Source organism: Amycolatopsis sp. NPDC104863 (assembly GCF_055582965.1).
Map to the genome: position 1 here is coordinate 1123480 of NZ_JBVJOW010000002.1, position 55671 is coordinate 1179150.

Annotated in this window: 52 protein-coding genes and 1 tRNA gene (1 of these 53 only partly in view); 17 read left to right on the forward strand and 36 right to left on the reverse strand. The window is 71.1% G+C overall.

Translation table 11 applies throughout. The annotated features are described in order from the left end of the window. Positions 1–63: 63 nt before the first annotated feature. The 10 genes from ACZ63J_RS15110 to ACZ63J_RS15155 all read right to left on the reverse strand — a co-directional run bounded on the left by ACZ63J_RS15110 (position 64) and on the right by ACZ63J_RS15155 (position 11877). Positions 64–1692 (reverse strand): solute symporter family protein, encoded by a 1629-nt coding sequence (locus ACZ63J_RS15110; protein ID WP_465400963.1) that lies wholly within the window; start codon positions 1690–1692, stop codon positions 64–66. Next, positions 1689–2039: a DUF485 domain-containing protein gene (locus ACZ63J_RS15115; protein ID WP_465400964.1), complete on the reverse strand. Its 351-nt coding sequence runs from the start codon at positions 2037–2039 to the stop codon at positions 1689–1691. The genes ACZ63J_RS15110 and ACZ63J_RS15115 overlap by 4 nt, the downstream gene beginning before the upstream one ends. A 116-nt stretch (positions 2040–2155) precedes the next feature. After that, the gene (locus ACZ63J_RS15120) at positions 2156–3946 is read right to left on the reverse strand and encodes a sodium/solute symporter (protein WP_465400965.1); all 1791 of its coding nucleotides are present in this window, start codon (positions 3944–3946) and stop codon (positions 2156–2158) included. 30 nt (positions 3947–3976) lie between these two features. Beyond that, positions 3977–4501, reverse strand: coding sequence for a hypothetical protein (locus ACZ63J_RS15125; RefSeq protein WP_465400966.1), 525 nt, complete (start codon positions 4499–4501; stop codon positions 3977–3979). 13 nt (positions 4502–4514) lie between these two features. Further along, on the reverse strand, positions 4515–5351 hold the full coding sequence (locus tag ACZ63J_RS15130) for a LytR/AlgR family response regulator transcription factor (RefSeq protein ID WP_465306221.1): 837 nt from the start codon (positions 5349–5351) through the stop codon (positions 4515–4517). Positions 5352–5435: 84 nt separating this feature from the next. Beyond that, the gene (locus ACZ63J_RS15135; protein WP_465400967.1) at positions 5436–6830 is read right to left on the reverse strand and encodes a carbohydrate-binding protein; all 1395 of its coding nucleotides are present in this window, start codon (positions 6828–6830) and stop codon (positions 5436–5438) included. 116 nt (positions 6831–6946) lie between these two features. Continuing rightward, a complete protein-coding gene (locus tag ACZ63J_RS15140; RefSeq protein ID WP_465400968.1) occupies positions 6947–8059 on the reverse strand; it encodes a TetR/AcrR family transcriptional regulator in 1113 nt (370 codons plus the stop codon). 1 nt (position 8060) lies between these two features. After that, complete coding sequence (locus ACZ63J_RS15145) at positions 8061–9599, reverse strand: acyl-CoA synthetase (RefSeq protein WP_465400969.1); 1539 nt, start codon at positions 9597–9599, stop codon at positions 8061–8063. Positions 9600–9695: 96 nt separating this feature from the next. Next, the gene (locus ACZ63J_RS15150; protein WP_465400970.1) at positions 9696–10541 is read right to left on the reverse strand and encodes a S49 family peptidase; all 846 of its coding nucleotides are present in this window, start codon (positions 10539–10541) and stop codon (positions 9696–9698) included. A gap of 19 nt (positions 10542–10560) precedes the next feature. Then, complete coding sequence (locus ACZ63J_RS15155) at positions 10561–11877, reverse strand: sensor histidine kinase (RefSeq protein ID WP_465333095.1); 1317 nt, start codon at positions 11875–11877, stop codon at positions 10561–10563. A 173-nt stretch (positions 11878–12050) separates the two neighbouring features. Between ACZ63J_RS15155 and ACZ63J_RS15160 the strand changes: the two genes are divergently transcribed. After that, positions 12051–13097 carry a serine hydrolase domain-containing protein gene (locus tag ACZ63J_RS15160; RefSeq protein ID WP_465400971.1) on the forward strand — a complete coding sequence of 349 codons (1047 nt, stop codon included), beginning with the start codon at positions 12051–12053 and terminating at the stop codon, positions 13095–13097. Here the strand turns inward: ACZ63J_RS15160 and ACZ63J_RS15165 are convergent, their stop codons facing one another. From ACZ63J_RS15165 to ACZ63J_RS15175, 3 genes are all read right to left on the reverse strand, one after another. Beyond that, positions 13098–13958: an Fpg/Nei family DNA glycosylase gene (locus ACZ63J_RS15165; RefSeq protein ID WP_465306237.1), complete on the reverse strand. Its 861-nt coding sequence runs from the start codon at positions 13956–13958 to the stop codon at positions 13098–13100. A gap of 39 nt (positions 13959–13997) precedes the next feature. After that, positions 13998–14438 carry a DUF983 domain-containing protein gene (locus tag ACZ63J_RS15170; protein ID WP_465306239.1) on the reverse strand — a complete coding sequence of 147 codons (441 nt, stop codon included), beginning with the start codon at positions 14436–14438 and terminating at the stop codon, positions 13998–14000. Between the two features lie 113 nt (positions 14439–14551). Continuing rightward, positions 14552–16084: a sigma-70 family RNA polymerase sigma factor gene (locus ACZ63J_RS15175; RefSeq protein WP_465400972.1), complete on the reverse strand. Its 1533-nt coding sequence runs from the start codon at positions 16082–16084 to the stop codon at positions 14552–14554. Between the two features lie 187 nt (positions 16085–16271). Here ACZ63J_RS15175 and ACZ63J_RS15180 point away from each other — a divergent pair. Both ACZ63J_RS15180 and ACZ63J_RS15185 read left to right on the forward strand, forming a co-directional pair. Continuing rightward, positions 16272–16344 (forward strand) — tRNA-Gly (locus tag ACZ63J_RS15180). A 187-nt stretch (positions 16345–16531) separates the two neighbouring features. After that, positions 16532–18001, forward strand: a complete 1470-nt coding sequence (locus tag ACZ63J_RS15185; protein ID WP_465400973.1) for a phosphocholine-specific phospholipase C — start codon at positions 16532–16534, stop codon at positions 17999–18001. A gap of 42 nt (positions 18002–18043) precedes the next feature. Here the strand turns inward: ACZ63J_RS15185 and ACZ63J_RS15190 are convergent, their stop codons facing one another. The 3 genes from ACZ63J_RS15190 to ACZ63J_RS15200 form a co-directional block, all read right to left on the reverse strand. Continuing rightward, on the reverse strand, positions 18044–18337 hold the full coding sequence (locus ACZ63J_RS15190; RefSeq protein ID WP_465333100.1) for a YiaA/YiaB family inner membrane protein: 294 nt from the start codon (positions 18335–18337) through the stop codon (positions 18044–18046). 303 nt (positions 18338–18640) lie between these two features. Continuing rightward, positions 18641–19042 carry an immunity 7 family protein gene (locus tag ACZ63J_RS15195; protein WP_465306247.1) on the reverse strand — a complete coding sequence of 134 codons (402 nt, stop codon included), beginning with the start codon at positions 19040–19042 and terminating at the stop codon, positions 18641–18643. 33 nt (positions 19043–19075) lie between these two features. Further along, positions 19076–19615, reverse strand: coding sequence for a DUF2716 domain-containing protein (locus ACZ63J_RS15200; RefSeq protein ID WP_465306249.1), 540 nt, complete (start codon positions 19613–19615; stop codon positions 19076–19078). A 134-nt stretch (positions 19616–19749) separates the two neighbouring features. Between ACZ63J_RS15200 and ACZ63J_RS15205 the strand changes: the two genes are divergently transcribed. Continuing rightward, complete coding sequence (locus ACZ63J_RS15205) at positions 19750–20427, forward strand: alpha/beta fold hydrolase (protein WP_465400974.1); 678 nt, start codon at positions 19750–19752, stop codon at positions 20425–20427. Here ACZ63J_RS15205 and ACZ63J_RS15210 read toward each other — a convergent pair. The 3 genes from ACZ63J_RS15210 to ACZ63J_RS15220 form a co-directional block, all read right to left on the reverse strand. Beyond that, entirely contained in the window at positions 20412–21971 is a 1560-nt protein-coding gene (locus ACZ63J_RS15210; RefSeq protein ID WP_465400975.1) for a serine/threonine-protein kinase, read from the reverse strand. The two genes, ACZ63J_RS15205 and ACZ63J_RS15210, sit on opposite strands and share 16 nt — an antisense overlap. 68 nt (positions 21972–22039) lie before the next feature. Further along, positions 22040–22663, reverse strand: a complete 624-nt coding sequence (locus tag ACZ63J_RS15215) for a hypothetical protein (protein ID WP_465333103.1) — start codon at positions 22661–22663, stop codon at positions 22040–22042. 90 nt (positions 22664–22753) lie between these two features. Beyond that, entirely contained in the window at positions 22754–24526 is a 1773-nt protein-coding gene (locus ACZ63J_RS15220; protein ID WP_465400976.1) for a hypothetical protein, read from the reverse strand. 210 nt (positions 24527–24736) lie between these two features. Between ACZ63J_RS15220 and ACZ63J_RS15225 the strand changes: the two genes are divergently transcribed. From ACZ63J_RS15225 to ACZ63J_RS15250, 6 genes are all read left to right on the forward strand, one after another. Next, positions 24737–25891 carry a flagellar basal body-associated FliL family protein gene (locus tag ACZ63J_RS15225; protein ID WP_465400977.1) on the forward strand — a complete coding sequence of 385 codons (1155 nt, stop codon included), beginning with the start codon at positions 24737–24739 and terminating at the stop codon, positions 25889–25891. 109 nt (positions 25892–26000) lie between these two features. After that, complete coding sequence (locus tag ACZ63J_RS15230) at positions 26001–27209, forward strand: hypothetical protein (protein ID WP_465400978.1); 1209 nt, start codon at positions 26001–26003, stop codon at positions 27207–27209. A gap of 1 nt (position 27210) precedes the next feature. Beyond that, positions 27211–29580, forward strand: a complete 2370-nt coding sequence (locus ACZ63J_RS15235) for a glycosyltransferase (protein WP_465400979.1) — start codon at positions 27211–27213, stop codon at positions 29578–29580. Beyond that, entirely contained in the window at positions 29577–30854 is a 1278-nt protein-coding gene (locus tag ACZ63J_RS15240; protein WP_465400980.1) for an alginate O-acetyltransferase AlgX-related protein, read from the forward strand. The genes ACZ63J_RS15235 and ACZ63J_RS15240 overlap by 4 nt, the downstream gene beginning before the upstream one ends. A gap of 21 nt (positions 30855–30875) precedes the next feature. Then, on the forward strand, positions 30876–31958 hold the full coding sequence (locus ACZ63J_RS15245; protein ID WP_465400981.1) for a hypothetical protein: 1083 nt from the start codon (positions 30876–30878) through the stop codon (positions 31956–31958). Continuing rightward, complete coding sequence (locus ACZ63J_RS15250) at positions 31955–34294, forward strand: glycosyltransferase family 4 protein (RefSeq protein WP_465400982.1); 2340 nt, start codon at positions 31955–31957, stop codon at positions 34292–34294. The genes ACZ63J_RS15245 and ACZ63J_RS15250 overlap by 4 nt, the downstream gene beginning before the upstream one ends. Here ACZ63J_RS15250 and ACZ63J_RS15255 read toward each other — a convergent pair. From ACZ63J_RS15255 to ACZ63J_RS15275, 5 genes are all read right to left on the reverse strand, one after another. Further along, positions 34288–35211 (reverse strand): FkbM family methyltransferase, encoded by a 924-nt coding sequence (locus ACZ63J_RS15255; protein WP_465400983.1) that lies wholly within the window; start codon positions 35209–35211, stop codon positions 34288–34290. The two genes, ACZ63J_RS15250 and ACZ63J_RS15255, sit on opposite strands and share 7 nt — an antisense overlap. Beyond that, entirely contained in the window at positions 35208–36203 is a 996-nt protein-coding gene (gene gmd / locus ACZ63J_RS15260) for a GDP-mannose 4,6-dehydratase (protein WP_465306273.1), read from the reverse strand. Before gmd ends, ACZ63J_RS15255 begins: the two co-directional genes overlap by 4 nt. A gap of 197 nt (positions 36204–36400) precedes the next feature. Next, on the reverse strand, positions 36401–37069 hold the full coding sequence (locus tag ACZ63J_RS15265; RefSeq protein ID WP_465400984.1) for a response regulator: 669 nt from the start codon (positions 37067–37069) through the stop codon (positions 36401–36403). Beyond that, positions 37066–38184 (reverse strand): sensor histidine kinase, encoded by a 1119-nt coding sequence (locus ACZ63J_RS15270; RefSeq protein ID WP_465400985.1) that lies wholly within the window; start codon positions 38182–38184, stop codon positions 37066–37068. Before ACZ63J_RS15270 ends, ACZ63J_RS15265 begins: the two co-directional genes overlap by 4 nt. A gap of 66 nt (positions 38185–38250) precedes the next feature. Continuing rightward, positions 38251–39084, reverse strand: coding sequence for a helix-turn-helix transcriptional regulator (locus tag ACZ63J_RS15275; RefSeq protein ID WP_465400986.1), 834 nt, complete (start codon positions 39082–39084; stop codon positions 38251–38253). Positions 39085–39185: 101 nt separating this feature from the next. Between ACZ63J_RS15275 and ACZ63J_RS15280 the strand changes: the two genes are divergently transcribed. Further along, positions 39186–40610 (forward strand): MFS transporter, encoded by a 1425-nt coding sequence (locus ACZ63J_RS15280; protein WP_465400987.1) that lies wholly within the window; start codon positions 39186–39188, stop codon positions 40608–40610. Here the strand turns inward: ACZ63J_RS15280 and ACZ63J_RS15285 are convergent. Both ACZ63J_RS15285 and ACZ63J_RS15290 read right to left on the reverse strand, forming a co-directional pair. Further along, on the reverse strand, positions 40576–40782 hold the full coding sequence (locus tag ACZ63J_RS15285; protein WP_465400988.1) for a DUF397 domain-containing protein: 207 nt from the start codon (positions 40780–40782) through the stop codon (positions 40576–40578). The genes ACZ63J_RS15280 and ACZ63J_RS15285 overlap by 35 nt on opposite strands. 19 nt (positions 40783–40801) lie before the next feature. After that, entirely contained in the window at positions 40802–41617 is an 816-nt protein-coding gene (locus ACZ63J_RS15290; protein WP_465400989.1) for a helix-turn-helix domain-containing protein, read from the reverse strand. Between the two features lie 111 nt (positions 41618–41728). On the opposite strand from ACZ63J_RS15290, the gene ACZ63J_RS15295 reads away from it, so the two are divergent. The 3 genes from ACZ63J_RS15295 to ACZ63J_RS15305 are packed head-to-tail and all read left to right on the forward strand — an operon-like array spanning position 41729 to position 43455. Further along, the gene (locus tag ACZ63J_RS15295) at positions 41729–42055 is read left to right on the forward strand and encodes a hypothetical protein (protein ID WP_465306285.1); all 327 of its coding nucleotides are present in this window, start codon (positions 41729–41731) and stop codon (positions 42053–42055) included. A gap of 4 nt (positions 42056–42059) precedes the next feature. Then, positions 42060–42584, forward strand: a complete 525-nt coding sequence (locus ACZ63J_RS15300; RefSeq protein ID WP_465400990.1) for an RNA polymerase sigma factor — start codon at positions 42060–42062, stop codon at positions 42582–42584. Continuing rightward, entirely contained in the window at positions 42577–43455 is an 879-nt protein-coding gene (locus tag ACZ63J_RS15305; protein ID WP_465400991.1) for a VOC family protein, read from the forward strand. Before ACZ63J_RS15300 ends, ACZ63J_RS15305 begins: the two co-directional genes overlap by 8 nt. Here the strand turns inward: ACZ63J_RS15305 and ACZ63J_RS15310 are convergent. The 3 genes from ACZ63J_RS15310 to ACZ63J_RS15320 all read right to left on the reverse strand — a co-directional run bounded on the left by ACZ63J_RS15310 (position 43452) and on the right by ACZ63J_RS15320 (position 47071). Further along, positions 43452–45218, reverse strand: a complete 1767-nt coding sequence (locus tag ACZ63J_RS15310) for a gamma-glutamyltransferase family protein (protein WP_465400992.1) — start codon at positions 45216–45218, stop codon at positions 43452–43454. The two genes, ACZ63J_RS15305 and ACZ63J_RS15310, sit on opposite strands and share 4 nt — an antisense overlap. A gap of 30 nt (positions 45219–45248) precedes the next feature. Next, positions 45249–45665 carry a VOC family protein gene (locus ACZ63J_RS15315; protein WP_465400993.1) on the reverse strand — a complete coding sequence of 139 codons (417 nt, stop codon included), beginning with the start codon at positions 45663–45665 and terminating at the stop codon, positions 45249–45251. Positions 45666–45766: 101 nt separating this feature from the next. Further along, on the reverse strand, positions 45767–47071 hold the full coding sequence (locus tag ACZ63J_RS15320) for a UDP-glucose dehydrogenase family protein (RefSeq protein WP_465400994.1): 1305 nt from the start codon (positions 47069–47071) through the stop codon (positions 45767–45769). Between the two features lie 183 nt (positions 47072–47254). Here ACZ63J_RS15320 and ACZ63J_RS15325 point away from each other — a divergent pair, with 183 nt between their 5' ends. Then, complete coding sequence (locus tag ACZ63J_RS15325) at positions 47255–48013, forward strand: SDR family NAD(P)-dependent oxidoreductase (RefSeq protein ID WP_465400995.1); 759 nt, start codon at positions 47255–47257, stop codon at positions 48011–48013. A gap of 9 nt (positions 48014–48022) precedes the next feature. Here the strand turns inward: ACZ63J_RS15325 and ACZ63J_RS15330 are convergent, their stop codons facing one another. The 3 genes from ACZ63J_RS15330 to ACZ63J_RS15340 all read right to left on the reverse strand — a co-directional run bounded on the left by ACZ63J_RS15330 (position 48023) and on the right by ACZ63J_RS15340 (position 50941). Continuing rightward, complete coding sequence (locus ACZ63J_RS15330; protein WP_465400996.1) at positions 48023–48682, reverse strand: class I SAM-dependent methyltransferase; 660 nt, start codon at positions 48680–48682, stop codon at positions 48023–48025. A 6-nt stretch (positions 48683–48688) separates the two neighbouring features. Next, complete coding sequence (locus tag ACZ63J_RS15335) at positions 48689–48985, reverse strand: hypothetical protein (protein WP_465400997.1); 297 nt, start codon at positions 48983–48985, stop codon at positions 48689–48691. Positions 48986–49300: 315 nt separating this feature from the next. Further along, complete coding sequence (locus tag ACZ63J_RS15340; protein ID WP_465400998.1) at positions 49301–50941, reverse strand: TM0106 family RecB-like putative nuclease; 1641 nt, start codon at positions 50939–50941, stop codon at positions 49301–49303. Between the two features lie 91 nt (positions 50942–51032). On the opposite strand from ACZ63J_RS15340, the gene ACZ63J_RS15345 reads away from it, so the two are divergent. Further along, on the forward strand, positions 51033–51494 hold the full coding sequence (locus ACZ63J_RS15345) for a DUF6474 family protein (RefSeq protein ID WP_465334319.1): 462 nt from the start codon (positions 51033–51035) through the stop codon (positions 51492–51494). A gap of 54 nt (positions 51495–51548) precedes the next feature. Here the strand turns inward: ACZ63J_RS15345 and ACZ63J_RS15350 are convergent, their stop codons facing one another. Genes ACZ63J_RS15350 through ACZ63J_RS15365 form a run of 4 tightly spaced genes read right to left on the reverse strand, consistent with a single transcriptional unit; the run spans position 51549 to position 55096 of the window. After that, positions 51549–52517 carry a glycine betaine ABC transporter substrate-binding protein gene (locus ACZ63J_RS15350; protein ID WP_465400999.1) on the reverse strand — a complete coding sequence of 323 codons (969 nt, stop codon included), beginning with the start codon at positions 52515–52517 and terminating at the stop codon, positions 51549–51551. Beyond that, the gene (locus ACZ63J_RS15355; RefSeq protein WP_465401000.1) at positions 52514–53293 is read right to left on the reverse strand and encodes an ABC transporter permease; all 780 of its coding nucleotides are present in this window, start codon (positions 53291–53293) and stop codon (positions 52514–52516) included. The genes ACZ63J_RS15350 and ACZ63J_RS15355 overlap by 4 nt, the downstream gene beginning before the upstream one ends. Beyond that, entirely contained in the window at positions 53290–54456 is a 1167-nt protein-coding gene (locus tag ACZ63J_RS15360) for an ABC transporter ATP-binding protein (protein WP_465333139.1), read from the reverse strand. The genes ACZ63J_RS15355 and ACZ63J_RS15360 overlap by 4 nt, the downstream gene beginning before the upstream one ends. Then, positions 54449–55096: an ABC transporter permease gene (locus tag ACZ63J_RS15365; protein WP_465401001.1), complete on the reverse strand. Its 648-nt coding sequence runs from the start codon at positions 55094–55096 to the stop codon at positions 54449–54451. The genes ACZ63J_RS15360 and ACZ63J_RS15365 overlap by 8 nt, the downstream gene beginning before the upstream one ends. A 306-nt stretch (positions 55097–55402) precedes the next feature. Between ACZ63J_RS15365 and ACZ63J_RS15370 the strand changes: the two genes are divergently transcribed. Continuing rightward, on the forward strand, positions 55403–55671 hold the 5' portion of the coding sequence (locus ACZ63J_RS15370) for a hypothetical protein (RefSeq protein ID WP_465401012.1). It continues 226 nt past the right edge of the window; only the first 269 of its 495 coding nucleotides appear in the window; it begins with the start codon at positions 55403–55405; the stop codon falls past the right edge of the window.

Sequence of the window (55671 nt, forward strand, 5' to 3'; positions counted from 1 at the left end):
GGGGGGGGGAGGGGGCAAGGTGGGGCGGTGCTTGCGGGGAAGCGGGCAACCCCCCCGGCCGGGTCAGTGCGTGACGGCCTTCTCGGCGCCCGCGCCGGTCAGGGCGCGGACCTCCATCTCCGCGTACTTCTTCGGGTTCCGCTCCTTCGACAGGACCGTGCCGAGCCAGCCGAGCAGGAACGCCGCCGGGATCGAGACCAGGCCCGGGTTGTCCAGCGGGAACCAGTGGAAGTCGACACCTTGGATCATCGACGCGCTCTTGCCCGTCTTCGCGTCGACCGGCTTGCCCGAGACCGCCGGCGAGAAGACGATCAGCACGATCGTGACGACCAGGCCGCCGTAGATCGACCAGAGCGCGCCCTGGGTGTTGAACCGCTTCCAGAACAGCGAATACAGGATCGTCGGCAGGTTCGCCGACGCCGCGACCGCGAACGCCAGCGCGACCAGGAACGCCACGTTCTGGCTCTTCGCCAGGATGCCGCCCGCGATGGCCACCGCGCCGATCACCAGCGCCGTGACGCGGGCGACGCGGACTTCGCCGCCGGTGGAGACCTTGCCCTTCTTGATCACGTTGGCGTAGACGTCGTGCGCGAACGACGCCGACGCCGTGATCGTCAGGCCGGCCACCACCGCGAGGATCGTCGCGAACGCGACCGCCGAGATGAACCCGAGCAGCACCGGGCCGCCGAGCTCGAGCGCCAGCAGCGGGGCCGCCGAGTTCGTCGTGCCCGGCGCCTTCGCGATCTTGTCCGGCCCGACGATCGCGCCCGCGCCGTAGCCGAGCACCAGCGTGAACAGGTAGAACACGCCGATCAGGACGATGGCCCAGACCACCGAGCGGCGCGCGTCCTTCGCCGTCGGGACCGTGTAGAAGCGCATCAGGACGTGCGGCAGGCCGGCCGTGCCGAGGACCAGCGCGACGCCCAGCGACAGGAAGTCGAGCTTCGTCGTGCCGGTCTTGCCGTACTGCTTGCCCGGGTCGAGCAGCGCCGCGCCGCCCTTGCCGCCCTTGTCGACGGCGGCCTGGAACAGGTCGGACAGGTTGAAGCCGTACTTCCCCAGCACCCACAGCGTCATCGCGAACGCGCCGACGATCAGCAGCGCCGCCTTGATGATCTGCACCCAGGTGGTGCCCTTCATGCCGCCGATCAGCACGTACAGGATCATGATCACGCCGACCACGGCGATCACGACGTCCTGCCCCACCTCGCCTTCGATGCCCAGCAGCAGGTTGACCAGACCACCGGCGCCTGCCATCTGCGCCAGCAGGTAGAAGAACGAAACGGCCAGCGTCGAAACGGCGGCGGCCGCGCGCACCGGGCGCTGTTTCATGCGGAACGCCAGCACGTCGCCCATCGTGAACTTGCCGGTGTTGCGCAGCAGTTCCGCGACCAGCAGCAGCGCGACGAGCCACGCGACCAGGAACCCGATCGAATAGAGGAACCCGTCGTAACCGTTGACCGCGATGGCGCCGGCGATACCGAGGAACGACGCCGCCGAGAGGTAGTCACCGGAAATCGCGATGCCGTTCTGCGGGCCGGTGAACGCACGCCCGGCGGCGTAGTAGTCCGACGCCGTCTTCGTGTTGCGGCTGGCCCGGAACACGATCACCAGCGTGATCGCGACGAAGACCAGGAAGATGATGATGTTCAGGGTGGAGTTGCTGCCCTCCACCCCCGCGGCGAGGCTCATTTGCCGGGCTCCCCTTCGATCCGGGCGCGGATCTCGTCGGCCACCGGGTCGAGCTTCCGGTTGGCGTAGCGCACGTACAGCCAGGTGATGACGAACGTCGAGACGAACTGCAGCAGCCCGAAGACCAGGCCGACCGTGATGTTCCCGAACAGCTTCGTGCTCATGAAGCCGTGCGCGTAGTCGGCGAGCAGGACGTACAGCAGGTACCAGAGCAGGAACAGCGCGGTCATCGGGAACACGAACGACCGCAACCGACGGCGGAGGTCCGCGAATTCGGGACTCGCCTGGACCCTCTCCCAGTCGGTTTGCGGCTCCGCGCCACCGACGTCTTGTTCGGTGCTGCTCACGGCGGATCTCCACCTTCCCGTTGTTCGTGCTGGTAGAAACCAACGGAACTTATGGGTCGAAGGTGTAATTCGTAATCCCTCGATCGGGTATCACTTTCTTACGGACTGTCAGCGCATTACTTGCGGTGCCGGCCTCGGCCGGCGATTCGCGTCTTTTCTTCGGCTTGTCCGAATCGGGCGACCGCCCTGTCCCGCATGAACCCGAGCGGATCGGGCGCGTGCAGCCGCAGCATGATGTCGTGCACGTGCTCCGGGCGGCCGTAGCCGGTCACGCGGCTGACCAAGTACGTCGTCACGAACGCGGCCGGCACGGTGATCAGCGCCGGCTGGTTGACGAACCAGGGCGCCCAGCCGCCGGTGTAGCCGCTCACGACGTTGACCACCAGCGCCGCCAGCACCAGCGCGCCGCCGACGAACATCCCCGCCAGCGCCCCCGGCCAGGACAGCTTGCGCCACCAGATGCCCAGCACCAGCAACGGGCTGAACGTCGACGCCGCGAGCGCGAACGTCAGCCCGATCGACAGCGAGATGTCCTCCGGCCGCAGCGCGACCGCGAGCCCGATCGGGAACAGCGCGACCAGCCCGGTCGCCACGCGGAAGTCGCGCACCCGGCCGGGCAGCAGGTCGGTCGACACGACCCCGGCGACGCTCACCAGCAGCCCGGACGTGCTCGACAGGAACGCGGCGAACGCGCCCGCGGCGGTCACCGCGCCGAGCAGCTGGCCGCCGATCCCCGGCAGGATCGCCGAGGGCAGCCGCAGGATCGCCGCGTCCGTCTTGCCGGTGACGAGCAGCTCCGGGACGTACATCCGGGACAGCGCGCCCAGCAGCGTCGGGAAGAGGTAGAACAACCCCAGCAGCAGCAGGACGTGCACGGTGGTGCGGCGCGCGGCCTTGCCGTCGGGGTTGGTGTAGAAGCGGACCAGCACGTGCGGCAGGCCCATCGTGCCGAGGAACGTCGCGAACATCAGCGAGTACGTCTGGAGCAGGTCGGTGAGGCTGCCCGACCCCGGGTGCAGCCAGCTGTCGTTGTTCGCGATCGCGTCGCTGACCACCGGCACCGGCGTCCCCGCCAGGAACTTCAGCTTCGTGCCTTCGGAAACCGTGTGCGGCGCCAGCGGGGTCCAGTGCGTCGGCCCGGCCGCCGGGCCGTTGTCCGTGCGGCCGTAGGCGTACAGGAAGGTGTCCGAAGTGACGTGCAGCGTGACGTCGGTCTGGACGTCCACAGTGGTGTCGGTGGTGAACACGGGCGGCGCGGCCACGCCGAGCGGGCGGAAGCCGTCCGGGCCGCCGCCGGCGAAGAAGACCATGCACAGCGCAAAAGCGGGCACCGAGATCGCGAACAGCTTGAGCCAGTACTGGAACGCCTGGACGACGGTGATCGCGCGCATGCCGCCGGCGATCACGTTGAACGCCACCACGACCATCACCGCGACCGCGCCGGCCCACACCGGCACCGGCAGGATCGTCGCCAAGGTCAGGCCGGCGCCCTGCAGCTGCGGGACCATGTAGAGGATCCCGATGAACACGACGAACGCCGTCGAGAAGCGGCGCAGGCCGATCGAGCCGAGGCGCATCTCCAGGAAGTCCGGCAGCGTGTACGCGCCGGAGCGGCGCAGCGGCGCGGCGACGAAGAGCATCAGCGCGAGGTAACCCGCGGTGAAGCCGATCGGGAACCACAGCGCGTCGGCGCCGTCCTTGAGCACGATCCCGGCGATGCCGAGGAACGACGCCGCGGACAGGTACTCACCGGAGATCGCGGCGGCGTTGCGCCGGGACCGGACCGTGCGCCGCGCGACCAGGAAGTCGTGGGTGCTCGTGGCCGAACGCGAGGAGCGGTGACCGAGGTAGAAGGTCACCACGGCGACCAGCACGATGCCGGTCAACGCCCACGGGTTCAGCTGCACGGGAGGAATCCTCGCACGAGTCGTGCGGAGCTAGTTTTCGATCATGTCCACGAACGCGCGTTCGTTGCGCTCGGCCAGCCGGTTGTACCAGATGCCGACGCCGAACAGGAACGGGAACGGCAGCACGCCGAGGATCAGCCACGCCACCGGGATGCCGGCCAGGCTCAGCGCGGAGAACCCGGGCACCAGGTAGAACAGCACCGGCAGCGACCCGAACACGACGACGACGAGCAGCGACAGCAGCAACGCCGTCCGCAGCTGGACCTTCACCAGGTGGTCGCGCACCAGCAGTTTTCCCCAGCTGGTCTGCTCTTCCAGCTCGACGCGGGCGCGCAGGGTGCCGGCGCCGCGCCGCGGGTCGTTGAGGATCACTCGTTCCCGCTTGGGCCGGGCGTGGTGCTCCGGTTTCGGCGCCTCTTCGTCCGGCGCCGGCGGGAGCGACTCGACGACGGCCCGGTCGGTCGGCTGCGGCAGCCGTTCGCGGGCGCGCCGGCCGAGCGTGGGATCCGGTTCGCGCACGCCGTTCGCGCGGCGCTCGTAGAAGTCGTCGGTCATGACCGGGCCCGGCTCAGCCGTTCCGGCCCGAACCGACCAACCGGTCCTTCAGCGCACGGGTGTGCCGCCGGCTCACCGGCAGCACCTTCTCCTCGTTGCCGATCACGACCTGGTAACCGCCCTGGCCCATCCGCAGCTCGGTGATCAGCGGCAGCGCGACCAGGAACGACCGGTGGATCCGGACGAACCCGGCCTTCTCCCAGCGTTCCTCGAGCTGCGCCAGCGGGATCCGGACCAGGTGGCTGCCTTCGGTGGTGAACAGCCGCGCGTAGTCACCCTGCGCCTCGACCCAGCGGACCGACGAGCGCGGGATGAGCTTGGTGGTGCCGGCCAGCTCGACCGGGATGACCTCGTCGTCGTTCTTCACGCCCGGCTCGCCGCCCAGCGCGCCGGGCGGGGGCGCCGCGGCGGAGGCCAGCTTGTCGATCACGCGCGTGATCGCGCGGTCGAGGCGGTCCTGCTGGTACGGCTTGAGGACGTAGTCGAGCGCGCCGAGATCGAAGGCGTTGACCGCCTCTTCCGCGTGCCCGGTGACGAACACCAGGGCGGGCGACGGGCGCAGCGCGGCGAAGACGCGGGACATCTCCATGCCGGACAGGCCGGGCATGTCGATGTCGGCGAAGACGGCGTCGACGATCGGCAGGCCGCGGTCCTTGCGCTCGCGCAGCCTCGGGTCGTCGGTCGAGAGGATGCGCAGCGCTTCCGACGCGTCGATCGCCGGGAACACCTTCGCCACGTGCGGGCTGTGTGTCAGGCAGTGGACGAGTTCGTCAAGCCCTTTCGGCTCGTCGTCCACAGCCAGGACCACGAGCTTCCGGGTGTCATCGTGAGCACTCACAGTGAAACGCATCCTGCCCATTGCCGAGTGCAATGTCCAGCCCCCGTCCGCCTGAAGTGGGGAGACCCGCGGCCAGGGGGCCGCGGGTCCCTCGTCTCAATGCACGAAGGTGAACCAGTTGAGGTTCACGAAGTCGGCGGGCTGGCCGCTCGTGAAGGTCAGGTACACATTGTGCACGCCGGTGACGCCGCTGATGTTCGCGGGCACGGTCCGCCAGCTCTGCCAGCCACCGGTGTTCCCGACGGCGAAACCGCCGATCGGGGCGTTGGACAGGCTGTCGAGCCGCACTTCGACCAGCCCGCTGACACCGCCGGCCGCGCCGGACGCCACGCGCGCCTGGAAGTTGGTCGCCGCGGAGCCGCCGAAGTCGACACCCGGGTAGAGCGCCCAGTCGCCGTTGCCCGCCGGCCCGATGTTCTGGCCGCCGCCGGTGTCGCTGGTCGTCTGCTTGGCCAGGCCGTTCTGCTGCGAGTACGACTCAGCCTGGATGGTGCTGTACGCGCTGCCGCCGCTCCCGGGCGGCGTGGTCGTCGTGGTCGGCGGCGGTGTGGTGGTGCCGCCGCCGGAGCCGCGCGTGGACACCGTGACGTAGTCGACGACCATCGGGCGGCCCGGCACGATCCCCGGCCCCGGCGTGGTCGTGCCGGAGTTGTTGTTGGGGAACGCGCCGCCGATCGCGACGTTCAGCAGCACGAAGTAACCCTGGTGGCTGGTCATGTTCGCCCACGTGGTCGCGTCGACCTGGTTCTGGCTCACCGAGTGGAACTGCTGGCCGTCGACGAACCAGCGGAACACCTGCGGGCTGACGCTCGCGTCCCATTCGAAGCGGTAGGTGTGGAAGGCCGACTGGCAGCTGCTGCCGGGGCAGGCGCGGTTGGCCACGATGCCGGTGGTCTCGTTGCACGGGCCGCCCGGGTTGACGCCGCAGTGCATGACGCCCCAGACGGAGTTGATCCCGTTGACGTTCTCCATGATGTCGAACTCGCCGATGGCGGGCCAGTTCCACCAGTTGCCGCGGTAGGGGCCGCCGAGCGCCCAGAACGCCGGCCAGTAGCCGAGCGCGGCGGCGCCGGTGACGTTCGGCATCTGGATCCGGCTTTCGATCCGCATGACCCCGCCCGCCGGCGGCTTGAAGTCGGTCCGCTGGGTTTCGACCCGCGCCGACGTCCAGTTGCCCGCGCCGTCGCGCAACGGCGTGATGCGGAGGTTGCCGGCGCCGTCCTGGGAGAGGTTCGACGTGCTCGCCGTGTAGTTCTGGATCTCGCCGGTGCCCCAGTTGCCGGGGCCGCCGGGGTAGGCGTGGCCGGTGTCGATGATCCAGTTCGAGCCGGACGGCAGGCTGCCCGCGCCGCCGGTGAAGTCGTCGGCGAAGACCGTGGTCCAGCCCGAGTCGGGCGGCGGGATGGACGCGGCGGCGGGCAGGGTCAGCGGAACCGCGATGAGCGCGGCGCCGAGCACCGCGCCGATGGCGAATCTTCGGGAGTGGGGCATCGGGTACGACCTCCTCGTCGTCCGGATTTGTTGCCGATCGCAACAAAGCCCGTGACAAGGGGACCTCCCGACCCGGGAAGATCGCCAGACCCGTTACCAGGGAAGAGTGATCCGGGTCACAAAACCTGCCCGGAACTACCCGAACCGGACAGACCGAGCAGGGCCGACCCGATGGCGAGCAGCGCGCCTTCGATGCCCGGCAGCGTACGCAGGTGCGGGGTCCGGGCGACGTCGTTGACCACCGTGAGGACGGCCTGGACACGCACCCGCGCCGGGCCCGTGTCGAGGTCCGGGAGCCGGCTGACCCACGCTTCGACGTACTCGCGCTGGGTGCGGCGCAGGGCGTGCCGCTCGGGTTCCGGCAGCAGCCCGACCTCCGTGATCAGCAGGTCGACCACGTGCCGATGGGCCAGCGAATACCTCGTGTACGACCGCAGCAGCCCGGGCAGCGACGCCGTCCGCAGGCCCTCGCCGAGCGCGTCGGCCCCGGCACGCAGGGCCATCATCAACAGCTCGGACTTGCTCTCGAAGTGGTGGTAGACGCTCGGCCCCGCGATCCCGGCGGCCGCGCCCACCTCTTCGATGCCGACGCTGTGGAAACCGCGCTCGGCGAACAGCCGGGTCGCGGTCGCCAGCAGCAGCTCCCGCCGGTTCGCGGGCTCGACGACCGGTTCCGCGGTGCGCTCACCCAGGTCCGGAAGGGCGACCGAGGCGACCGTGGCCGCCAGCGACGTCATCAGCTCGTCGTAGGCCGGACGCGGCAGCCCGACCCGCTGGAACGAGACGCTGACCAGCACCGCGAGCACCGCCCAGGCCAGCAACCCGGCCTGGTCCGCGCTCAGCTCCGGGCGCCGGTCCCGGAGCCGGTCGGCGAGCTGCCGCGCCAGCCGCCGCAGCGGTTCGCCGACGCGGTGGCGTTCGGCCGGGTCGAGGTGCCGGGACTCGCGCTGCCACAGGACGCCGGCGTCGCGCCGGTCGAGCACCCCGGTCGCCAGCTCGGCGAGGTCACCGACGTCGAGCGCGCGCAAGGCGTCTCCGACAACCTCGGCGAGCAGCTCTTGCTTGCCGCCGAAGTGCCGGTACAGCGCGGACGGCCCGATCGCGACGGCCTCGGCGATGTCGCCCATCAGGACGTGCGGGTACCCGCGGCGGACGAACATCTCCGCGGCCGCGGCGACGATCAGCGCGCGGCGGTTGCGCGGCCGGGTGCCGCGGGCGGGTGCGGACAACTCAGTGGACCCCGCGGTCGCCGCCGGTCCAGTGCCGCTTCCGCAGCTCGCGCTTGAGGATCTTGCCCGCGCCGGACATCGGGAGCGCGTCGGTGAATTCGAAGGTGCGCGGCACCTTGTAGCCGGCGATCGCTTCGCGGCAGAAGTCGCGCAGCTCGTCTTCGGTCGCTTCGCGGTCTTCAAGCAGCACGACCACAGCGTGCACCCGCTCGCCCCAGTGCTCGTCGGGCACCCCGATCACCGCGCACGCGGCCACGGCCGGATGCTTCGCCAGGGCGTTCTCCACTTCGGCCGAGTACACGTTTTCGCCGCCGGACACGATCATGTCCTTGATCCTGTCGACGACGAAGACGTACCCGCGCTCGTCCATGTACCCGCCGTCGCCGGTGTGCATCCAGCCGCCGCGCAACGCCGTCGCCGTCTCCTCCGGCCGGTTCCAGTAGCCGAGCATGACGTGGTCACCGCGGCAGACGATCTCGCCGACGGTCCCCCGCGGCACCTCGACGTCGTCCGGATCGACGATCCGCACCTCGGCGTGCGGCGCCGCGCGGCCGGCGGCCCGGCGCAGCGCGGGGTCGTCGTGGTCTTCCGACGAGAGCAGCGTCGCGACCGGCGAGAGTTCGGTCATGCCGTACGCCTGCACGAAACCCGCGCCGGGGAACACCTTCCGCGCGCGTTCCAGCACGGCCTCCGAGATCGGCGAGGCGCCGTAGACGACGTGGTTCATCGACGTCAGGTCGTGCTTCGGGACGTCCGGGTGGTCGACGAGCAGCTGGATCATGGTCGGCACCAGCAGCGTGTCCGTCGGCCGCCGGGTGCTGATCGCCTCGAGCACACCGGCCGGGGTGAACATCGGGACGATCACGTGCGTCGAGCCGACGAGCTGCCCGGCCGCCCACGCGGCGCCGTCGGCCAGGTGGAACATCGGCGCGGCGTGCAGCAGCTTGCCGCGCGCGGTGAGGAAGCGGCCGGTGGCGAGGCTGCCCAGGGCCGACGTCAGCAGGTTGCGGTGGCTGAGCATGACGCCCTTCGGCGTGCCCGTGGTGCCGCCGGTGTAGTAGACGCCGAGCAGGTCGTCCCCACCGCGGCGCGCGTCCTCGACCGGATCGGCGCCGGCGACGAGGTCCTCGTACCCGAGCATGCCCGACGGCGTCGGGGCCTCGCCGATGTGGATGACGGTGGTCAGGTCGTCGCCCAGCTTCGGGACCATCGGGACGAAGGCGTCGTCGACGAGCAGCACGCGCGTGCCGGACTCGGTGAGCGAGTAGGCGATCTCCGCCGGGCTCCAGCGGATGTTGATCGGGTTGAGCACGGCGTTCGCCCACGGCGTCGCGAGGAGGTACTCGTGGTAGCGGTCGGAGTTGAGGGCGAGAATCCCGACGCGGTCACCGGCGCCGACACCGAGCTCCTTGAGCGCCCCGGCGAACCGCGCGACGCGCCCGGCGACCTCGCCGACGGTCCGGACGCGGTCGCCGAACTCGGTCATCGGGCGGTCGGGCCCCTGCTGCACGGCCTGGTGGAGGGTCTGCGTGAGGTGCATCCACCGCTCCCTTGCCTAGCGCTGATTCACATAGCCTAGCGCCGATTCACTTAGGAGGACAGACCTCGACGACGGTCACGCCGTCGAGGGGATGGCTCAGAGGCCGAAGCGGGACCAGGCCGCCTTGTGCGTCACCGCGTCCAGCAGGGCCGATGCCGCCGCCGGGGCGCCGACGCCGAGGCGGGCCAGCAGGGGGCGCTTCGGCTCGGCGACCGAGATCTCCGCGTCCGGGTAGCGCTGGGTGATGATCTGCCGGAGGCTGCCGAGGCCATCGATCAGGCCCAGCTCCTCGGCCTTCGCGCCGAGCCAGACGTCGCCGGTGAAGAGGTCCTCGGTGGCGGTCAGGCGGTCGCCGCGGCGGTCCTTCACCCAGCTCACGAACAGGTCGTGGAGCTGCGTGTGCATCTTCTTCAGCCACTCGACGTCTTCGGGCTTCTCCGGCGAGAACGGGTCGAGACGCGACTTGTTCGCGCCCGCCGTGTGGAGGCGGCGCTCGATGCCGAAGCGCTCCAGCAGCCCGGTGAAGCCGAAGCCGCCGCTGATCACGCCGATCGAGCCGACCATCGACGTGCGGTGGGCGAAGATCTCGTCCGCCGCGCACGCCAGCCAGTACCCGCCGGACGCGGCGACGTCCTCGCAGAACGCCAGGACCGGCACCTTCTTCTCGTCGGCCAGCTGCCGGATCCGCTCGGCGACCAGGCCGGACTGCGTCGGGGCGCCGCCCGGCGAGTTGATCAGCAGCGCGACCGCCTTGAGCCGGTCGTGGGCGAACGCCCTGGTCAGCGCCGACTCCACCGCGGCCAGGTTGATCGCGCCCCTGGCCAGCGGGGACGGCGACGGCGTGATCACGCCGTGCAGCTTCACCACGGCGACGACGTCCTTGCGCTCGACCCGGTCGGCGAGCACCGGGATCCGCGAAGCCAGCTTGTCCGTAACGCTCATAACTCCAGGCTAGCCGGATTCAGCCCATGGGGAGGATGCCGGACCGGGTGCCGTTGACGCCGTTGACCTCGGCGCCGTTGAGCTGGGCCGGGCCGCCCTGCGACGGGACCTCGGCCTCGGCGTCCGAGCTGTAGTCCGGCATGTTCGGGCGGACGCCGGGCACGAACTTCGGCACCCGGAGCGTCACCTTCATGCCGGCGCCGGGCGCGGTCTCGACCATCACCGCGTAGTCCCCGCCGAACACCTGCTGCATGCGCTGGTTGATGTTGCCGAGCCCGACGTGCGCGCCGGTGCGGTGGGCGCTCTTGAGCTCGTTGAGCCGCCGCGGGTCCATGCCGATGCCGTCGTCCTCGACGCTGATCAGCGCCTCGGTGCCGTAGTCCTGCGCGATCACCGTGACGCAGCCGCCGCTGGGCTTGCTGGCCAGGCCGTGCTTGACCGCGTTCTCCACCAGCGGCTGGATGATCAGGAACGGCACGACGACGCTGAGCACCTCGGGCGCGATCTTCATCCGCACCTCGAGCCGGCCGCCGAAGCGGGCGTTCTCGATGGTCAGGTAGCGGTCGATGTTGCGCAGCTCCTCGGCGAGCGAGGTGAACATGCCCGACGTCCGGAACGAGTAGCGCGTGAAGTCCGCGAAGTCCTGAAGCAGCTCTCGCGCCTCTTCGGGGTCCGTGCGGATCAGCGCGGAGATCGTGTTCAGCGCGTTGTAGACGAAGTGCGGGGAGATCTGCGCGCGCAGCGCCTTGATCTCGGCCTGCTGCAGCTGCTGCTTCGACTCGTCGAGCCGGGACAGCTCGAACTGCGTGCAGACGAACTGCGCGACCGCGTCGGCCATCTGCACCAGGCGCCCGCGCGTGCGGCCGACGACGATCAGCGCCGCCTCGGTCTCGCCCTCCACCAGCAGCGGCACGATCACCGCCGTCTTCATCCGGCAGGTGCCGCGGTGGTTGCAGGGCATCCGGTCGTGCGCGACGACCTCACGCCGGTGCTTGCGGATCGAGGCGCCGATCGCGTCGACGAGGTCGACGTAGTGCTCGTTCGCCTCGCCGTCCCACGACAGGAGCGTGCCTTCGCTGTCGGTGATGCCGACCGCGACGCAGTCGAGCATCTGCAGCAGCTGCGTGGTGATCTTGTCGGCGGCGTCCTCGTCGAGGCCGGAGCGGAGGTTCGGCGCCGCCTTCGACATCCGGTGGACGGCCTGGAGCATGGCGTCCTCCACCACGCTGGCCGGCTTGCGCAGTTTGACCAGCAGCACGATCACCACGATGCCGAGCAGGACCGCGACCCCCCAGGGGACGACCTGCGCAAGCGGAAACCCGGACACGGCGTCCATGCTCTGCGCTCGATCAACCGGGTGCAAGGCCTGATCCCACTTTCTGTTCAAACGTGACGACCGAGGGTGGGAACGACCCTACTAAGCGTCGGGTGGCTGTCCGCATGGTCACCGTGCGCAACGCGCGGAAGGCTTGTGCTGTTCCACGGGCTCGGGGGAAAGGGGCAGGAAGAGTGCGGTTTCGGGGGTTCGCGGCCGGGGTGCTCGCGGTGCTGGTGACGACGGTGGGGGCGGCCGGCCCAGCACGTGCGGCCGAACGGGGGAATCCGGTGCGTGACGCCGTGACCACGCTCGTGTCCGAGGGGGGATACCCGGCCGCCGTCGCGTACCACCGCGACGGCGGCCGGGTGGCGCACTACGCGGCGGGGGTTGCGGACACGCGGACCGGGGAGCCCGCGGCGGCCGGCCAGCGGTGGCGGATCGCGAGCAACACGAAGGCGTTCACGGCGGTGGTCGTGCTGCAGCTGGCCGGGGAGGGCCGGCTGGACCTCGACGCGCCCGTCGGGCTGCCGGGCGTGCCGCCGGTGACGCCGCGGCAGCTGCTCGGCCACACGAGCGGGATCCACGACCCGGCCGACAGCACGCTGTTCGCGCCCTACTTCGCCGGTGACCGCGGGTACGTCTACACCCCCGGCGAGGTCATCCGGCTCGCCCTGCGGACGCCGCCGTCGCCGCCCGGGAAGCACGAGTACTCGAACACCGGCTACCTCATGCTGGGGCAGCTGGTCGAACGGGTCACCGGCCACGACGTCCGCGCCGAGATCGCCGCGCGGATCCTGCGGCCGCTCGGGCTCGCGCACACGTCGTTCCCGCTGACCTCGCCGTACCTGACCGGCCCGCACCTGCACGGTTACGACCTCGACGGCGTCGACTGGACGACCCTGAGCCCGTCCTACGACTGGACGGCGGGCGCGATGGTGTCGACCGTCGACGACCTGGCCGCGTTCCACCGGGCGCTCTTCGCCGGCCGGCTGCTGCGGCCGGCCGAGCAGGCCGAGCTCGTCGGCCAGGAGCTCGGCGTCGAGAAGCTGACGCTGCCCTGCGGCCGGACGGTCTGGGGAAACACCGGCGCGGGCCCGGGTTACCTGAGCGTCTCGATGACCGACGGGCGGCGGCAGCTCACCCTGGTCGCCACCGCCTTCGACATCCGGGCCGAGGCCGAGGGCCGCGTGCCGGTGCCGTCGACGACCGAGCAGCCGCTGGTGGCGGTCTTCTGCTGACTACTTCAGCAGCCGCGACATCCGGCGGTCGGCCAGCGGCTTGCCGCCCGTCTGGCAGGTCGGGCAGTACTGGAACGACTTGTCGGCGAAGGAGATCTCGCGGATCGTGTCGCCGCAGACCGGGCACGGCAGGCCGGTGCGGGCGTGTACCCGCAGGCCCGAGCGCTTCTCCCCCTTCAGCCGCGCGGCCTTCTGGCCCACCGAGCGCTCGACGGCGTCGGACTCGATCTCGTGGATCGCCTCGGCGAGGGTTTCCAGCGCGCCGTCGTCGAGCTTGCCGATCGTGGCGTACGGCGAGAGCTTCGCGCGGTGCATGATCTCGTCGGAGTAGGCGTTGCCGATGCCGGCGATCAGGGACTGGTCGGTGAGCGCCCACTTCAGCCGCGTGTTCTTCCCGGCGAACAGCTCCCGCAGCTGCGCGGCGTCGACGGCCAGCGCGTCCGGGCCGAGGCGGGCGACGCTCGAGATCTCCTGCGGGTCCTTGACGATCCACACCGCGAGGCCCTTCTTCGTGCCCGCTTCGGTGAGGTCGAAGCCGGGCCCGGTGGCGGACTCGAGGTGGACGCGCAGCGAGATCGGGCCCTTGCCCGGCTTGAGCGGCGCCGGGGCCAGGCCGTCGGACCAGCGCAGCCAGCCCGCGCGGGCCAGGTGGACGACCAGGTGCAGGTCACCCGCGACGACGTCGAGGTGCTTGCCGTGCCGGGTCGCGCCGGTGATCTCGCGGCCGTGCAGGTCCGTCCACGGCGGGGTCGCCGTCTTCAGCACGCTCAGCGATGCGACATCGATGCGGAAGATCGTCTGGCCGACGGCGTTCTCACGCAGGTGGTGGGCCAGCGCTTCGACCTCGGGTAGCTCGGGCATGTCCCCAGTTTCACCCCTTCGGCCGAATTCCGGTACCGGCTACTCGACCGGGTGCAGGGGCCCGTCGAAGTCGGGCAGCGAGTGCCGCTGGATGGTCTTCGAGATCTTCTTGACCTCACCCTGCACGGTGAACATGCCGCGGATGGTGCCGACCCAGCGCTCGGACGGCCGGTCGCCGGTCACGTCACCCTCGGTCTCCGCGACCACCGTCCACGGCCGGCGCAGGATCCACCGCAACGGGAAGAACAACATCACCAGCAACAGCGCCAGCAACACCCACGCCGGGACGTTGACCTGGTCCGGCGTCCACACCACGAGGATCACGGCCAGCAGCGCGGTGACCACGATCATCGCGATGCCGGGGCCGTAGCTGCCGGCGACGTCGTGCTCGAAGTCGTCGGCCGTGGCCGGGGCACGCCATTCCATCTGGGCACGGACCACCCAGTCGCGGCCGTCTTCGCCGCGCACCAGCCGGTTCATTCAGTAGCCTCCCGGGCCGCCCGCAGGGTGAGCAGCACAACGGTACCGTGCGCGGGCTCACCCGCGCGAGGGCGGAACCGGACATCCCACCCGGCGAAGTTGATCACCGCTGATCAGGAACCCGCGGAGCCGGACTCGGCAGAATCGGACGGTTCGCTCGAACCAGTGACGGCCGACGTGCTGCTCGGGCACGGTTTCCCCGACGTCGGCGTGACCGAGGTCGACGGCTCGGTGGTCGCGCCTTCGTCGCCGGTCGGCGCCGGTGTGCTGGTCAGGGTCGGCGTCCACTCCGGGCGGTCGCCCGGCGAGAGCTCCGGCGCGTCCGCGCTCTCCGGCGTGGGCGTGTCACCGGATTCGGTGATCGTCATGTCCGGGGTGGGCGTTTCGGAGTCCAGCCGCGGCGACGTCGAGGAGTGGCCGGGCGTGCTGAACGTCGACGACGTGATGTCGTCGCGCGGGGTCAGCGCGTCGCCGCCGGCGCCGGGCTCCCCGGCCGGGACGTCACCACCGGGCACCCCCGGCACCTCGTTCGCCCCGAGCTGACGCTGCCCGCCGCGCTGCCGGACCGGGAAAGCCCCGGTCCCGCGGCCGTTGAGCACACCGATGCCGATCTGCGGGTCCGGCTGCGACTGGGGCGGCGGCTGGTGGTGCGTCTCGGTCGGCGGCACCACCACGAGCTCCGGAGCGCCGCCGGTCAACCCGACGTCCTGCACGGGCGCGGAGCCGAACAGCACCGGACCGGCCGCGACGCCGACGGCGCCCACGGCGGCGGTCGACGCCAGCGCCAGCCCGATCTTGACCTTGGAGCCGACGAGGACACCCTTGAGCGCCGCGCCCAGCCCGGTCAGCACGCCGCTGCCGCCCGCCGCGGCCGGCACCAGCAGCACCAGCACCCCGGCGTGCGCGCGCAGCGACGAACAGACGTCACGCAGCTCGTCCTGGGTCGCCCGGCACGACGAGCAGCCGTGCAGGTGCGCCTTGATCCGCTCGGCCTCGGCCCCGGTGACGCTGCCCGCGGTGAACCCGCCGAGCTTCTCGACCACGGCTCGGCACGAGTCCGGTCCGCGGCTCACCGAGAGGTGGGCCTGCAGGTAGGCCGCGCGCAGCCCCTGGCGGGCGCGGCGGGCCAGCGCCGCGGTGGCGTTCGCGCTCAGCCCGAAGTGCGGGGCGACCATCGCGGGCTGCTCACCCTCGACCTCGGTCTGCCACAGCACGGACCGCCAGCGCTCGGGCAGGCTCGTGAACGCCGTGGTGATCAGCGTGTGCTCGGCCGTGCGGGCGTGCGTGTCGGCGCCCGCGCCGGCGCGGAAGGTCAGCTCGTCGTCCGACACGGGGACGTCGCGGCGGGCGCCGTGCCACTCCCAGGAGACCCGGCGGGCGACGGTCAGCAGGTAGGCGCGGACGTAGTCCCGGGGGCCGGAGCCACGGCGAAGGGCCTGGAGCACGCGGAAGAACGTCTCCGCGGTGATGTCCTCGGCCTCGGACCGGTCGGAAGCCAGGCTCTGCGCCAGTCTCCGGACGGCGGCGGCGTGCAACTCGAACAGCTCCCCGAACGCGGCGTCCTCACCGTTTCGAAGTCGTTGCAGCAGTGCCTGCTCGTCGGATTCCGAGGCCGCTGGTGGCGGCACCGTGCCCAGCTCGGTCATCCGGCCCGGCACCTCCTCCCCGAAGGTCTCCCCGTTCGGTCGAATGGGGACACCATACGGAGGGAATCAGCCGTCGTCACCCCTTGTACGCCAGCTGTGACACCGAAGCACCGGGTCAGGGCACCGGGGGACCCGCTCATCGGAGCGGATTCCGGAGGGTATAGAGTGCTCTCAACAGCAACGCAGTGCGGATGTAGCGCAGCTGGTAGCGCATCACCTTGCCAAGGTGAGGGTCGCGGGTTCGAATCCCGTCATCCGCTCAAGTTCAGGGCCGTACCACTGGTGCAAACCAGGGGTGCGGCCCTTGTTCGTGACCGCGGTCACAGGGGTCGCCGTTACCTTCTGGCGGGGTTTGTCGGGGTTCGGGAACTGTTTTCATCCGGTGTTCCGGCGTCGTTCGGCCGAAGCCACCTTTTCGGGTGATGCTCGGGCGTGATCGTGCTTCGCATGACCGAACTGACTCGTCGCCGTCTTCTCGGATCTGCCGCCGGAGTCGCCGCCACCGCGGCCGCGGCCACCCTCATGCCGCCGAACGTCCAGCGCGCGCTCGCCCAGGGCGCCCCGAAGCACGGCTCGCTGAAGGACATCGAGCACGTCGTGCTGCTGATGCAGGAGAACCGCTCGTTCGACCACTACTTCGGCACGCTGTCGGGTGTCCGCGGGTTCTCCGACCCGCACGCGGCACGGCTGCCGAACGGCAAGCCGGTGTTCTACCAGCCGGACGCCGAGAACCCGGCCGGGTACGCGCTGCCGTTCCACCTGGATACGCACGCCACCAACGCGCAGAAGATCCCCTCGACGTCGCACGCGTGGTCGGTCCAGCACGAGGCCTGGAACGGCGGCAAGATGGACAGCTGGCTGCCGGCGCACCGCAAGGCCGACGGCAAGAACGGCCCGTACGTGATGGGGTACCACACGCGCGCCGACCTGCCGTTCCAGTTCGCGCTCGCCGAGGCGTTCACCATCTGCGACGCCTACCACTGCTCGGTCTTCGGCCCGACCTGGCCGAACCGGATGATGTGGATGACCGGCACGGTCGACCCGGACGGCGAGAACGGCGGCCCGATCCTCGACAACAAGGCGCCCGCCGGCGGCTACACCTGGACGACGTACGCCGAGCGGCTGCAGGCGGCCGGCGTCAGCTGGAAGGTGTACGAGCAGAGCGACACCTACGGCTGCAACATGCTGGAGAACTTCGCGAACTTCAAGAACGCGCCCGCGGACTCGCCGCTCGCGGTCAACGGCCTCACGCACCGGCCCGAGGGCCAGTTCGAGTACGACGCGCGCAACGACAAGCTGCCGACGGTCTCCTGGATCATCTGCACCTCGACGGCGTCGGAGCACCCGCAGTACACGCCGGCCGAGGGCGCCGCGTTCGTCGCGTCGAAGATCGACGCGATCGCCGCCAACCCCGAGGTCTGGGCCAAGACGGTGTTCATCCTCAACTACGACGAGAACGACGGCCTGTTCGACCACGTCGTCCCGCCGACCCCGCCGGCCGGCACGCCGCACGAGTTCGTCACGAAGACGTCCCCGGGCGGCACCCCGGGCAACGGCCTCCCGGTCGGCGCGGGCTACCGCGTCCCGGCGATCGTCGTGTCCCCGTGGACCGCGGGCGGCTGGGTGTGCAGCGAGAACTTCGACCACACGTCGACGCTGCAGTTCCTCGAGAAGGTGACCGGCGTGGCCGAGCCGAACATCTCCGACTGGCGCCGCCGCACCTTCGGCGACCTGACGTCGGCGTTCCGCTTCGGCGACCACAAGGCGCAGCCGCCGGTCCTGCCGGACACGTCGGGCCCGCTGACGCTCTCGCGCTTCGAGCAGGCCAACCTGCCGGCGCCGACGTTCCCGGGCGCCGACCAGAAGCCGCCGCGCCAGGAGCCGGGCGGCCGCCCGCGGGTGCCGCGCCACCCGTGACGGTTCGCGGCCACCCCCGTTTCGCGGGGGTGGCCGCTTTTCCTACACCGCGGAGGTTTTGAAGGGATCGTGCTCGGCGAGGAGCTTGTCGAGCCGGGCCTGGTCGACGCGGGAGACCACCGAGGTCTCGTCCTGTCTGTCCCGGACGCACTTGGCCAGGGTGAAGGTCGAGGTGACCAGGTAGAGCATGCCGAGGGCGAGGAAACCCCGGATCCAGCCGTCGACCGGCAGGTAGGTGATCGCTCCGACGACCGCGGCCAGCGCCAGGCCGAAGGAGAGGGCCGCCTGGATGTAGAAGGCCGTCGTGGTGGGGGACGTGGTTCCGGATTTGGTCATGTGACCACGGTCTCGCCGAGGGGTGGCGGGTGTCTTGAGCAGAACTACTCAGCGCCGGTTGCGATGGGGCTACAGCTCGGGCGCGGCGGCCCTGCGGCACAACCCCCGCGCGTAAGGCAGCCCCCGCCCTCCCTGGGGGCCGGCCCCGCTTCCAGCGTATCGGGGGGTGCCGACGGAAGGCCGGGATGAGCCCAGACCCGGCTTGGTTGTCCACATTCGCGGGAGGCTGTGGACAGCCAGGGCGGCGGGATCGCGGGAGCGGCGGGTGGCTTGGGCAGAACTACGAAGAAGCGAGAGCGCCGGCTACAGCTCGTAGACGTCCAGGACCGTCGGGGCCACCGGGGTCAGGTGGGGGTCTTCGCGCTCCGTCACCTGGCCGCGGGCCATGCGGTAGACGCGGAAGTCGTTGTCGTGCTCGGTGTCCTGGTCGTCCCACGTGTACAGGAGCCCGTACGAGCCCGGGGCCAGCTCGCCGACCCTCGTGAAGAGGTCCAGGAGCTCCGGGCCGAGGCGGCCGCCGTGTTTGTCGAAGCCGCCGAAGTGGAGCATCGGCATGCCCGCGCTCCAGCGGAGGTCGACCAGGTCGAAGTCACCCGCGTCGCGGATCGCGCGGTGGACGCGGTCGACCAGGCGCTCCAGGAGCGCCGCGTCGTCGTCGCCGCTGGTCGTGGCCTGGATGGTCGCCCACCCGTGATACTCGAACACCCGCAGAACGGTAGCAAGAGATCAACGCCGGGCTCAGCGGGCCAGCGCGGACGGCTTCCCGTCGCGGCGCAGGACGTTGTTCAGCACACCCTCGCCGTGCCGCTCGAACGCCGGCACCAGCTTCTCGCCGAACACGCACAGCGTGCGCTCCCACGGGTGGCCGAGCGTGCCGAACGAGAAGTCCGAGGCCAGGAACAGGTGGTAGTCCGCGCGTGGGAACACCGGCACCGGCCAGCGGGCGCCGTCGGTCATCCGGTGCGGGCGGACGCGGTAGGACTGGTGCTGCCAGTGCAGCGCCCACAGCCAGTCGTCCGGGCCGCAGACCTCGCGGAACGCGGCCGCCGCGATGGCCGAGACCTGGTGCTCGTCGACGGCGTACGGGCCGAGGCGGAACTCGGCCGACGCGCGGTCCAGGTCGCCGGGCGAGAGGTCCCAGGTCCGCGACGGCGCCGGCTCGCGGAAGCCCGGCCAGGCGTGGGCGTAGGTGCTCGGCCAGAACGCCAGCTTGTCGTACACCCAGTACCAGGCGGGCTCGTCGGCGACGCGGGAGACGGCTTCCCAGGCAGCATTCACTTTTCGACCTCGAGGTTGGGCCAGGCACGGAAGAACACGCGAAAGCTTCGTGTTCGGCCTCCGGTTTGTCCAGTCCTCGTCCGCTCCGCGCGAACTGTGTCACTCGACCGGGTGGGTTCTGCCAAGTTGTCACCATGAGGATCCTCTTCGTGCACGGAGCGTTCGTCCGGGACGGCGCGTGGTGGTGGCAGCCGACCGCCGACGTGCTGAGCGCGCACGGTCTTCGCAGCTCAGCGGCGGTGTTGCCGAGCTGCGAAGGCGACCCGAGGGGTGACCTCCACGACGACGCGGCGGCCGTCCGCGCGCTGCTCGACGCCTCCGACGAGCCCGCGGTGCTCGTGGGGCACTCGTACGGCGGAATGGTGATCTCCGAAGCCGGCGGCCACCCCGCGGTCCGCCGGCTCGTGTACGTGACGTCGTTCCTGCCGGACGCCGGCCAGGCGCTCGCCGGCTTCGGCACCGGGGAGCCGGCGCCCTGGCACGTCAGCCACGGCGACGGCACCGCGAGCGTCCGGGAAGAGCTGGTGCGGCCGCTGTTCGCCCAGGACTTCGACGACGCCACCTACGCCGGCGCCGCGGCCCGGCTCACCCCGCAGAACGAGGTCGTCTTCGGCCAGCCGACGACTACCGCGGCCTGGCGGGACGTGCCGTCGACCTACGTCGTCTGCGCCGACGACCGCGCCACCCCGCCGGAGACGCAGCGGCAGCAGGCGAAACGCGCGACCGACGTCGTCGAGCTGGCCGTGGCGCACCACCCGTTCGTCACCCGCCCGGAGCTGGTGGCCGACATCGTGCTTCAGACGACGACGTAGCCCATCAGGAACTCCTTGGTCTTGCCCTCGCAGCCGGCGTCGAGCGAGTCGAAGTGGCTCGCGCCCGCGTTGCAGCGGTAGATCGCCCGCGCGCTCGCCCAGGACGGCGGGTTGGCGTAGAGGTGGCCGAGCAGGCCGAGTGACTGCTGGCCTTCACACTTGCCGCTCTGGTCGGTCGAGCTGAACCAGTCCTTCTGGTCCTTCACCTTGCAGGCGAACAGCTTCCGCGTGCCCGGCTCGGCCGTCGCGACGAGCGAGCCGAACACGCCTTCCTTCGTGAAGCCGGCCGGCGGGCCGACTTTCTTCGTGCCGCTGAAGTGGCCGCCGTCGGGCTGGTGGTAGCGGGTCAGCGGCACCTCGGCGGGGTGCGGCTTGTCCCCCGCGCTCGACGGCGGCGGGGCCGCGGCCGAGCTCGCGCCGGGCAGCGCGGACGCGCTCGTGGCCGGCGGCGCCGAGGACTTCTTGGGGCTGGACTTCGGATGCGACGGCGTCGCGGACGTGGTCGGGGTGGGTCCGGCCGAACCGCCGGGCGCGCTCGCGGCCGCCGGGGTCGTGCCGTCCGGCTTCAGCAGGAAGATCGCGCCGAGCGCGGCGACGACGGCGACCGCTACGCCGGTCAGCACCAGCGGAAGCCGCTTCTTGCGCGGGCGGTCCCAGTCCACTGTGGTCGGTGACGGCGTCGCGACCTTCGACGTCACGGGCTCGAAAACGATTGTCGGCAGCGAAGCCGGGTCGACGGCCTGGGTCGGCGCGTCGGTGATCGCGCTGCGGGCGGTGGAAAGCAGCCCCCGCAGGCCGGCCGCACCCAATCGGTCCGAAGTGGACTGCGTGAGCAGCCCGCGCACGGCGTCGGCGAGCGGGCCGCGGCAGTGCTCGAACACCGGCTGGTCGTACATGATCGCGTGCAGTGTCGCGGCCGTGGTGGTGCGCTGGAACGGCGCCCGGCCCTCGGCGGCGTGGAACAGCGTCGCGCCGAGCGACCAGAGGTCCGCCGCGGGCGACGGCCCGGCCCCGGCGAACAGCTCGGGCGCCATGTACCCGGGCGAGCCCATGACACCGCCGGTCTGCGTCAACGACGGGTCGTCCATCGCCCGCGCGATGCCGAAGTCGGCGAGCTTCACGCGGTCGCCGGGCAGCACCATGATGTTGCTGGGCTTGACGTCCCGGTGCACGATGCCCGCCGCGTGCGCGCTCTCCAGCGCGCCGAGCACCTGCAGGCCGAGCGCGGCGACGCGGTCGTTCGCCAGCGGGCCTTCGCGGCCGACGACGTCGGCGAGCGTCGGCGCGACCACCAGCTCCATCACGATGAAGGTGGCGCCGTGCTCGCTGACTACGTCGTAGACCGTGACGACGCCGGGATCGTTGAGGCGCCCGGCCGTGCGCGCCTCGCGCATGACCCGCTCGAGGTTCGTCCCCGGCGGGGTGGCCAGCTCCTTCAGCGCGACCGGCCGGCCGAGCACCCTGTCCTCGGCGCGCCAGACGACGCCCATGCCGCCCCGGCCCAGCTCGGCCGAGATCGCGTACCGTCCCGCGACCAGTCTCATCGTCGCCCCCCTGAACGCTCGGGGGCGATGCTAAGGGAGGCGCCGGGCAGGCCCGGCGCCTCCCCTTCTCAGGCGGCGTCCCAGAGTGTCAAGAAGGCCGAAGCCTCGCTGCGGGCCCAGGGTCGCAGCCGTTCGCGGTCACGCGCCGAGAGCTGGTACTCCTTCGCCCGGCGGACGTCGATCACCAGCGCCTCGCCGCCCGGCAGGACGTCCGGCATCGCCTGCTCGAGCACCCACAGCGCGAGCTGCGCTGAGTCCTTCGTCAACGGCTCTTCCTTGAAATAGAGCCAGGTCGCGTACCGGCGGCCGTTGCTCTTGCGCAGCCCGAGCTGCGGGCTGACGCCGATCTCGAGCTCGCCGATGCGGCAGCGGCCGCGGCCGACCTCGACCAGCCTCGGTGACTTCCGGCCGAGGTAGCGCAGCCAGCCGTCGGCTATCGCGGCGTAGTGCGGCTTCACCTTTTCGTCGGCGGCGTTGACCAGTGCGCGCAACGCCGTCGCGTCTTGGTTGGCCGCCCGGCCGGACCGCACGGCGTTGGCCGCCCGCCGGTAGTAGTTGAACGCGGCCCGCGCCGGGTCCTCGTACAGCCGGCGCTGCCGCCGGACGAACGACGACCGCGACGGACCGGAACTCGCGCTGTAGCCCACGAACGTGGGCAGGGTGATGTAGGCCATGGCCCTGCCTTCCTCCATCACGCCACCCGCGCGGTGCGGGCGGCATCTCCCCTGGACAACGCCCATTTTAGAACATATGTACGACAGTTTCGGGGGCCGAAGAGGTGACTAGCGCAGGGTGAAGGTGACCAGGTCCGTCGATTCGGTGCGGGTGAGCGGCAGCCCGTCGAGCGGGCGGGTGAGCGCCTGTTCGTACGGCGTCCCGGCGGCGCCGACCTTCAGCACCAGCACCCGGGGGATGCCGTACTTACGCAGCACGTCGACGCTGTGGACGTCCGGGAACGTCTTGAAGGCCTCGTTGATCTCGAGGTACTCCGGGGGCAGCAGCCCGTTATGGCCGTTGGCGAGCTTCGGGAAGCCTTCGACGGACCAGAACTGGTAGACGAACTCGCTGAACGGCTTGTCCGGCTCCTGGACCATCGGCAGGATCACCGCCGGCCGCGGGTCGTCCCGGAAGGTCGCGGCCAGGTCCGGCGGGATGCCGGGCGGCGACGGGTGCCCCACGTCCGGGATGCCCTCCAGCAGCGCGAACAGCGCGGGCACCCCGAGCAGCAGCTGCAGGGCGCGGCCCCGGGCGTAGGTCGTGTCGCGGTCGCGCAGCCACTCGGACGCCTTGGTGAGCGCGCCCGCCGCGAGCAGGATCAGCAGCAGGATCACCCAGAGCATCAGGCGCCCGGGCGTGCGCAGCGCGTCCCAGCCGGGCAGGTACTTCCACAGGATGTAGTAGGTGAAGTCGCCGCCGAAGAACTGCGAGCCCATCGCGAAGACGAACACCACGACGGAACCGGCGCCGAGCGCGGCCCGCACCCGGACCGACCAGGCGCTGTAGAACAGCCCCGCCAGCGCCACCACGAGCAGCGCCAGCCCCGGGAAGAGGACCTTCTCGGACGCGCCGGGCTGCAGGAGCCAGTTCGAGTCGACCAGGATGCCGGTGTTCGGGTCCAGCGGGGTGCCCTGCCAGAGCCACGTCGAGCTGAGGGTGGTGAACAGGCCGTCCGCCGGCGGCGAGAAGACCTTCACCTCCTCCCAGGGCCGGTTGAACCCGTAGTCGGTGACGACCTGCCGGAACGGGATGGTCATCAGGTAGGTGACGACGAGGAACACCACGACCCCGGCGCCGTCCAGGACGGCCAGGCGGGTGCCGAACGTCTTCCGGTTCCGCAGCGCGACCACCAGGATCACGAGCCCGACGACGCCCAGCAGGTAGACGAACGGGAGCCCGACCGCGAACCCGAGCGTCACCTGCCACGCCGCGACGACCCAGCCGACGAACGCCCACCACGGGCGGGCCAGCTCGGGACGGCGGCCGTGCCGCAGGGAGTAACCGTGGCCGCGGGCCAGCGCGAAGAGCGCGAGGGCGATCGCGCCCGAGGAAAGGATGTTGAGGTGGCTGATGTGGGTCAGCCGCCAGGGCGCCCAGGCGAACGCGACACCCGCCAGCGCCGCGGCCTGCCAGGTGCCGCCGAGCTGACGCACCAGCAGGTACGCGCCCGCATAGGCCATCGCGAAGGCGATCAGGAAGACGATGTTGTAGCGGAAGATCGCGGCGTACTGGCCGTCGCCGAACAGCGTCAGCGGCAGGTAACCGAGCAGGGAGTCCGAAAAGGCGAAGCTGTCGACCGCCGGGAAGAGCGTGTTCCCCGTCCACAGTGGCCCGCCGCCGGTGGCGAAGTTGTGCTGCCACGCCAGCTGCCACGCCTGCAGCAGCGGGTCGCCGAGGTCGGCGGTGACCGACGACTTCGGGTGCAGCAGCACGGGGTAGTTGAACAGTGCCGACAGGACGCCGCCGACGATCAGGGCCAGCAGGCCTTCCCGGGCGCGGCCGGTCGGCCGGATGCGGCCGAGCGCGCCCTGCGGCCTGGGTGGTGCTTCGGTGGTCACGTGGCTCCCCTCTGAAAGCCCAGCCGGCTCCCCGACCGCCGTGACCTGGGCAGCCGGACTGTACCGGAGGCACAAATCGGATGCGGGCGCGGCGAGGACTCCCGAAACCACGCCACTTGCGCTACGTTGCCGATCAACCTCAAACCGCAACCTCGCAGGTCGGCCGCACGTGCCAGACTGATGCCCCGAATGGTGGATGGGGGTCGAAGGATGAGCTGGCAGGAAGATCTGCGCCGACTCGACGCGGACCTGGCGGCCGGCCGGATCGAACCGGCTGCGCACCGGAAGCAGCGAGACGAGCTGCTCGCGCAGGCATCAGGTTCGACCGTGCCTTCACCCGTGCCGTCGCCCCTGCGGCGGCCCCCGTCTTCGTGGCACAGCGCGAACCCCGCCGCGCAGCCGGTCGACCCGCGGTCCGCGCCGCCGCAGCGGATGGACACGCCGAACACCGGCCAGCAGCCGTTCCAGCCGCAGCAGCCGTTCCAGCAACCGCCGCCCCCGCGCCCGGCGCCGCCGTGGCAGCGGACGGAGTCGTCGTCGCAGAAAACGCTCTCCCCCCGCGCCGTGCCGCCGGTGCCGGACCACCTCACGACCGCGCCCAGCCCGGCCGACATCGTGCCCACGCGGTACATGCGCGTCGAAGGGTCCGTGCCGGAGGCCGACCAGATCAGCCGGTTCCCACCGCTCGGCCGCCCGGTGCACCACCGGCCGGAAGAGGCCGAGGAGGCGGCGGGCAAGCACCGCTCCGGCGGGGGCGGCCGGCCGACCTGGCTGTTCCTCGGCCTCGGCGTGCTGGTCGTGCTGGCGATGGTCGTCGGCGCGACCGCGTGGCTCGGTTCGGACGACGACAACCCGCCGCAGGGCGCGCCCGCGCCGACGACGTCGGCCGCGTCCGGGATCCGGCCCGAGCCGCTGGAAGACCGGCTGCCGAAGCTGCCCGGCGAGGCCAACCCGAACAACTCGACGCTGGCGATCGGGAAAGCGCGGGACCTGAAGCTGATCCCCGGCCCGACGGCCGACCTGTTCACGTCGAACGGGGCCAAGGAGATGGTGTTCCGCGGCAGCTCCGACGGCGAGGTCAACTACCTCGCGCTGGTCATCCCGACCGGCAGCGCCCAGAACGCCCAGACCGTCGTCGAGACGCTCTACCAGCAGGCGCTGTCGTCCGGGATGCGCCAGGTCGGCGCCGACGTCCGGACCATCTCCGGCCGCTTCGAGAACCAGTTCCTCAACACCAGCTGGTACGGCTCGGGCAACAACGCCGTCGTCATCGGGGTCGGGCTCCCCTACAAGGGCCAGTCCGGCATGAGCGGCCAGCTGGACGGGATGCTGAAGCAGTTCGAAAGCGTCCTGCCCGCCGGCTGAGCGCCGAGGGTCACGAACCGACCCTCCGGGGCCCGGTGAGCAGGGCTGAGTGCACAATGATGCGTGAGCTGGCTCGGCTGGCAACCGCTGACGAGATAGGGGGCCGGGTTTGTCCTGGCAGGAGGAACTGCGCCGGTTGGACGAAGAGCTGGCCGCTGGTCAGATTTCGGCCGACGACTACCGGCTGCGCCGGGACAGTGTCCTGTCCGCGGCCGTCAACGCCGATCCCCAGGCCGCACCGGCGGCGGGCAATCAGGCCGAGTCCACCCAGATCATCGCCCCGGTCTCACCGCCGTCCGGCCCGACCCCGGCGCAGCAGCCCGGGGGCGCCACGGCGGCGGACCAGACCCAGATCGTGAACTCCGGCTTCGGTGACGGCGAACGCACCCAGGCCGTCAGCCAGGGCGGCGCGCCGCAGGGCTGGGCGCCGGGCGCGCAGGCCGGCGACGCCGACCGCACGCAGGTCGTGCCGGGCATGCCGCAGCAGCAGCCGGGCCCCGGCGGGTACCGGCCGCAGGGCCAGGGCTCCGGCGGGTTCCCCCAGCAGGCTCCCCAGTACCACCAGCAGGGCCAGCCGATGCCCTGGAACGTGCCGAGCCAGGACACGAGCACCCCGTGGGGCGGCTCGGAGTTCCCGGCCGACACCAACTGGGTCGCGCAGGGCCCGGAGCCCTCGTTCGAGGCGGCGCCGGCCAAGGGCGGCAAGAAGGTCATCGCGATCGTCATCGCCGTGGTCGTGCTCGCGGGCCTCGGGGTCGGCGGGTACTTCCTCTTCTCCGGCAACTCCAACGAGACGCCGCCGGTCGCGCAGTCGTCGAGCGCGGCCCCGAAGCCGACGCAGAAGCCGAAGGACGACCTGGAGGTCGCCAAGCTCCCCGGCACGGTCCTGTCCACCACGGACTTCGCGAACTTCGACGACCTCAAGGCCAGCAAGTCGCTGACCGACGGCGAGTTCGAAGTGCTCGCCGACGCCAAGCCGTCGCGCGCCCGCCAGTCGGTGGCCAAGCTGCCGTCCGGGGCGACCGCTGTCGTGCTGACCGTGCTGGCTTCCGACGCCTCCGCCGCGTCGAACGCCGTCGAGGGACTCACCGACCAGCAGGTCAAGTTCAAGCTCGTCAAGTACACCGGCACCACGCCGCCCGGCGTCGAGGTGATGCAGCTGGTCAAGGACGACGGCGTCGTCCTGATCCGCGCGCACTACGTGCACAAGAAGACGGTCGTCCGCGTGCACGTCGACGGGCCGGACATGGCCACCGTCTCGAAGGTGTTCGACGAAATCCTCGCGAAGCAGCTGACCGAGCTGCCCGCCAGCAGCTGACATGACGGGAAGCGGTCCCCGGATCACCGCCTGCACGGTCGTCACCGGGGACCGGCGCGCCGCCGCCGGCGTGCTCGCCGCGTCCTACCGCGCACACCACCCCGGCCACGGCTTCACCGTGCTGGACGCCGACGAGGACACGGCGGCCGGCCGGCTCGGCCTCGACCCGGACGAGTACCACCGGCTCGCGACCTGCCACGCCGGCGCGGATCTGGTCGACGTCCTGCGGCCGCTGCTCGTGCGCACCTTGCTCGACGACTACGACGTCGTGGTGCTGCTCGACCCGGAAACCGAGGTGCACGCGCCGTTCGAGGACGTCAGCGTGCTCGCGGCCGACCACGGGCTGGTCGTCACGGCCGCGCTGCTCGAACCGCTGCCGCCCGACGGCCTCGAGCCGGCGCAGGTGCCCGGTGTCTTCGACGGCTTCCTCGCCGCCGGCCAGGAAGCCCGGCCGTTCCTCGGCCACTGGGCCGAGCAGGCGCGCCGGCGCTCGCCGCACCGGACCGAGCCGACCTGGCGGTGGCCGGACCTCGCGGCCGGGGTGTTCGACCACCTCGTCGTCCGGGATCCCGGGCTCGCCGTCGGCTACTGGAACCTGCACGAGCGGTCTCTCACCGGCTTGAAGTCCCTGGTGTTCCGCGGGTACGACGCCGAGACGCCGTGGCTGCTGACCACCGACTGCGGGCACCGGCCGCGCGTGCGGCTGTCGGCCGACCCGGCGCTGCGCGAACTCTGCGAGAGCTACGGCGAGCGCGTCGGGACCACTGAGGACGGAAAGCCGCCGTACGGCGAGCTTTCCGACGGTTCGCCGCTCACGACCCAGATGCGGCAGCTCTACCACGACACCTGGACCCGCGCGGAAACCTCGCGGCACACCCCGGACCCGCTCGGCCGCGTGGCCGAAAAGCTGCCACCGCACCCGTTCGGCGACGACGGCGGGCACGCGTTCCGGCAGTGGCTGGCCGAACCCGCGTCCCCGCTCGACGCCGCGACCGGGCTGACCCGGCTGGCCGCCGCGGTCTGGCTGGCCCGCGTCGACCTGCAGGCGGTGTTCCCGCACCCGCGGGGCGCGGACCGCGCCGGCTTCCGGCAGTGGTGCGCGACGCACGGCGCCGAGGAAGGCATCGTGCCGGAGTGGGCCGTGCCCGCGGAGCCGCCGGCGCCGACCCCGCCGGTGGCCGACTTCGGGGTCAACGTCGCCGGGTACCTGACCGCCGAGCTCGGGCTGGGCGAGATGGCCCGGGTGACCCAGCGGGCCATCGCCGCGGCCGGCGTGCCGATGGTGTCGGTCGTCGAGGAGCACTCGTTGTCCGGCTCGGTCCGCACCGGGCTGGCCGCCCCGGACGACGTCGGCGCGCCCCGGTTCGGGGTCAGCCTGCTGACCGTGAACTCGGACTTCACCCGGCTCATCCTCGACACGCACCCGGACACCGGGGCGGGCCGCTACCGGATCGGGCTGTGGGCGTGGGAGCTCGAGGAGTTCCCGGCGGTGATGCACGACGGCTTCGCGCTGGTCGACGAGATCTGGACGCCGAGCGACTTCGCCACCCGGGCGATCGCGGCGCACTCGCCGGTGCCGGTCCGGACCATTCCGGTGGCCGTGCCGGACCCGGGTGAGCCGGTCCGCGAGCCGGGCCCGGTCACGCAGTTCCTCTTCATCTTCGACTTCAACTCCACCGGTGGCCGGAAGAACCCATGGGGTGTCGTCGAGGCGTTCCACCGCGCGTTCCCCGCGCGGGACGACGTCCGGCTGGTGCTCAAGGCGACCAACGGGCACCTGAACACCCCGGCCGTGGAACGCCTGCGCCGCGCGGTCGGCGAAGACCCGCGTGTCGAGCTGCTGGAGCGTTATCTTACGGTGACCGAACTCGGCGCCCTGTATGCCGAGACCGACGCCTACGTTTCGCTGCACCGCAGCGAGGGGTTCGGACTCACGGTCGCGGAGGCGATGGTCAGGGGGATACCGGTGATCGCCACCGACTACTCGGGCACCACCGAGTTCTTCGGGCCCGAGCACGGCTGGCCGGTGCCGTTCACGATGACGGACGTCGGCCCGGGCTGGCCGCCCTACCAGTCGGAAGGCCGCTGGGCCGACCCCGACCTCGACGCCGCGGCCGAAGCGATGCGCGCCGTCGCGGACGACCGGGACGAGGCACGGCGGCGCGGGCAGGCCGCTCGCACGCACATCCTGCGCACTCGCTCGACGGACACCGCCGCGGCGTGGATGCGCGAGCGGCTGACCGAAGCCCACCGGACGTGGCTGGCCGGCCGTCCGCAGCCGGCGCCGAAGCGGCATCCGCTGGTCGCCGGGGCCCGCCGGGTGCTCCGGCCGGTCCGCGCCGCGGCCCGCCGGATGGGGGTGAGAGCGTGACGCGCACCGAGGGACCCAAGCCCACGCTGCCGCCCGTCTACGAGGCGTTCCTCCCGCGTGAGCACGCGCTGTACCGGCCGCGTCACGGCCGCAAGCAGCTCGCGGCGCTGCTGTGCGCGACGGTCTTCTTCGCCACCCCGGCGTTGTCGGCGATCCTCGGCGCGCGGCCGTCGGAGTTCGAGAACCGCAAGCTGACGCCGTTCCCGGGCATCGGCCAGGGCTGGTCGTTCTTCACGCAGCTGGGCCAGTGGACCACCGACCACCTGGTGTTCCGCGAGCAGGCCGTGCACGCCGCCGACGGCATCAGCCGCGGGGTGTTCGGTGAGCCGCCGCCGCTGCACCAGGAGAACCAGCAGGGACCGCTGCAGGTGCCCGCCGACACCGCGCCCACGAAGCTGGACCCGCGCCAGTTCCCCGACGTCATCGAGGGCAAGGACGGCTGGCTCTACCTCGGTGACGAAGCCACCAGCCACTGCGTGCAGGCGGTCGACCTCAACACCACGTTCGCGCGGCTGCGCTCCTTCCGCGACACCGTCGAGGCGTCCGGGCGGCAGTTCGTGGTCGTCGTCGCTCCGGACAAGATCGGCATGGTCCCGCAGCACCTGCCCGACGACTACCTCGGCAAGGACTGCCGCCAGAAGGTGGCCGACGACTTCTGGCGCCGGGTCGACGGTGAGAACTTCATGCTCGACGTCCGCGGCGGCATGCAGGAGTGGGCGAACCGCAAGGGCACCCCGCTCTACGGACCCCAGGACGCGCACTGGGACGACGAAGGCGCCATCACGGCGGTCCGCTCGGTCGCCGAGAAGCTGCGGCCCGGGATCAGCAAGACCTGGCGGCTGCAGCCGAAGGCCGACTGGCAGCTGCCGGCCGACCTGCCCCCGCTGATCGGCAAGACCGGTGTCACCGAAGGCACCCACTACGCGCTGATGCCGGACGGCAAGACCGATCGGACCCGGACCATGCCCGGCGACTACGTCACCCCGGTGCACACCGACACCACGAGCGGGGCCGGCACGTACGGCCTGCGCACGGCCTGGATCGGCGACTCGTTCACCATCCGGGCGCTGCCGTACCTCGCCGCGTCGTTCGGCGACCTGACCGCGCTCCACACCAGCACGGCCGACCACGACAGCGGTGAGGCCATCGCGGAACTGCTGCAGCGCAGTGACGTCGTGGTGCTCGAGCTGACCGAGCGCGGGTTCACCTCCGGCTCGGTGTCGCTGCTGTCGCCGGCGGTGCAGAAGAACATCTCGCGCAAGCTCAACCCATGAGATCGAACCGGGGAACCCGAAATGCCTGCTGACCGCGTGGCCGACGCACTGGCCCGCCTCGACGAACACCGCGAGCTGCACCTGCCGCTGCGCAAGACCGACGTGCTGGGCCGGCTGGCCCTGCGGTTCCTCTGGAAGCGCCAGGTGAAGTGGCAGGTCGAGGCCAACCTGGCGATCCGGGACGCGCTCGACGCCGTGCACCAGCAGACCCAGGGCGGCGACGGCCGGCTCGTCCGGCACTCCGAGCTCGTCCACGAGATCGAGCAGCTCCGCCGGCACGACCAGACGATGACCGCGGGCCTCAACCAGCGGCTGTACTCGGGGCTGGGCCGGGTCGAGTCGCAGCTGAGCGAGCTGCGGTTGCGCCAGGCCGAAAGCGGCGAGATCGGTGACGACGTCGAGCAGCGGCTGAAGGCGCTCGAAACCCAGGTCGCCTCGCTGACGTCGGCGGCCACCGACGTCCGGCTCCGGCACGCGCAGCTGGACGTCGCGCTCGACCGCGTCCGCGCCGGGCAGGAGCCGGCCGACGTCGAGGCCGCCGACCGCGAGTCGTTCCTGGAGCTCGCGCTGTCCGAGCTGCTGGACGGGCCCGCCGACCACGTCCGCGAAGCCCGCCGCGCGTACCTGCCGCTCGTCACCGGCCCGGTCTTCGACGTCGCGCCCGCCCGGGGCGAGTGGCTGGAAGTCCTGCGGTCGGCCGGATTGCCGTTCGCCGCGGCGTCGGACAACACGCTGGTCCGGAAGCACTGTGCCGGGCTGGGTTTCGACGTCGAGGCCCGCGAGCCGCTGGCCGCGCTCGCCGCCCGGCCGCCGCGCTCGCTGGGCGCGGTGACGGCGTTCCGGTACGCCGAGCGCCTGGCGCCGGACGTTCTCGCGCGCTTCTTCGACCTCGCCGCGACGGCGTTGCAGCCCGGCGGAGTCCTGCTCGTCGAGACTCCGGCTTCGGAAGCCGACCTGCGGCTGGATCCGTTCGCCCGCAAGGTTTTGCCCGCCATCTACCTGCGGTTCCTCGCCGAAGCGTCGGGCTTCGCGGACGTCGACGTCGTTTCGGTCGAGGCCCCGCACGGGCTCGGCGAGCGGCTGCGCCTGGTCGCCCGCCGATGAGCCGAACGCGCGCCACGGTGTGGACCCCGTTGCCGCCGCAGACCAGCGGCATCGCGGACTACAGCTACCGGCTGCTCGACGCGCTTTCCGAACTCGTCGACGTCACAGCGGTGCACGACTCGCCCTCGGCACGCGTGCCGGCGGGCGTCGAACTGCGTCAGCCCGGCGACCCCGGTGCCGGCGTGCCGATCTACCACATGGGCAACCACGCGGGGGTGCACGGCGAGATCTACCGCGAAGCGGTCGAGAACCCCGGCATCGTCGTGCTGCACGACCCGGCCCTGCTCGACTTCCACGCCGGGTACCTCGGCGGGTACACCAGCGACGCGTTCCGGGCGGAGGTGCGGTACGCGCACGGGCCGATCTGGGGCCACGCCACCGATCCGGCGCTGCTGCACGGCATGCCGGCCATCGAGGTCGACGGCGTCAAGACGCTCGACTACGCGACGTTGAGCATGGAACGCCGGCTCGTCACGAGCAGCCGCGGGGTGATCGTGCACGACCCGCACTCCGCGCGGCTCCTCCAGGCGCGGTACCCGCAGGTGCCGGTGCACGCTGTGCCGCTCGGCGCGACGCTGCTCGACGGCTCCCGGCGCGATGCCATCCGCGCCGACCTCGGCTGGACCGACGACCAGGTCGTGTTCGGCGTGTTCGGAAGCCTGGTCCGGTACAAGCGGGTCGCCGCCGCCGTGCTGGCGTTCGCCGAGCTGCGCCGCCGCTGGCCGAACGCGCGGCTCGTCGTCGCCGGGCACGCGGGTGAGCCCGAGCTGCTGGCCGAACTGCGCGAGACGATCGCGCAGAGCGGCGCCGGCGGGTCCGTCCACTTCGAACTGTCGCCGGACGAAAACCGGTTCGACGAGCTGATCCTGGCCACCGACGCCGTGATCAGCCTCCGCTGGCCGACCGCGGGTGAGACCAGCGCCGTGATGATGCAGGCCCTGGGCGCCGGGCGCGCGGTGATCACGAGCGACCTGCCGCAGCACCGGCACTTCGACCCGGAGTTCGTCTGGACCGTGCCGACCGATCCGGCGGGTGAGGCGGCCGGGCTCTACCGGCTGCTGGAACGCGGGATGTGCTGGCCGGAGGAGCTGCGCGCGGCCGGGGAGCTCGCGCGGAAGTGGGTCGGCGAGAACGCGTGCTGGCCGGTCGCCGCCCAGGGCTACGCCGCGGCGATCGAAGCGGCGTTGCCCGAGCCGGCGCCCGAAGTGCGGCGTCCCGGTGTCAACACCTTCGCCGATGTCCGCGCCAGCACCGGGTTGTCGGAGTCGGCGCGGCGGCACATCCAGGCGCTCGCCGCGACGGACACGAACGTCACCTTCACGGAGTTCAACAGCCAGGCGCCCTACCGCGCGGTGCCGGTGCCCCCGGACATCGCGGAACTGCGGCGGGGCAAGGAGTTCGACGTCGATCTCTGGATCGTCAACGTCAACGAGTGGCAGCTGATCCCCGAGCACGCGCTCGACCGCTACACGATCGCGCTGTGGGCGTGGGAACTGCCGGAACCGCCGCCGCACGCGCTGCCGCACCTGCCGGGCATCAACGAGCTGTGGGTGCTGTCGTCGTTCGTCTCGGACGCGTTCCGCACGGTCACCGACATCCCGATCACGGTGGTGCCGAGCGTGGTGCCGCACGCGCCGGGCATCCGGCCCGACCGCGCGCGGCTCGGCCTGCCGGAAGACGGCCTGATCGTGCTGTACACCTTCAGCGCGTCGTCCAGTGACGCGCGGAAGAACCCGTGGGCGCTGATCGAGGCGTTCCGCCGTGCGTTCCCGCCCGAAGAGCGGGGCACGAAGGCCCACCTGGTGCTCAAGGTGAACAACCTCGAACGCTTCCCGGAGCTGGACACCGCGTTGAGCGCGGCGATGGCGTCGGTCGGCGGCACGCTGCTGCGGCGCGAGATGTCCCGCGACGACATGGACACGCTGCTCGCGAGCTGCGACATCTACGCGTCCCTGCACCGGTCCGAGGGCTTCGGCATGGGCATGGCCGAGGCGATGGCCATGGGCAAACCCGTGGTGGCCACGGGGTTCAGCGCCAACCTCGACTTCATGCCGCCGGGCTCGGCCGCGGTCGTCGGGTACGACGTCCGCCCGATCTCGAAGCACGACCACCGGTTCGGCGCCGAGTTCGGCGACTGGTACTCGGTCGGCCAGCTGTGGGCGGAGCCGGACGTCGAGCAGGCCGCGCAGTGGCTGCGCCGGCTCGCCGACAGCCCCCGGCTGCGCGCGTCGATGGGTGAACGGGCGATCCAGGCGATCCAGGACTGGTCCAGCCCGGCCGCCGTCGGCAAGGTGATGACCGAACGGCTGGCGCAGCTGGCCCGCGAACGTCAGTAGCGGCGGACGCCGGGCTGGGCTTCCAGCTCGGCAACGCGGTGTTCGAGGGCGGCGGCCCGACGGCGGTGCTCCTCGGCCGTCCGGCGTGCCCGCGCGAGCTCCTGCTGAGCCGCGTCCAGCTGCCCGCCGAGTTCGCCGCGCGCCTGCTGCGCCGCTTCGACCGTCTCCTCGAGCCGCCGGATGTAGGCGACTTCGGACGGACGCGCCTGGCGCAGCTGGTCGCGCTCTTCGCGGATCTCGAAAGCCGCGTAGCGCTCGAAGTCGTCGAAGACGTTGGCGGGCGCGGCAAGCGCGGCCAAGGCGTCGGTGTCGGAGGCCTGGGCGTAGAAGCGGTTGAGGCCGTCGAAGAGCCCGCAGCGGTAGCCCGCTTCGAGCAACATCGGCTCCCACTCGTCGTGCGCGGGCTTCGGCGAGCCGGGCTCGGTCGCCTCGACGACGAGCACCCGCGGCCGGTGACGGCTCCAGTCGGCGCCCTCGATCACCGCGCGTTCGGCGCCCTCGACGTCGACCTTGAGGAAGTCGACGTCCCCGGGGTGGTCGTCGAGGAGCTGGGCGAGCGTGACGACGTCGACCTCGACGTCGCGAAGGCGCCAGTCTTCCTTGTACTGCGCGGCGAGCGAGTCGTCGACCGTCGCGCGGCCCCACTGGCCGTCGACGACGTGCAGCACGGTCTTGCCGGGCTCGGCCCCGACGGCGACCCGCAGGTTGACGTCCCCGGGACGCGCCTCGTCGAGCTCGTCGGCCAGCGCCGGCTCCGGCTCGACGTTGATCCCGCGCCAGCCGAGGTCGTAGAAGTGCTTGGTGACCGAGTCCCGGGTCGGGTAACCGGCCCCCAGGTCGACATAACGACCGGTGGCCTGGCCCGCGAAGACCCGGGCCAGGACGACGTCCTCCGCGTTCTGCGCGTAGGAGATCACGGGAGCGAGATCCCGGCCTTCGCGGCTTCGACCCGCAGGTCGTGGTCGACCATCATCGCGACCAGGTCCTCGAACCCGACCTCCGGCTTCCAGCCGAGCTCGGTGTGGGCCTTGGTGGCGTCGCCGACCAGGAGGTCGACTTCGGACGGCCGGAAGAACCGCGGGTCCTGCTCGACGAACCGCTCCCAGTCGTCGAGGCCGGCGTGCTTGAACGCGAGGTCGACGAAGTTGCGGACGCTGTGCGTGCGCCCGGTCGCGACGACGTAGTCCCCCGGCTCGTCCTGCTGCAGCATCTGCCACATCGCGCGGACGTAGTCGCCGGCGAAGCCCCAGTCGCGGCGCGGGTCGAGGTTGCCGAGTACGAGCTTTTCCTGCAGGCCCAGCTTGATCCGCGCGACGGCGTTGGTCACCTTGCGGGTGACGAACTCGATGCCGCGGCGCGGGCTCTCGTGGTTGAAGAGGATGCCCGAGCAGGCGAAGAGGCCGTAGCTGTCGCGGTAGTTCACGGTGATGTCGTGCCCGAACACCTTCGCGACGCCGTAGGGCGAGCGCGGGTAGAACGGCGTGGCCTCGGTCTGCGGCGACTCGCGGACCTTGCCGAACATTTCGGAGCTCGACGCCTGGTAGAAGCGGATCGGGTTGTTCTGGCTGCCGCCGACCATCCGGACGGCGTCGAGCAGCCGCAGCACCCCCAGCCCGGTGACGTTCGCGGTGAGCTCGGCCTGCTTGAAGCTCAGGGCGACGAACGAGATCGCGCCGAGGTTGTAGACCTCGTCCGGCTGCACCTGCTCCAGGACCCCGACCAGGCTGGAGAGGTCCTGCAGGTCACCCTCGACGATCTCGACGTACGGGTAGCCGGCGCGGATCATGTCGATCCGGGGGTTGTTCTGCCCCTTGACCAGGCCGAAGACCTCGTACTGCTGCTCGTGGAGCAGCTCGGCAAGGTACTGGCCATCTTGACCGGTGATACCGGTGATCAACGCACGACGCACGGGCTGAGCTTAGCCGGGTAGTCACCCACGCTTAGCCCGAAGGTGTGACTTCGGCCGTGTCAGTGAACGCCGTCCCCCGCTCGGACGCCCCTTGAGCAGAGCATCGGCCGGGAGAGGAGGCACCATGGTCTGGATCTGCCTGGTCGCGGTCCTCGCGCTCGTGTTCCTGGTCCGCGCCGTGCGCGTCGTCCGCCGCGTCAGGCGGGGCGACGGGGTCTGACCAGGCCCGACTCGTAGGCCAGCACGACCAGCTGCGCCCGGTCGCGCGCGCCGATCTTCGTCATGATGCGGCTCACGTGCGTGCGGGCCGTCGCCGTCGAGATCACCAGGTGGGCGGCGATTTCGTCGTTCGACATGCCGCCCGCCACCAGCCCGAGCACCTCGCGTTCGCGGTCGGTGATCTCCCGGACGGCGCTCGTGTTGATGCTCCGGTTCTCCGGGCGGCCGACGAACTCCTGGATCAGCCGGCGCGTCACGGTCGGCGCCAGCAGCGCCTCCCCGCTCATCACCACACGCAGCGCGCGCAGCAGCTCGACCGGCTCGGTGTCCTTCAGCAGGAACCCGCTGGCGCCCGCGCGCAGGGCTTCGTAAACGTACTCGTCGACGTCGAAGGTGGTCAGGACCAGCACCTTCGTCCCGGCGAGGTCGGGGTTCGCGGTGATCCGGCGGGTCGCCTCGAGGCCGTCGACGCCCGGCATCCGGATGTCCATCACGACGATGTCCGGCCGGTGCTCGATCGCGCCGGCCACGGCCTGCTCGCCGTCGCCCGCCTCGCCGCAGACCTCGAAGCCGTCTTCGGTCTCCAGCAGCACGCGGAACCCGGCGCGGACCAGGACCTGGTCGTCGGCCAGCAGGACGCGGATCATGCTTCCCCCTCGATCGGTAGCTCGACACGCACTTCGAAACCGCCGTCGACCGGCCCGGCGGTGCACCGGCCGCCGAGCGCGGCGGCGCGTTCGCTCATGCCCCGCAGGCCGTGGCCCGGCGTCGGCTGCGCGGTGCCGCGGCCGTCGTCACGCACCCGGAGCGTGAAGGCGCCCGGCTTGCGATCGAACCGGACGTCGACGTGTTTCGGCTGGTCGGCGTGCCGGACGACGTTGGTCAGCGACTCCTGCAGGATCCGGTAGCCCGCGGCGTCGACCGGTGCGGGGAGATCGGCGGGCTCGCCGTGGACGTCGACGACGAGCCCGGCGTCACGCGCGTGGGCCAGCAGCTCGGCGGCCTGGGCGAGGCTCGGCGCGGGCGCCTTGTCCTCACCGGAGCGCAGCACGGCCAGGGTCGCACGCAGGTCCTTGAGCGCGGACGCGCTGGCCTCCTTGATGTTGAGCAGCGCCTCTTTCGCCTGCTCGGGCCGCCGGTCGGCGACGTGCGCGGCGACGCCCGCCTGGACGTTGATCATGGCGAGGCTGTGCGCGACGACGTCGTGCACCTCCCGCGCGATGCGCAGCCGTTCCTGCTCGGCGAGCCGGTGCCGGTGCTCGTCGGCCTGCTCGCGCCGGGCGGCGAGCGCGTCGAGCTGGTACCGGACGGCGGTGCCGATCCCGATGACGGCCACCAGCCACACGACGACGAACCCGGCGCCGACCGCCAGCGTGAACGACCCCGACGTCACCACGTGCGCCAGGTAGGCCACGGTCAGCGCGGCGGCCCCGGCGATCCCGGCGGTGACCGGGCCGCGCTGCCGGGTGAGCAGGAACAGGGCGATGGTCGGCACGATGATCACCGGCCCGCCGGGCAACCCCGAGGCGTAGTAACCGAACGCGGACGCGGCCGTCGCCAGGAAGAGCGTCAGCGGAAAGCGGTGGACGACCAGCAGTGTCAGCGTGGTGGCGAGCAGCCACAGGAGGGCGCCGGTCGTCATCGGCGGCGCGGCGGGATCCCACCGCGACGCCCCGCTGGTCGCCCCGAGCACGAACCCCGTGACGACGATGGTGCGCACCACGCGCCCCACCCACGGGGACCAGCCCGGCTGCCATCTCATGCCGCGAAAACTACCGGTCGTGGCGGGTCGGCGCGTCCGTCACAGAGCGACAGTCCGCGTACGTCGTCAGTCGAACATGAGCGGGAGCTTCGCCGCCGTCTCCTCGTCGGCCGGGGTGTACGTCGAGACGGTGATCTCCGAGCGGCGGCCGTAGTAGAGGTACGTGAAGTTGAACTGCAGCAGCCCGACGTCCGGGTGCAGGTACCGCTTGGTGCGGATCGGCTCGGAGTTGACGTCGTGGTGCGGCCAGAGCTCGGCGAACAGCGGCGACTCCGCCTTCAGGCGCTTGACCAGCTGCTTCCACGCCGGCTCGGCGACGTGCTCGGCCATCGCCGCGCGGAAGGACGCGATCACGCGCGGGATGTTCGTCTCCCAGTCGAGCATGCGCTCGCGCCACTGCGGGTTGAGCAGGCACTGGACCAGGGTGTTGCGGTCCTCGAACGGGATCGCGTCGACGTCGCCCATCAGCCAGGTGTACCCCCGGTTGTAGCCGAGCAGGTCGCAGCGGGCGTTGCGCACCGCGACCGGGTACGGCTCCAGCTTCTTCAGCATCAGCTCCAGCTGCGGCGAGATGACCTGGCAGTCCTTCTCGCTCTCCGGCTCGGGTGCGCCGGCCAGCCGGAAGAGGTGGGTGTGCTCGTGCGGGTCGAGCCGCAGCGTGCGGGCGATCGCCTGCAGCACCTGCTCGGACGCGTTGATGTCGCGGCCCTGCTCGAGCCACGTGTACCAGGTGACCCCGACCCCGGCGAGCTGCGCGACCTCTTCGCGGCGCAGCCCCGGCGTCCGGCGGCGGCCCATGATCGGGAGGCCGACCTGCTCGGGCGTGATCCGCTCACGCCGGCTGCGCAGGAACCTCGCGAGTTCCTGGCGGCGAAGCTCGGATTCGACGGCGGTGGTCATGGTGCCAGGATCGCACGCCCTCGAAACTGGTACCAGGTAGTGACAGTACCCGGATAAACAGCAACTGGTACTAGTTTGGGATCGGGTCGATCGTAGTAGTCATGACCACGACTCAACTCGCGCCGAGCACCCTCGGCGCCCCGGCCCGGCCGGGACTGACCCCCGCCGGCCTGGTCACCGTGCTGCTGGGGGCGGCACTGCCGATCATCGACTTCTTCATCGTCAACGTCGCGCTGCCGACGATCGATGCCGACCTCCACGCGTCCACCGCGACCCTGGAACTGGTGGTGGCTGCGTACGGAATCGCGTACGCGGTGCTGCTGGTGGTCGGCGGCCGCCTCGGCGACTCGTTCGGCCGGCGGCGGCTGTTCTTCGCGGGGCTGTGGCTGTTCACGCTGACGTCCCTGGCCTGCGGAATCGCCCCGACGGCGACCACGCTGGTGATCGCCCGCGCCGCGCAGGGGGCGGCGTCGGCGTTGCTGCTGCCGCAGGTGCTCTCGATCATCCAGGCGACGACGTCCGGCGAAGAGCGTTCACGGGCCCTGGGCTTGTACGGCGCCACGGGCGGCCTCTCGACGGTCGTCGGCCAGCTGGCCGGCGGCGCCTTGGTGGCGGCGAACCTGTTCGGCACCGGCTGGCGACCGATCTTCTTGGTGAACGTGCCGATCGGCCTGGTGGTGCTGGTGCTGGCCCGGCGGCTGCCGGAAAGCCGCGCGCACAACCCGCTGGGCGTCGACCGCCTCGGCACGGCGTTGCTGGCGACGACCCTGCTGTCGCTGCTGGTCCCGCTGATGGAGGGGCGAGCACTGGGCTGGCCGGTGTGGTCGATCGTGCTGCTGGCGCTGTCCCCGGTGTCGGCCGCGGCGTTTGTCCACGTGGAGCGACGCCTGGAGCGAAACGGCGGCACACCGCTGCTGCCGCCGTCGGTGATGCGGCTGCCGAGTGTGCGCAGCGGGCTCATGGTGGCGATCCCGTTCTTCGGCGCGTTCGGCTCGTTCATGTTCGTGTTCGCGATGACGCTCCAGGAGGGCCTGCACTTCGGTCCGCTGGGCGCGGGCGCCGCGCTGACGCCGCTGGCGGTCGCGTACTTCACGGTGTCGATGCTGAGCAGCAGGCTGGTGGCGCGGTACGGCCAGAAGGTGGTCCCGGTCGGCGGCGCGATCACGGCGGTGGGCATGGTGGCGCTGCTGTGCACGACGCTGTCGACGTGGCCGCACGTGACGGTGTTGGACCTGGCGCCGTCGATGGTGGCGATCGGTGTGGGGAACGCGCTGGCGATGACGACGCTGTTCCGGATCGTGCTTTCGCACGTGCCTACGGATCTGGCCGGGGTCGGGTCCGGGGTGATGACGACCAATCAGCAGACGTCGCTGGCGCTGGGTGTGGCGACGTTGGGGAGTCTGTATGCGGCACTGTCGGGTTCGATGGGGACCCGGGACGCGTTTGCCCTGGTGATCGGACTGGTGGCGGTGCTGGCGGTGATCGTGGCTGTCACCGCGCGGCGGTTGCCGGACCCCCGGGTGTGAGCTGAGCCGTGAAGGCGAGCCAAGCGGCCGGTGGCACTTCGAGTGCCCCGGCCGCGGGCGCTTTCGAGTCCCGAGCGGCGACGGCGGTGCTGATAAAGGCGACCTCGACACAATCGCCTTCTTGACCAGAGCCACCGCTGTGGCTGCTTTTCCGCCAACGGGCGTTCGACACGGTGCTCGCCTCCGATTGATCACAGCTCGGCGATCAGCGACCGGGAGTCTTCCTCGTCCAGCGCAAGATCGGCGAGATGGCCAAAAAGCAGACTAGCAGCGCGGACTTCCGCTTCCTTCTCGATCTGAAGCGAGCCAAAGCAGTATTCGACGTACGCCAGATCAGACTCGGCGGGGTCGGGAAACCCGGTCACGATGAAGTTGCTGTAGAGACCATCGTGTGAGCCCGCGGACAGTGGGATGACCTGCAATCGGACATTGGCCAGGCTCGACCAGTCGAGCAGCTGCCGCAGCTGCTCGCGATCGCACGGCTCCCGCCGCAGGGCCCCCTCGTCGACGATCGCGTGCACCTGCAGGACCGGCTCCTCGAACAACCTGCGCTGCCGCCGCTGCCGGATCTCGACCTGCTTTTCCAGCTCGGCGCCTTCGAAGGGGTCGCGCGCACCGGCGAAGGTCGTGCGCATGTAGTTCTCCGTCTGCAGCAAGCCGGGCACGAATCCCAGCTGGTAGGTCTGGACCCAGGCCGCCTCCGCCTCGACGCTCACGAATCCGCGACCACTCAGGCCGAATGCCTGCCACCAGCCCTTCTCCTTGGCGTAGTCGAACATCCGCACGTACTCGCCGTAGTCCGAGCTGATGATGCCGTAGCGGTCGAGCAGCGCCAGGAAGTCGTTGTAGCCCGGGATGAACCCCTGCTCGATCCGGCTCATCTTCGACGTGGAGAACCGCAGCGGCCCGCCCGCCTCCTCTTGGCTCAGCCCCGCCGCCTCGCGTAGCTTGCGCAGGGTGCGGCCGAGCTGGCGTCGCCGATAGTTCGGCTTGGTCGGCCGGTCCATGGTGGTCACCCCTCGCTGTCGATCAACCACGAATCGTAGGGCGGGCGGTCCGAAGTGGGATTCCCCCTTTGTGGCCGTGTTGTGCTGACTTGCGTCGAGAACCTGCAGGTCATGGACAGGTACGGCTACCCCCACGAGCTCGAGTACCGGCGCGAGGCCGAGGACGGGCGGGTGCACGAATACACCGAACTCGTCGATGACATGGGGTTCGTGCTGGAGCACCGCAGTGATCGGTACCAGGGGTGGACCGTCCGGTACGGGACGGCCTGCGCGCACGACTACCTGTCGCGGAAGCGGGCTCGGCCCGGGACCTTCGTCGTCAGCGTCTACCGGCTCTTTCCCGGGCGGCGTGACCACGTTGTCACCATCCGGGTGAACTGGCCGCCGAAAAAGACGCGGGTTCACCCGTCGGAAAAGGTGCCCGCCAAGCGACGATGAGGGTGTGACGGAACCTCGGGTACGACCGGACCCGGCTTTCGCGCTGCTCGGGCTCTACGAGACCGCGCTGCCGGAGGTCTACGGGTACCTGCTGTCCCGGTGCGGTGACCGCACGCTCGCCGAGGAGCTCACGTCCGAGACGTTCCTCGGGGCGGTCGCCGCCTGTCGCAAGGAGTACGCACCTCCAGTGAGCACCGGGTGGCTGATCGGCGTCGCCCGGCACAAGCTCGCCGACCACTGGCGGCGCAAAGAACGTGAGGAACGCGGGCTGCGGCTGGTGCACGACAGCGAGCCGGACGTCGACGACCCGTGGGACGAGCAGCTCGACGCCCTGCGCGCGAGACAGGTGCTCGAATCGCTCGGGCCGCACCACCAGGCGGCGTTGACCCTGCGCTACGTCGACGGCCTCGGGGTGCCCGAGGTCGCCGGCCACCTGGGCCGCAGCGTGCACGCCACCGAGGCGTTGCTCGTGCGGGCCCGTGCCGCGTTCCGGCGTGCTTACGAAGAGAAGGAGGGTCGCGATGCCTGAGCCTTTCGACGCGCTTCGCCGCCCCTCCGCGCGGGTCGTGCCCGACCCGGACTTCGCCGCCGAACTGCGTGACAACCTGCGTCGCGCCATCTTGAACGGAGCCGACATGACCACCACCGAAGCCCCCGCGACCGCGGCCGAACTGCGCTCGCTGACGCCCTACCTCGCCGTGTCCGACGCCCGGGCGGCGCTCGACTTCTACGTCGACGTCTTCGGCGCGGTGCGCCGCGGTGAGCCGATCCTCATGGACGACGGCCGGGTCGGGCACGCCGAGCTGGCCATCGGCGACGCCGTGCTGATGCTCGCCGAGGAGCACCCGGAGATCGGGCACGTCGCACCCCGCGAAGGGGGTGCGTCGGTGCGGGTCGAGGTGCCGGACGCGGACGTCAGCGTCTCCCGGGCCCTGGAGCTGGGCGCGACGCTGATCCGCGCGGTGAGCGACTCGCCGTACGGGCGGGGCGGCTCGTTCCGCGACCCGTTCGGCCAGCGCTGGCTCGTCTCGCAGGCGACACCCAAGGCGGCGCCGGCGGCGAAGCCGGGCGAGGCCATGTACTTCACGTTCCAGGTCCCGGAGGCCGAGCCGGCGAAGACGTTCTACGGCGCGGTGCTCGGCTGGGAGTTCACCGCGGGCTCGCAGCCGACGGCATGGAGCATCCAGGGCCACGGCCTGGAGGGCGGCCTCTGGGGCGGCCCGGACCGGCAGGTCGGCTGGAAGCTGATGTTCGCGGTGGACAACCTGGAAGCCGCCCTGACGCGGGTCCGCGAACAGGGCGGCCAGGCGGGTGCGGTCGAGAACCATCCGTACGGCACCACGGCCGACTGCACGGACAACCAGGGCATCGAGTTCTGGCTCTGGGAGCAGCCGAGCTAGCGACCCGCGGCGTAGCCCTGCATTCCGCGGGCGTTGGCCGCCGCGTGCAGGAGGCCGTCGGTGCGGGAAACCGCTGACAGGCGGCCCAGTGCCCAGTCTCCGGCGTCCACGAGCTGGTGGCCGCGCTCGCGCAAAGCGTCCAAAGTGGACGCTCCCAGCCGCGACTCCACCACCAGCTCCCGCGGGTTCCACGAGCGCGGGTAGAACGAGCTCGGGAACGCCGTTGTGTGCCACGCGGGTGCGTCGATCGACTCCTGGAGGTTCAGGCCGCCGTACACGTGGGCCAGCCAGAAGCACAGCTGCCACTGGTCCTGCTGGTCGCCGCCCGGGGTGCCGAACGCCAGCGTCGGGACTCCGTCGCGCAGGGCCAGGGACGGCGACAGCGTGATGCGCGGGCGCTTGCGCGGGGCCAGGGAGTTCGGCAGGCCCTGCTCCAGCCAGAACATCTGGCCACGCGAATCCAGGCAGAAGCCCAGCGACGGGATCGTCGGGCTCGACTGCAGCCAGCCGCCCGACGGCGTCAGCGAAACCAGGTTGCCCGCCGCGTCGACGACGTCGAGGTGGACCGTGTCGCCGCGGGTCTGGCCCTGGGGGCCGATCGTCGGCTCGCCCGTCGCGCCTCCTTCTGCCCGCACTCCCTGCAGTGAGTCCAGGATCGCCGGGAGACGAGCCGGGCCGCGAGCGTCTCCCGGGCGAAGCGCGGCAGACGCCGTGTCGGTGATCAGCGCCCGCCGGGAATCCGTGTACGAAGCAGAGAGCAGCACGTCCAGCGGCACCTCCGTGTCGCCGTACCACGCCTCGCGGTCCGCGAAGGCGAGCTTCGCCGCTTCGGTCGCCAAGTGGACCGTGCGCTCCGACGCCACGCCGTCCACAAAGGACAGCTCGTCGCGGAAGCCGTGCATCAGCAGCGCCTGCTGCAGCAGGGCCGGTCCCTGCGTCCAGCCGCCCATCTTGACCAGGCGCCAGTCGTCGACGTCCACGAACGCCGGGTCTTCGTACGACGCCGACCACGACGCCAGGTCGTCGCCGGTGAGCAGGCCCGCGTGGTCGCGGCCGGAGTCGTCGCGGAACGCGGTGCGGCTGAACTCCTCGATCGCTTCCGCGACAAAACCCTGTGACCAGGCCCGACGTCCCGCGTCGAGCTGCGCCTCACGGCCCGAGACGGACTCCGCCTCGCTCAGGAGCCGTTCCCAGGTGTCCGCCAAGGTCGGGTTCCGGTGCAGGCCCGACGCGGGTTTGCCGTCCGGCATCCAGAGCGCCGCCGACGTCGGCCAGTGCTCGGTGAACAGCCGCGAGACGGCGCTGATCGTGTCCCCCACCCGCGACACCAGCGGGACGCCGTTGCGTGCGTAGCCGATCGCGTACGACAGCACCGAGCGAAGCGACTTCGTGCCGTAGTCGCGAAGCAGCAGAAGCCAGCCGTCCCAGGCGCCGGGGACGGTCGCCGGGAGCAGGCCGCTGCCGGGGATCAGGTCGAGCCCCAGCGACGCGAAATGCGCGGCGGTGGCCCCCGCGGGCGACGGGCCTTGGCCGGCCAGTGCCCGCGGGGTCGGGTCGTCCGCCGTCACGAAGAGGCCGGGCACCTGGCCCGCCGGGCCGCACAGGTGCGGCTCGGCGACCTGCAGGACGAACCCGGCCGCGACCGCCGCGTCGAACGCGTTGCCGCCGTCCTCCAGCACCGCCATCCCGGTGGCCGAGGCCAGCCAGTGCGTTGATGCCACCATCCCGAAGGTGCCGGCCAGCTCCGGCCTCGTCGTGAACATGCCCCGATGGTACGCATTGCTAAGGACCTGTCACCAGGACGCGGGACGCCGCCGTTCCGGCTCGTACGGCTGCGTGATGATCTCCATCCCGTTGCCGCCGGGATCGAGGAAGTAAACCCCACGGCCGCCGTGGTTGTGGTTGATTTCGCCGGCCTGCTTCTGCATCGGGTCCGCGAAATAGGCGACGCCGGTTTCGACGAGCCGCGCGAACACGGCGTCGAAGTCGTCTTCGGGGACCAGGAAGCAGTAGTGCTGCAGGCGCAGGTCGTCTTCGGGGATGGACGCGAAGTCCAGGCGGACGCCGTTGCGCGTCTCGACCGGGATGAACGGGCCCCATTCCTCCCCGACTTCGAGGCCGAGCAGGGTCGCCAGGAATTCGGCGGATTCCCGGTTGTTCCGGGACGGGACGATCAGATGGTTCAGTTCAACGGAAACGGAAACCGACACGAGTGAAATGCCTCCGGGGCACTCCCGCCACCTCCATGCCTCACCCAGCCGGTGACCGACACGCGATGCCGTGCCGATCACCTTAGCCGGAGGAGGCCCCGTCAGGAAACCTTGATCCGGGCCGCCGCCCGCGGCCGCCCGACACCCTGCCAGGACAGCCCGGCGTCGACGACCGTGCGCGGGTCCAGCAGGTTCCGCGTGTCGACGACGTCGATGCCGTCCATCAGCTCGGCCATCGCGCGCCAGTCGAGGTGCTTGAACTCGGCCCACTCGGTCAGCACCACGACCACGTCCGCGTCCTTCGCGACCTGGTAGGCGTCGTCGACCACGGTCATCCCGTCGATCTCGCTGTCGACCGCCGGGTCGTAGGCGACCAGCTCGGCGCCGAGCGCGCACAGCACCGACGCGACGGCGAGCGCGGGCGAGTCGCGCAGGTCGTTGGTGCCCGCCTTGAAGGCGAGGCCCAGCACGCCGATCCGGGCGCCGGCCAGCGTGCCGCCGACCGCGCCGGCGATCTTCGCGACGATCCGGTCGCGCTGGGCGATGTTCTCCTCGATGGCCGAGGTCAGCATCTTGAAGTCGTACTGCACCGACTCGGCGACCTTGACCAGCGCGCTCGTGTCCTTCGGCAGGCACGAGCCGCCCCAGCCCGGGCCCGGCTTGAGGAACGTCCGGCCGATCCGGCGGTCGTACCCCATGCCCTCGGTGACGAGGTTGATGTCCGCGCCCAGCCGCTCGCACAGCTCGGCGATCGAGTTGACGTAGGACAGCTTCAGCGCGAGGTAGCAGTTCGCGGCGTACTTCACGAGCTCCGCGCTCGCCGCGTCGGCGACGACGACCGGCGCGTCCAGCTCGGCGTACAGCTCGCCGACCCACTGCGCGGCGGCGTGGTCGTCGGAGCCGACGACGATCCGGTCCGGGCCCAGGAAGTCCGCGACCGCGGTGCCCTCGCGGAGGAACTCGGGGTTCGACACCACCGGGACGTCGGTGCGGCCGAGCATCTCCTGGATCCGCTTCGACGTGCCGACCGGCACCGTCGACTTGGTGACCAGGGCGCAGCCGGCGGGCAGGACGTCGCCGATCTCGGCGGCCACCGCCTCGACCGCGCGCAGGTCGGCGGAACCGCCCGCGCCCATCGGCGTCGGCACGCACAGGAACACCGCCTGCGCGTCGCGGACCGCGTCCCGCGCGCCGACGACGAACTGCAGGCGCCCGGCCGCGATGCCGCGGGCGACCAGGTCGGCCAGCCCCGGTTCGAGGATGTCGACCCGGCCCGCGCTGAGCCGGGAAACCTTCGCGCGGTCGACGTCCACGCACGTGACGTAATGACCCAGACTGGCCAGGGAGGCCCCTGTGGTCAAGCCGACGTAACCGGTTCCTACCACCACGATCCGAGCTGGCGTCATGGTGCTGAAGGTGACAGCCGGAGTTGACCACCGCGCTAACGGAACCGGACACGGGTGAGTACTCCACGCGACACCGCGGCGGTGCGTTAACAGCAGTTTGCGGGCGGTGAGAGAGCACACAAATCAGCGGTGCGAACGAGCGTTAACCTGTGTCCGGAGCCCGCGCAGGAGAGGAACGCACAGATGCAGATCACCGACACGGCCGCGCTCGTCACGGGGGGCGCGTCCGGCCTCGGCGGGGCGACGGCCAAGGCCCTCGCGGCCAAGGGCGCGAAGGTGTTCGCGCTGGACCTGGCGCCGTCGATCGAGAAGGCGGAGCAGGTCGAGGGCATCACCTACGTCGAAGCCGACGTGACCGACGTCGACCAGGTCGAGGCCGCCGTCGCGACCGCGGCCGGCTCGGGCGTGCCGCTGCGGACCGTGGTGAACTGCGCCGGCATCGGGCCGTCCGCGCGGATCCTGTCGAAGAAGGGCCGCCACGACCTCGCGCTGTACGCGAAGGTCGTCCAGATCAACCTGGTCGGCTCGTTCAACGTCCTGACGATCGCCGCCGAGGCCATCGCCAAGACCGAGCCGCTGGCCGACGACGCCCGCGGTGTCATCATCAACACCGCGTCGATCGCCGCCTACGACGGCCAGATCGGGCAGGTCGCGTACTCCTCGTCCAAGGGCGGGATCGTCGGGCTGACCCTGCCGGCCGCGCGTGACCTGGCCTCGCACGGCATCCGGGTGCTGACCATCGCGCCGGGCATCGTCGACACCCCGATGCTCGCGACGGTCAGCGACGAGTTCCGCGCGGCGCTCGCCGCCGGCATCCCGTTCCCGAAGCGCCTCGCGCGGCCGGACGAGTACGCGCAGCTCGCGCTGTCGCTCATCGACCACGACTACCTGAACGGCGAGGTCGTCCGCATGGACGGCTCGCTCCGGATGGCCCCGCGCTGACGGCCGCGGTCAGCGGGTCAGGCGGACCTCCAGGCCGACGCCGTCGGCGGTGACCGAGCAGCCGCCGAAAGCGCTTTCGGCGGCCAGCTCCCGGAACTGCGCCGGCGTGAACGCGCGCCGCCGCAGCCAGCCGAGCGTCTGGCGGACCGTGAACCCGCTGACCGCGCCGACGTTCATCCCGTCGACCTCACGCCGGATGTCGGCGCCGGTGGCTTCGTGGTTCAGGTCGTGGATCACGGCGAACCCGCCCGGCCGCAGCAGCCGGTGCATCTCGTTCAGCGCCGCCACCGGCTGCCGGAAGTTCTTGAACGCGGCCTGGCAGACCAGGAAGTCGAACGACTCGTCGTCGAACGGCGCGGTGGTCACGTCTCCCTGCCGGAACGCGACGTCCACACCGGACTTGCGGGCTTCCTCGAGCGCGATCTCGACCATCGTGTGGCTGATGTCCAGCCCGGTGACGCGGAAGCCGAGCTTCGCCAGCTCGAGGGCGAAGAACCCGGGACCGGGCGCCACTTCCAGGATCTCGGCGCCGGCCGGCAGCCCGGCCGTCACCTCGGCGGCCTGCTTGCGGTACTGCTTCAGCTGGGCCTCGGTGCCGCGGTTCTTGGCGTACCAGCGGGCCTGGAAGCCCTCCATCTCGGGCACCTTGTGCTTGCGGGTCGTCTCCATCGGTTCCTACCTCTCCCTGAACTCCCCCAGGTCGTCCGGGAGTTCGCCGGTTTCGTGGTAGCGCCGCCAGGCATCGATGCCCGGCAGGGCGCCGGTGGTCAGTTCTTCGAGGAAGCCACGCACCCAGCGCGCTTCGGCTTCCGTCATCGCGAGGTCGTATTCGGCCTCGATCAGGAACAGCCGCGGCATCAACGCGCGCAGCTGCTCGAGCTGCGTCCGCTGCGCCTCGGCGCGTTCGCCGAGCCGGTCCAGCCGTTCCCGCAGCCGGCTGATCGTCTGGTCCGGGCCGAGCACGCCCAGCATCGACAGCCCCGCCTTGAACCGCGGGGGTTCGCGGTCGAGCGTGCCGACCAGCTCGCGGACCCAGTCCTCGAACTCCGCGCGCCCGGCCGGGGTGATCCGGTAGACGGTCCGCTCCGGGCGCCTGGAGCGAGCCCCAGGAAGCGGTGAATCACCAGATTCGCGACAACTTGAAGCGGACCGCGCTTGATCGGCATGCCAGCGCCCTGACCACGCCGCTCAAGCACCGATGCGAACTCGTACGTAACGGAGACCTTCGGAAAGGCCGACTGTACCGACATGCCTCTCGACAAACAAGTGTCTTAGTCGGCGAACTACTCAGAGATCGAACATGTACGGGACTTCGGTCTGCGCTCGGGCGTCGATCCACTCGCGCAGGGCACGGGTCGCGAGGACGTCGTCCTCGTTGTAGCGCAGCAGGCGCACGCGCTGGCCGTCGTCCGGGATTTCGCCGTCCATGCCGACCGCGTCGCGGTACCAGCGCATCGACGCCTCGCCGCCCGCTTCGGGGTCACGCCAGGAGAACCCGGCCACCGGGGCGATCACCTTCAGGCCCTTGCCGTGGGAGCAGAGGAACTGGTCGGTGACACTGCGGAAGAGGTCGACCCACTCCTCGGAGTCCACAAAGGACTGGATGGCCTTCTTCGTGGGCACCCCGGGGTGGTCACCGAAACGCTCGACCGAACCGAAGAGCCAGCGGTTCTCGGCGAGCGCGTTGTAGCAGTAGGCGCGGAAGGTCAGGCCCGCCGCTTCGGTGCGCTCGCGGACGTCGGTGAGCCACGCCCAGAACTCCGCGAAGGACCGCGCCTCGTCGCCGGTGGGCAGCGGGTCCCACGTCGCGAACGCGCGGTAGCCCGGCTCCAGCCCGATGTCGGCGCCGCTCAGCAGACAGCCCCAGAGGTACGCGCCCGCGTCGCCGAAGCTCTCCATGTCGACGTCGACCTCGACGTCGGCGCGCGGGACCTCGACCCGGTCGACGCGGCGGACCAGCGTCAGGTCGGCCAGCCAGGCGCGGGCGAGCACGACGGCATCCGGGAACGTGACGCCCGTCCAGTTCACCGCCGGCGGCTCGCCCGCCGGGTCGAGCGCCGCCAGCTCGTCCACAGTGGACACGCCGGCGCGGCGCAGCTCCATCGCGTCCTCCCCGCGGACCACCAGGCTGACGTCGCGGGTTTCGGTGAGCAGCGCTTCGCACGTCGGCCACCACGGGCAGCGGCGGCACTCCAGCACGCGCGACGGCTCGGCCAGCGGCTCCTCGCCGTTCGCGGCCGCGGTGGCGATGGCGAGCCGGTCGGCGAACCGGACCTGGTACTCGGTGAGCGCGCTGCGCCCGCCCGGCCAGGTGCCCGCCGTGAGGTCGTGCCAGACGACGACGTCGGCGTCGAGGCCGATCACGCCGCCGACGACGAGGCTTTCGTCGGCCTGCCCGAGCGTCTGCAGCATGCGGCGGATGTGCACCAGCCGCAGCTGGTCACGCGGCTGCGACCGGACCTTGCGGCCCTCGTCGGAGCCGCGGTTCGCCGGGTCGAGGTCGGTCAGGCCGGTGACGATCGCGCCGGCGCCGCGGTCGGTGATGCGGTGGCGCACGACGAGCACCGGGACGTACCCGCGGCCGGTGCGGACGAGCAGGTCGATGCCGCCGCGCCGGTGCCCGGCCGGGTCGACCGGCAGCAGCGCGCCCCAGATGTAGGGCGCCTCGGCGGCAAAAGCACGTTCGGTCTGCTCGACGCGCTCGTGAGCCGGGAGGTCACGGCCGATCTTCACCCAGGCGCCGGGGTTGGCGGCCATCAGCCGGGTGACGATGTCCTCGCGGTGCGCGGTGGCGTCGGCGATCCGCTGCTGCGCCGTGGGGTCCGGCGGGGACAGCGGCACCTCGCGCATCGTCGGGTCGTGCTCGAGGTGCACCCGTCGCCGGCAGCGGCTGACCGCTCCCGCGTCGAGTACCACCTCGCCCTTCATGGAGATCACTCTAGATTCCCCCGGCCGAGCCGACATGCCCGCCACCCTGGCGCACAGTAAGTTCGACCTCGACACGTCGCAGGAGGGTGCCATGGCGCGCAAGGCCAAGGTCGAGGGTGAAGGCCGATTCACCCCCAAGAAGGCGAAGAACGCGGTCGCGGTGGCCAAGGTGCTCGGCCCGGCCGTGATCCCGGTCGTCGCGCCGTACGCGGTGCGCGCGGCGGGCGCCGCGCGGGAGATGTACGACCGCTACCAGGCACGCAAGCTCGGGGTCGCGGTCGACAAGCTGGGCGAGTACACCGGGCGCGGAGCGGCGCTGCACGCACGGATCGCCGGCCTCGCCGAGGGCTGCCGTGACCTGCAGAAGTCCGACAAGGCGTCGAAGGCCGACCAGGACTTCGCGAAGGACTCGCTCGGGACGCTGGAGCAGCTGTCGGCGACGGTCCGCGCGGCCGAGCGCATGCCAGCGGCCCGGCGGAAGTCGGCCCACCGGGCGGTGGCCGGCGAGCTGGAACGGCTGGAGGGCCAGCTGCTGCACCGGCTGGGCATCTGAGCCGGAGACGACGAACGGCCCCGGCGCGCGCCGGGGCCGTTCGTCGTCTGGCTGTTACTTCACGAAGCCCTTCTTGACCATCCAGTCGTGGGCGACCTTGCCCGCGTCCTGGCCGTCGACGTCGACCTGCTTGCACAGCTCGACCATCTGCTGGTTGTCCAGGGCCGCGCCGACCGTCTCGAGCGGACCGCGGATCTCCGGGTGGGCCTTGAGGAACTCCGTGCGCAGTGTCGGGACCGCGTTGTACTGCGGGAACGCCTTCTTGTCGTCCTCGAGCACCCGCAGGTTCAGCCCGGAGATCCGGCCGTCGGTGGTGAACACCTCGCCGACCGGGCACGTGCCGCCCGCGACCGCCGAGTAGATCGTGCCGATGCCGAAGTTCTCGATCTTCGGGCTCTGGAAGCCGTACGCCTTCACCGCGGCCGGGAAGCCGTCCTGGCGGCTGGTGAACTCCGTCTCCAGGCAGAACCGGTTCTGGTCCGGGTTCTGCTTGAGGAACGCCGCGAGGTCCGACGTCGTCTTCAGGTTGTTCTTCGCGCCGTACGCCTCGGTGACGGCGAAGGCGTACTGGTCGTTGAGCGGCGAGTAGTTCAGCCAGCTGACGCCGAACTTCTCCTCGTCGGCCTTGGCCGTCGCGTCGTACTGCGCCTTCTCGCCGCCGGGCACCGGGAGCTCGTTGCCCTGGTAGTTGATCCAGCCGGTGCCGGTGTACTCCCAGGTGACGTCGGTCTGCCCGGACAGCAGCGCCTGCCGCGACGAGTTGGACCCCTTGATGTCCGACAGGTCGACGACGTCCGCGCCCGCCGCGGTCAGCGCCATCTCCGACAGGTACGCCAGGATGATGTTTTCGGTGAAGTCCTTGGACCCCACCGTCACCTTCAGGCCCTGCAGCGACGGGATCGGCTGGATCGTGCCGGGCTGGATGTCGTAGGGCACCCCCTGGTTGACCGTGAGCCCGCACGCCGAGAGCGTCGTGCCGAGCACCGCCACACCGAGGGCCGCCGTCAAACGCCGGAGTTTCATCGCAGCCCCTTCGGTCCGAAGAACTGTTCCGCGACCGCGCCCAGCCAGTCCACCAGCAGCGCCAGCGCAACGGCCAGCACCGAGCCGGTGACGAGGACCGAGGTCAGGTTCAGCTTGTACCCGGTGTCGATGAGCAGCCCGAACCCGCCGGCGTTGACGAACATGCCGAACGTCGCGGTGCCGACCGCCAGCACCAGCGAGGTGCGCAGACCGGCCAGGATCAGCGGGACGGCCAGCGGCAGCTCGACCCGCCACAGCACCGCGCTCGCCGACATCCCGATGCCGCGGCCGGCGTCGATCAGGGCCGGGTCGACCTGCTGGATACCGACCATCGTGTTCCGCAGCACCGGCAGCAGCGAGTAGAAGGCCAGCGGCAGCGCCGCCACCCACAGCCCGCCGACCGCGCCGGTCACGATGAACCACAGCACCAGCACACCGAGTGCGGGCGCGGCCTGGCCGATGTTCGCGATCGCGAGGAAGATCGGCGCGAGGAACCGTGCCCACGGCCGGGTCACGATCACCCCGAGCGGCACCGCGACGACCACGACGATCGCGGTCACCACGAGCGTCATCAGCACGTGGTCCCACAACGCCGTGAGCAGCGACGACGCGTTGAGCGTCTCCTTCTCGGTCGCGGTGAGGCCGCTGGAGAACACCCAGATCAGCGTGACCGCGACGATGAGCAGGACCACACCGGGCTGCGCGAACAGCCGGACGCGTTCCGCGCGTTTGGAGCCGGACTCGGTGCTGAAACCGGTATCGACGGCAGCCGTCATGCGGACACCTCCTCACCGTTCGTGTGCTCGTCGCGCAGCTGCTGGATCGTCGAGATGACGGTGTCGAGCTGGATGGTGCCCGCGTACTCGCCGCGCGCGCCGGTCACCGGCACCGAACCGCCCTCGGCGAGCATCGCCTCGAGCGCGTCCTGCAGCGTCGACTGGAGGCTGACGATGTCGCGCAGCGGCTTGCCGGCGTTGGCCAGCGACGCCCCGGCGCGGAGGTCGCGAGCGTGCACCCAGCGCGTCGGACGGCGACGCGCGTCGAGGACGAGCGCGAAGTGCTTGCGCTGCTCTTCGAGCTTCTTGCGCAGCTCCTCCGGGTCCTCGTCGACGCCGGCCGTCAGCGCGTCCTGCGCCAGCTCGACGTCCCGCACCCGCAGCAGGGTCAGCTGCTTGAGCGACGCGCCCGCGCCGACGAAGCCCGCGACCGTGTCGTTGGCCGGGTTCGCCAGGATCGCCTCGGGTGTGTCGTACTGCATGATCGACGACTGGTTGCCCAGCACGGCGATCTTGTCGCCGAGCTTCACGGCCTCGTCGAAGTCGTGCGTGACGAAGACGATCGTCTTCTTCAGCTCCGACTGCAGCCGCAGCAGCTCGTCCTGCAGGTTGCCGCGGGTGATCGGGTCGACCGCGCCGAACGGCTCGTCCATCAGCAGCACCGGCGGGTCGGCCGCCAGCGCGCGGGCGACGCCGACGCGCTGCTGTTGGCCACCGGAGAGCTGGCGCGGGAAGCGGTCGCGGAAGTCGGCCGGGTCGAGCCCGACCAGGTCCATCATCTCCTCGACCCGGTCGTTGACCTTCTTCTTGTCCCAGCCCAGCAGGCCCGGGACCACCGCGATGTTCTGCGACACGGTGAAGTGGGGGAACAGCCCGGCCTGCTGGATCGCGTAGCCGGTCCGGCGGCGCAGGGTGTCGACGTCCAGCTTCAGCGCGTCGTCGCCGCCGATGGTGATCCGGCCGGACGTCGGCTGGACCAGCCGGTTGATCATCCGCATCGTGGTGGTCTTGCCGCAGCCCGACGGGCCGACGAAGACCACGATCTTGCCGGCCGGCACGACCATCGAGAAGTCGTCGACCGCCGCCTCACGCGTGCCGGGGTACCGCTTGGTCACGTGCTCCAGTTCGATTTCGACGCCGGAGACTTCCTCGTTCTCAGCCACGGACACCCCTAGAGATGGTGAAGCGCTTGATCAGGACGTAGACGCCGTCGAGGATCAGGGCGAGGATGACCACCCCGACCGTCCCGGTGACGGCTTGGTTCAGGGAGTTCGTGCTCCCCGCGTTCGTGAGCCCGGAGAAGACCTCGGCGCCGAAGCCGGGGCCCTTCGCGTAGGCGGCGATCACCGCGATGCCCATCAGCATCTGGGTGGCGACCCGCATCCCGGTGAGGATCGCGGGCCAGGCCAGCCGCAGCTCGACCCGCGTGAGCACGCCGAAGCGGCTCATCCCGATGCCGCGCGCGGCATCGGTGATCGCCGGATCGACGCCGTCGAGCCCCACGATGGTGTTCCGGACGATCGGCAGGAGGCCGTACAGCACCAGCGCGATGACGGCCGTCGTCGGGCCGAGCCCGGAGATCGGGATCAGCAGGCCCAGGAGGGCGAACGACGGAACCGTCAGGATCGTGCTGGCCAGCGCGGTGGCCACGGCCGACCCGATCGGGCTGCGGTAGACCGCGACCCCGATCAGCACGCCGAGGATGGCCGCCAGGATCGTGCACTGCACCACCATGCTGGTGTGGAGGTAGGCCTCCAGCCACAACTTGCTCGCCCGGTCCGAGATGTACTCGAAGAGATTCATCCGTGTCCGCACTCCCGCCCGCGTCCGTGAGGCTTCACCCGAACGGGCTAGCTCCTGACCGACGGCTCAATACCCACCGTGCGCCGAAGCCAAACCCCCGTTCCCGGCCTCGTTGATTCCGACACCGTTCCCTATCCGGGCGTGATCGGCAACAACAACGCTGAACCGATCCGGCCTGGCAGCCGTGAACTCCATGTGTGCTCACTTGCCGGGATCGCGCGATCACCCGGTGGCGCGTCACCTAGGCTGCTCCTCATGAACGGTCCGGCACGGCGTCCCGCCGTGCTCGGAGCTACCCGCGGTGTGTTGCTCGCCGTGTGCGCCGCGGCGCTGTCCGTCACCGCGCACCGGATCGCCGACGGCGGCCTGCCCGACCCGGCGATGACCGTGCTGCTCACCGGCCTCTTCGGCTGGACGGCGACGGCGCTCGCCCGCAAGGCGCGCGGGACCGTCGCGACGATCACCCTGCTGGGCGCCGCCCAGCTCGTGATGCACCTGCTGCTCACGACGCTGTCCGGCCACCACGACATGTACACGATGCCGGGCCGCACCGGCCTCGGCATGCTCACCGCGCA

What these genes read in the sequence shown, in the direction of transcription:
- ACZ63J_RS15110 (WP_465400963.1), bottom strand. Translation starts at nt 1,692, where the DNA reads ATGAGCCTCGCCGCGGGGGTGGAGGGCAGCAACTCCACCCTGAACATC.
- ACZ63J_RS15125 (WP_465400966.1), bottom strand. Translation starts at nt 4,501, where the DNA reads ATGACCGACGACTTCTACGAGCGCCGCGCGAACGGCGTGCGCGAACCG.
- ACZ63J_RS15130 (WP_465306221.1), bottom strand. Translation starts at nt 5,351, where the DNA reads ATGCGTTTCACTGTGAGTGCTCACGATGACACCCGGAAGCTCGTGGTC.
- ACZ63J_RS15135 (WP_465400967.1), bottom strand. Translation starts at nt 6,830, where the DNA reads ATGCCCCACTCCCGAAGATTCGCCATCGGCGCGGTGCTCGGCGCCGCG.
- ACZ63J_RS15145 (WP_465400969.1), bottom strand. Translation starts at nt 9,599, where the DNA reads ATGCACCTCACGCAGACCCTCCACCAGGCCGTGCAGCAGGGGCCCGAC.
- ACZ63J_RS15150 (WP_465400970.1), bottom strand. Translation starts at nt 10,541, where the DNA reads ATGAGCGTTACGGACAAGCTGGCTTCGCGGATCCCGGTGCTCGCCGAC.
- ACZ63J_RS15155 (WP_465333095.1), bottom strand. Translation starts at nt 11,877, where the DNA reads ATGGACGCCGTGTCCGGGTTTCCGCTTGCGCAGGTCGTCCCCTGGGGG.
- ACZ63J_RS15165 (WP_465306237.1), bottom strand. Translation starts at nt 13,958, where the DNA reads ATGCCCGAGCTACCCGAGGTCGAAGCGCTGGCCCACCACCTGCGTGAG.
- ACZ63J_RS15170 (WP_465306239.1), bottom strand. Translation starts at nt 14,438, where the DNA reads ATGAACCGGCTGGTGCGCGGCGAAGACGGCCGCGACTGGGTGGTCCGT.
- ACZ63J_RS15175 (WP_465400972.1), bottom strand. Translation starts at nt 16,084, where the DNA reads ATGACCGAGCTGGGCACGGTGCCGCCACCAGCGGCCTCGGAATCCGAC.
- ACZ63J_RS15185 (WP_465400973.1), top strand. Translation starts at nt 16,532, where the DNA reads ATGACCGAACTGACTCGTCGCCGTCTTCTCGGATCTGCCGCCGGAGTC.
- ACZ63J_RS15190 (WP_465333100.1), bottom strand. Translation starts at nt 18,337, where the DNA reads ATGACCAAATCCGGAACCACGTCCCCCACCACGACGGCCTTCTACATC.
- ACZ63J_RS15205 (WP_465400974.1), top strand. Translation starts at nt 19,750, where the DNA reads ATGAGGATCCTCTTCGTGCACGGAGCGTTCGTCCGGGACGGCGCGTGG.
- ACZ63J_RS15210 (WP_465400975.1), bottom strand. Translation starts at nt 21,971, where the DNA reads ATGAGACTGGTCGCGGGACGGTACGCGATCTCGGCCGAGCTGGGCCGG.
- ACZ63J_RS15215 (WP_465333103.1), bottom strand. Translation starts at nt 22,663, where the DNA reads ATGGAGGAAGGCAGGGCCATGGCCTACATCACCCTGCCCACGTTCGTG.
- ACZ63J_RS15225 (WP_465400977.1), top strand. Translation starts at nt 24,737, where the DNA reads ATGAGCTGGCAGGAAGATCTGCGCCGACTCGACGCGGACCTGGCGGCC.
- ACZ63J_RS15235 (WP_465400979.1), top strand. Translation starts at nt 27,211, where the DNA reads ATGACGGGAAGCGGTCCCCGGATCACCGCCTGCACGGTCGTCACCGGG.
- ACZ63J_RS15245 (WP_465400981.1), top strand. Translation starts at nt 30,876, where the DNA reads ATGCCTGCTGACCGCGTGGCCGACGCACTGGCCCGCCTCGACGAACAC.
- ACZ63J_RS15250 (WP_465400982.1), top strand. Translation starts at nt 31,955, where the DNA reads ATGAGCCGAACGCGCGCCACGGTGTGGACCCCGTTGCCGCCGCAGACC.
- ACZ63J_RS15265 (WP_465400984.1), bottom strand. Translation starts at nt 37,069, where the DNA reads ATGATCCGCGTCCTGCTGGCCGACGACCAGGTCCTGGTCCGCGCCGGG.
- ACZ63J_RS15270 (WP_465400985.1), bottom strand. Translation starts at nt 38,184, where the DNA reads ATGAGATGGCAGCCGGGCTGGTCCCCGTGGGTGGGGCGCGTGGTGCGC.
- ACZ63J_RS15275 (WP_465400986.1), bottom strand. Translation starts at nt 39,084, where the DNA reads ATGACCACCGCCGTCGAATCCGAGCTTCGCCGCCAGGAACTCGCGAGG.
- ACZ63J_RS15280 (WP_465400987.1), top strand. Translation starts at nt 39,186, where the DNA reads ATGACCACGACTCAACTCGCGCCGAGCACCCTCGGCGCCCCGGCCCGG.
- ACZ63J_RS15290 (WP_465400989.1), bottom strand. Translation starts at nt 41,617, where the DNA reads ATGGACCGGCCGACCAAGCCGAACTATCGGCGACGCCAGCTCGGCCGC.
- ACZ63J_RS15295 (WP_465306285.1), top strand. Translation starts at nt 41,729, where the DNA reads ATGGACAGGTACGGCTACCCCCACGAGCTCGAGTACCGGCGCGAGGCC.
- ACZ63J_RS15305 (WP_465400991.1), top strand. Translation starts at nt 42,577, where the DNA reads ATGCCTGAGCCTTTCGACGCGCTTCGCCGCCCCTCCGCGCGGGTCGTG.
- ACZ63J_RS15310 (WP_465400992.1), bottom strand. Translation starts at nt 45,218, where the DNA reads ATGTTCACGACGAGGCCGGAGCTGGCCGGCACCTTCGGGATGGTGGCA.
- ACZ63J_RS15320 (WP_465400994.1), bottom strand. Translation starts at nt 47,071, where the DNA reads ATGACGCCAGCTCGGATCGTGGTGGTAGGAACCGGTTACGTCGGCTTG.
- ACZ63J_RS15325 (WP_465400995.1), top strand. Translation starts at nt 47,255, where the DNA reads ATGCAGATCACCGACACGGCCGCGCTCGTCACGGGGGGCGCGTCCGGC.
- ACZ63J_RS15330 (WP_465400996.1), bottom strand. Translation starts at nt 48,682, where the DNA reads ATGGAGACGACCCGCAAGCACAAGGTGCCCGAGATGGAGGGCTTCCAG.
- ACZ63J_RS15335 (WP_465400997.1), bottom strand. Translation starts at nt 48,985, where the DNA reads ATGCTGGGCGTGCTCGGCCCGGACCAGACGATCAGCCGGCTGCGGGAA.
- ACZ63J_RS15340 (WP_465400998.1), bottom strand. Translation starts at nt 50,941, where the DNA reads ATGAAGGGCGAGGTGGTACTCGACGCGGGAGCGGTCAGCCGCTGCCGG.
- ACZ63J_RS15345 (WP_465334319.1), top strand. Translation starts at nt 51,033, where the DNA reads ATGGCGCGCAAGGCCAAGGTCGAGGGTGAAGGCCGATTCACCCCCAAG.
- ACZ63J_RS15350 (WP_465400999.1), bottom strand. Translation starts at nt 52,517, where the DNA reads ATGAAACTCCGGCGTTTGACGGCGGCCCTCGGTGTGGCGGTGCTCGGC.
- ACZ63J_RS15355 (WP_465401000.1), bottom strand. Translation starts at nt 53,293, where the DNA reads ATGACGGCTGCCGTCGATACCGGTTTCAGCACCGAGTCCGGCTCCAAA.
- ACZ63J_RS15365 (WP_465401001.1), bottom strand. Translation starts at nt 55,096, where the DNA reads ATGAATCTCTTCGAGTACATCTCGGACCGGGCGAGCAAGTTGTGGCTG.